The 57671-nt window shown below is 37.1% G+C and carries 38 protein-coding genes (2 of these 38 cut by a window edge); 11 read left to right on the top strand and 27 right to left on the bottom strand.

The genetic code is table 11. From position 1 onward, the window contains the following. From ACSBFT_RS13070 to ACSBFT_RS12960, 23 genes are all read right to left on the bottom strand, one after another. A protein-coding gene (locus ACSBFT_RS13070; RefSeq protein WP_489600972.1) for a hypothetical protein crosses the window boundary here: on the bottom strand, positions 1-654 show its 5' portion. The gene continues 624 nt to the left of window position 1, outside the view; 654 of the gene's 1278 nt are visible here — the first part of the coding sequence; it begins with the start codon at positions 652-654; its stop codon lies off the left edge, out of view. A gap of 58 nt (positions 655-712) precedes the next feature. After that, on the bottom strand, positions 713-1039 hold the full coding sequence (locus ACSBFT_RS13065; RefSeq protein ID WP_489600971.1) for a LytTR family DNA-binding domain-containing protein: 327 nt from the start codon (positions 1037-1039) through the stop codon (positions 713-715). A 212-nt stretch (positions 1040-1251) separates the two neighbouring features. Beyond that, positions 1252-2373 carry a hypothetical protein gene (locus ACSBFT_RS13060; RefSeq protein WP_489600970.1) on the bottom strand — a complete coding sequence of 374 codons (1122 nt, stop codon included), beginning with the start codon at positions 2371-2373 and terminating at the stop codon, positions 1252-1254. A gap of 148 nt (positions 2374-2521) precedes the next feature. Next, positions 2522-4351, bottom strand: coding sequence for a glycoside hydrolase family 13 protein (locus ACSBFT_RS13055; RefSeq protein WP_489600969.1), 1830 nt, complete (start codon positions 4349-4351; stop codon positions 2522-2524). Positions 4352-4377: 26 nt separating this feature from the next. Beyond that, positions 4378-5565: a glycoside hydrolase family 53 protein gene (locus ACSBFT_RS13050; protein WP_489600968.1), complete on the bottom strand. Its 1188-nt coding sequence runs from the start codon at positions 5563-5565 to the stop codon at positions 4378-4380. A gap of 90 nt (positions 5566-5655) precedes the next feature. Beyond that, positions 5656-6966, bottom strand: a complete 1311-nt coding sequence (locus ACSBFT_RS13045; RefSeq protein ID WP_489600967.1) for a SusE domain-containing protein — start codon at positions 6964-6966, stop codon at positions 5656-5658. 20 nt (positions 6967-6986) lie between these two features. Further along, on the bottom strand, positions 6987-8519 hold the full coding sequence (locus ACSBFT_RS13040; protein WP_463046736.1) for a RagB/SusD family nutrient uptake outer membrane protein: 1533 nt from the start codon (positions 8517-8519) through the stop codon (positions 6987-6989). 11 nt (positions 8520-8530) lie between these two features. Beyond that, positions 8531-11518, bottom strand: coding sequence for a SusC/RagA family TonB-linked outer membrane protein (locus ACSBFT_RS13035; protein ID WP_463046735.1), 2988 nt, complete (start codon positions 11516-11518; stop codon positions 8531-8533). Positions 11519-11584: 66 nt separating this feature from the next. After that, positions 11585-12715 (bottom strand): glycoside hydrolase family 53 protein, encoded by a 1131-nt coding sequence (locus ACSBFT_RS13030; protein ID WP_489600966.1) that lies wholly within the window; start codon positions 12713-12715, stop codon positions 11585-11587. Positions 12716-13105: 390 nt separating this feature from the next. Further along, positions 13106-15619: an Ig-like domain-containing protein gene (locus ACSBFT_RS13025; protein ID WP_489600965.1), complete on the bottom strand. Its 2514-nt coding sequence runs from the start codon at positions 15617-15619 to the stop codon at positions 13106-13108. Positions 15620-15625: 6 nt separating this feature from the next. Next, a complete protein-coding gene (locus ACSBFT_RS13020) occupies positions 15626-17104 on the bottom strand; it encodes a tail fiber domain-containing protein (RefSeq protein ID WP_489600964.1) in 1479 nt (492 codons plus the stop codon). Between the two features lie 134 nt (positions 17105-17238). Next, positions 17239-18720 carry a tail fiber domain-containing protein gene (locus ACSBFT_RS13015; protein ID WP_489600963.1) on the bottom strand — a complete coding sequence of 494 codons (1482 nt, stop codon included), beginning with the start codon at positions 18718-18720 and terminating at the stop codon, positions 17239-17241. Positions 18721-18743: 23 nt separating this feature from the next. Further along, positions 18744-20084, bottom strand: coding sequence for a tail fiber domain-containing protein (locus ACSBFT_RS13010; protein WP_489600962.1), 1341 nt, complete (start codon positions 20082-20084; stop codon positions 18744-18746). A gap of 26 nt (positions 20085-20110) precedes the next feature. Further along, positions 20111-21721 (bottom strand): tail fiber domain-containing protein, encoded by a 1611-nt coding sequence (locus ACSBFT_RS13005; protein ID WP_489600961.1) that lies wholly within the window; start codon positions 21719-21721, stop codon positions 20111-20113. Between the two features lie 31 nt (positions 21722-21752). Then, positions 21753-22076: a LytTR family transcriptional regulator DNA-binding domain-containing protein gene (locus ACSBFT_RS13000; RefSeq protein ID WP_463046728.1), complete on the bottom strand. Its 324-nt coding sequence runs from the start codon at positions 22074-22076 to the stop codon at positions 21753-21755. 481 nt (positions 22077-22557) lie between these two features. Next, the gene (locus ACSBFT_RS12995; RefSeq protein ID WP_489600960.1) at positions 22558-22980 is read right to left on the bottom strand and encodes a CPBP family intramembrane glutamic endopeptidase; all 423 of its coding nucleotides are present in this window, start codon (positions 22978-22980) and stop codon (positions 22558-22560) included. A gap of 357 nt (positions 22981-23337) precedes the next feature. Then, positions 23338-26343: a ligand-binding sensor domain-containing protein gene (locus ACSBFT_RS12990; RefSeq protein ID WP_489600959.1), complete on the bottom strand. Its 3006-nt coding sequence runs from the start codon at positions 26341-26343 to the stop codon at positions 23338-23340. Positions 26344-26359: 16 nt separating this feature from the next. Beyond that, positions 26360-27130, bottom strand: coding sequence for a LytR/AlgR family response regulator transcription factor (locus tag ACSBFT_RS12985; RefSeq protein WP_463046725.1), 771 nt, complete (start codon positions 27128-27130; stop codon positions 26360-26362). A 254-nt stretch (positions 27131-27384) separates the two neighbouring features. Next, on the bottom strand, positions 27385-27891 hold the full coding sequence (locus ACSBFT_RS12980) for a GNAT family N-acetyltransferase (protein ID WP_463046724.1): 507 nt from the start codon (positions 27889-27891) through the stop codon (positions 27385-27387). 146 nt (positions 27892-28037) lie between these two features. Then, a complete protein-coding gene (locus ACSBFT_RS12975; RefSeq protein ID WP_489600958.1) occupies positions 28038-29336 on the bottom strand; it encodes a sugar phosphate isomerase/epimerase family protein in 1299 nt (432 codons plus the stop codon). Positions 29337-29817: 481 nt separating this feature from the next. After that, the gene (locus ACSBFT_RS12970; RefSeq protein ID WP_489600957.1) at positions 29818-30615 is read right to left on the bottom strand and encodes a phytanoyl-CoA dioxygenase family protein; all 798 of its coding nucleotides are present in this window, start codon (positions 30613-30615) and stop codon (positions 29818-29820) included. A gap of 73 nt (positions 30616-30688) precedes the next feature. Further along, positions 30689-32605 (bottom strand): helix-turn-helix domain-containing protein, encoded by a 1917-nt coding sequence (locus tag ACSBFT_RS12965; protein ID WP_489600956.1) that lies wholly within the window; start codon positions 32603-32605, stop codon positions 30689-30691. A 2-nt stretch (positions 32606-32607) separates the two neighbouring features. Continuing rightward, on the bottom strand, positions 32608-35268 hold the full coding sequence (locus ACSBFT_RS12960) for a DNA gyrase/topoisomerase IV subunit A (protein ID WP_489600955.1): 2661 nt from the start codon (positions 35266-35268) through the stop codon (positions 32608-32610). A 186-nt stretch (positions 35269-35454) separates the two neighbouring features. Here ACSBFT_RS12960 and ACSBFT_RS12955 point away from each other — a divergent pair, with 186 nt between their 5' ends. Both ACSBFT_RS12955 and ACSBFT_RS12950 read left to right on the top strand, forming a co-directional pair. Then, entirely contained in the window at positions 35455-36621 is a 1167-nt protein-coding gene (locus tag ACSBFT_RS12955) for a hypothetical protein (protein ID WP_489600954.1), read from the top strand. Positions 36622-36625: 4 nt separating this feature from the next. Beyond that, positions 36626-37342 (top strand): glucosamine-6-phosphate deaminase, encoded by a 717-nt coding sequence (locus tag ACSBFT_RS12950; RefSeq protein ID WP_489600953.1) that lies wholly within the window; start codon positions 36626-36628, stop codon positions 37340-37342. Between the two features lie 2 nt (positions 37343-37344). Here ACSBFT_RS12950 and ACSBFT_RS12945 read toward each other — a convergent pair whose 3' ends face one another. Next, entirely contained in the window at positions 37345-37929 is a 585-nt protein-coding gene (locus tag ACSBFT_RS12945) for a MiaE family protein (RefSeq protein WP_489600952.1), read from the bottom strand. A 149-nt stretch (positions 37930-38078) separates the two neighbouring features. Between ACSBFT_RS12945 and ACSBFT_RS12940 the strand changes: the two genes are divergently transcribed. The 5 genes from ACSBFT_RS12940 (at position 38079) to ACSBFT_RS12920 (ending at position 48232) form a co-directional block, all read left to right on the top strand. Continuing rightward, positions 38079-40037 (top strand): sensor histidine kinase, encoded by a 1959-nt coding sequence (locus ACSBFT_RS12940; protein ID WP_463048140.1) that lies wholly within the window; start codon positions 38079-38081, stop codon positions 40035-40037. Positions 40038-40039: 2 nt separating this feature from the next. Further along, entirely contained in the window at positions 40040-40747 is a 708-nt protein-coding gene (locus ACSBFT_RS12935; protein ID WP_489600951.1) for a LytR/AlgR family response regulator transcription factor, read from the top strand. Positions 40748-40850: 103 nt separating this feature from the next. Beyond that, the gene (locus ACSBFT_RS12930; RefSeq protein WP_489600950.1) at positions 40851-43382 is read left to right on the top strand and encodes an autotransporter outer membrane beta-barrel domain-containing protein; all 2532 of its coding nucleotides are present in this window, start codon (positions 40851-40853) and stop codon (positions 43380-43382) included. Positions 43383-43476: 94 nt separating this feature from the next. After that, positions 43477-44688 (top strand): hypothetical protein, encoded by a 1212-nt coding sequence (locus tag ACSBFT_RS12925; protein WP_489600949.1) that lies wholly within the window; start codon positions 43477-43479, stop codon positions 44686-44688. 373 nt (positions 44689-45061) lie between these two features. Then, on the top strand, positions 45062-48232 hold the full coding sequence (locus tag ACSBFT_RS12920; RefSeq protein WP_489600948.1) for a hypothetical protein: 3171 nt from the start codon (positions 45062-45064) through the stop codon (positions 48230-48232). A gap of 153 nt (positions 48233-48385) precedes the next feature. Here the strand turns inward: ACSBFT_RS12920 and ACSBFT_RS12915 are convergent, their stop codons facing one another. Together ACSBFT_RS12915 and ACSBFT_RS12910 are read right to left on the bottom strand one after the other, a co-directional pair. After that, positions 48386-49228 carry a hypothetical protein gene (locus ACSBFT_RS12915; protein ID WP_489600947.1) on the bottom strand — a complete coding sequence of 281 codons (843 nt, stop codon included), beginning with the start codon at positions 49226-49228 and terminating at the stop codon, positions 48386-48388. A 15-nt stretch (positions 49229-49243) separates the two neighbouring features. Continuing rightward, complete coding sequence (locus tag ACSBFT_RS12910; RefSeq protein WP_489600946.1) at positions 49244-50188, bottom strand: hypothetical protein; 945 nt, start codon at positions 50186-50188, stop codon at positions 49244-49246. Between the two features lie 122 nt (positions 50189-50310). Here ACSBFT_RS12910 and ACSBFT_RS12905 point away from each other — a divergent pair, with 122 nt between their 5' ends. After that, positions 50311-50583, top strand: a complete 273-nt coding sequence (locus tag ACSBFT_RS12905) for a VOC family protein (RefSeq protein ID WP_489600945.1) — start codon at positions 50311-50313, stop codon at positions 50581-50583. A 62-nt stretch (positions 50584-50645) separates the two neighbouring features. Here ACSBFT_RS12905 and ACSBFT_RS12900 read toward each other — a convergent pair whose 3' ends face one another. Beyond that, a complete protein-coding gene (locus tag ACSBFT_RS12900) occupies positions 50646-51119 on the bottom strand; it encodes a hypothetical protein (protein WP_489600944.1) in 474 nt (157 codons plus the stop codon). Between the two features lie 237 nt (positions 51120-51356). Between ACSBFT_RS12900 and ACSBFT_RS12895 the strand changes: the two genes are divergently transcribed. From ACSBFT_RS12895 to ACSBFT_RS12885, 3 genes are all read left to right on the top strand, one after another. Further along, positions 51357-53309, top strand: coding sequence for a DUF8693 domain-containing protein (locus tag ACSBFT_RS12895; protein WP_489600943.1), 1953 nt, complete (start codon positions 51357-51359; stop codon positions 53307-53309). 111 nt (positions 53310-53420) lie between these two features. Beyond that, a complete protein-coding gene (locus tag ACSBFT_RS12890; RefSeq protein WP_489600942.1) occupies positions 53421-56828 on the top strand; it encodes a hypothetical protein in 3408 nt (1135 codons plus the stop codon). Positions 56829-56835: 7 nt separating this feature from the next. Continuing rightward, positions 56836-57671: the start of a hypothetical protein gene (locus ACSBFT_RS12885; RefSeq protein WP_489600941.1), read on the top strand. Its footprint extends 1102 nt past the window's final position; 836 of the gene's 1938 nt are visible here — the first part of the coding sequence; it begins with the start codon at positions 56836-56838; its stop codon lies off the right edge, out of view.

The following is a 57671-nucleotide window of genomic DNA, read 5'->3' as shown; positions in this document are numbered from 1 at the left end:
CGGTTTATATATAGATTCTGTTTTGATTTTTTGCCACTCGCATCCGTCATAAACCACAAGTGAATTTACGGTACAATTAAAAGCGGTGGAGCCTTCTCTTAATCCATCACTCGGAGTAAGTGAATTCATAGTAAAATCACTTATTACTGGAAAATTAACTATTTCTGGAAGTATAATGCCACTTAATGTTTCACAGCTTATACAGTTTCCTGTTAAATGAATGGTAGAGGTGTAAATACCCGTAGGGTCAATATGTCCATAGCTGAAACACCAAGAATCCCATTTCTCCCAAGTGGTGTCACATGGAGGCTCAGGGTCGGCGTTAGTGCCAACAGACCTATAGAAAACAATGTAATTACCATAAATGTCTCGAGCTTCAATATTCCACTGTCCATTTCTTCTCATGATATATGCTTCTATGTTTGAGGAATATCCGGGCATACTGATAGTAGCCGTGTAAATGGAAGTGCCTGCATCATAAAGTTCATAGGGACTATAAATGGGAGTGGGGCCGATACAAAGATATTCGTCCAAAGAGGCATTATAGGACAAAGGATTATAAGTGACATTTAGGTATGTCTCACTGGCACCAGAAATGGTGACCTGTGCAAAACTGCAAATAGAAACAAATAGGAGTAGGATAGTTTTTTTCATGTTCTAATTAGTATTTATTTTGATTATTTAGAGAATTCAAAATCTACATTGTTTAAGTCTAACTATTTTCAGAAAATCGTTTCCAACCTCTTCTTGAGAACTTTAACTTTTTGCCATCTTCTAGCTTGACTTCCATATCATTCTGTAGTTCGGCGAATTGCATGTTTACCACATGCTTTCTGCTAATTCTAACAAAGTTACCATGCTCGCTTAAGCAAGTCATTACTTTTTGCATAGTGGTCGAAAGTACATAGTACTTTCCGTTGGCGGTATAAACGTTGGTGTAATTTACATCAGCTTCTAAGTGTGTGATATTGTTTGGTAGCAGGAAAGTCCGGGCTCCTAGCATTACAACTTCATTTTGGATTTCTTGGTTGGTTTTCATTGGATTTTTCATGTTTTATAAATACATATCCTAAACCATAGTTTTTTTGTAACGTGTTCGTATGAAATATTTCAAAATTCTTCAGGAATGAGTTTGATAAACTGAGCCCCAAAGCAGTAATTCCTTAACAAAATATTGATTAGCATTAATAAAAAACAAAGCGGCATATCTTTCGATTTGTCGCTTTGTTATAAATAAAAATAAGCTAATGTTTAGTTATGAATGACATACCATTTAGTGCCATTTGAGATTAACTGAGTGCTTGAGGTGGGGACTACCGCATACGTTGTTGTTTGAATTGTAGCGTCAATCTGTATGCCACTAGGAACTGTTGAAATATTGATGTTTTGTGTGTTATAATTTAAAATATGGTATATCCTACCAGAACAGGTGGTGGGGTCTGGCAAAGTCATAGTTCTAGTCACTGTACCTGTCACTATTACATATCTATGAATTTGATTTAAAGCTAGATCTGAAGAAGTAGTGGTCACGGAATGGGCATTTGACCCTGTCATATGAACTGATGAGCTTGGAGAACTATTGTTAATCCCAACTTTATTAAATCCAGTTGAATTCATTGAAAGGAATTGAGCACCTGATGTGTTAACATTTAGTCCATCCGCTATCTGTGAAATTTTATACCCATTGTCAAACGTTATATTTGCATTTTCAGGTAAAATGACATCCTCTTTAGAACCTTGAACCATTATCCACTCATTGCCGTCGTGGAGCATAAGTTTTCCTTGTTCACAATCATAAGTCATCATGCCTTTATGTGTAGGACTGATGCTGTTTATGCCCTGATTTGGAATAGTTGGCAGTTGGATGTATTGAGAAGCAGCTAGAAAAGAAGTATTGCAAGATGTGGTGTCAAAACAAATTCCGGTAATGGCTAACGTTTCAAAATTGCCAGATGGCATCTCTGGAGTTATAGGAACGGGGTTATATGGGTCTGTTTCGTAAACCGGGTCAGTGTATTTTTCCCAATCCGCAAGACACGGTGGGTCAATGGAATTTGAAAAAGTATTCCATCTGTAAGCAATTTGAGAGCCATAATACCCACCTCCAGCATTCCAGTCATTTGCGATATACCAATAATTGTTTGATCTAAAAATATAGTGAAAGGAGTATATTACATTTGAGTTACTTTTAGCATATACGTTAGTACCTGGGTCTTTTCCACTAAAAAAAAGAGGGTTTGTTTGTGACAAATTATAGACTCCATTATACTGATAAGAATAACCACTAGGCGAAGCCCCACTTAAGGTGATAGACTGTGCCATGCAGGTGATAGACAAAGAGAGAAATAGTAATAGTAGTATAGTTTTTTTCATTTGATATAGTTTTAAATGTATGAGAGACTTCATTTATACTATATCCGGATGGTTTGTGTTTTTGTAACCTGTTCGGCATAGTTTTTAAAAACAAAAAAATCCCCATTTCTGGGGATTTAAGGCTTATATAGTTTGTTGATTTTTTTTCTTAGAATTCTAAAACTAAGGAAGTGTTACTTTTAATTTCTAGCGATTGACCTAAGGTCATGGTTTCTTGGCTCAGTACATTTTTAACACTGGTATTTTCTGGTAATAACTCCCTGAATCTGTTCAAATCTAGCGTTTGGTTATTTTTATTTTTATTTAATATCACCATTACTTTTCCAGCATCACTATGACGGAAATACACGTAAACGCCATTTTCTGGACCGAAGTGGGTGAGTTTTCCTTTATGGAGAACGGGGTTTGTTTTTCTGTATTTTAAGAGTTTTTGAAGAAGCGTTTGAGCTTCTTTTTGTTGGATTGAAAGACCCTCAGAAGTGAAAGCATTACTACTCATGGCCCTAAAACCACCTGGGAAGTTTCCTCTAATTTCTCCATGAGAATCAGAGTTTGGATTTGTCATTAGTATTTCTGTACCGTAATAAAACTGCGGAATTCCTCGCATGGTCGCCATTAATACCATCGCCATTTTAAAGTGGTCGTAGTTTTCATGTAGCTGTGTATAAATACGACTCATGTCATGGTTATCTGTGAATATCAAAATACTAGATGCATCTGCATAAAGAAAATCATTTGAAATAGAATGATATACCTTGTTGAAATCTCCATTCCATTGGACCGGTTCGTTCAGTCCACTTACCAAGGCATCTTGAAGTGGGAAGTCCATAGGTGTAGGTACGTAAGACTGGTAACCATTGGCGTTTACTTTCCCCTTTTGCCAATAGGAAGTTATGGCAGGATTAGTGCTCCATTCTTCTGAAGTGATATTGAAGTTTGGATATTCGTCCATGATTCTTTTGCTCCATCTGCTAGAGAAATCTTGGTCGGAGTAAGGATAGGTGTCTACCCTCAAGCCATCTAAATCTGCCATTTCTATCCACCAAAGGCTGTTCTGAATCAGGTAGTTGGCTAAAAATGGATTTTTTTGATTCATATCCGGCATAGTTTCTACAAACCAACCATCGGCCATCACTTGTGTATCTGCTGCTGAGGCATGAATATCTCTCAGCGTCTCTCTTCGGTGATTGGTGCTTTTAAATTGCCCGCCATTGTTTATCCAGTCGCTTGCTGGAAGGTCGTTCATCCACCAGTGCTTGCTGCCACAGTGGTTAAGTACCACATCTTTAATGAGCTTCACCCCCAGTTTTTTGCCTTCGGCAGAAAGTTGATAATAATCTTGGTTGGTGCCAAATCTTGGGTCAATCTTATAGAAATCTGTAATGGCGTAGCCATGGTAGCTAGCCTCATCCATGTTGTTTTCTTCTAAAGGCATGGGCCAAATAGCCGTAAAACCCATGTCTGCGATATAATCTATATGTTCTGTGATACCTTGAATATCTCCACCATGTCTACCAAATTCTTTAGTAGGAGCGGCTTTGTCTGGGTAACCACTGATGTTATCGTTTGCTGGATTTCCATTTGCAAAACGATCTGGTGTAATCAAATAAATAGCATCTGAGCTATTAAAGCCTTGTCTTAAAGCCGAGTTTTCTTTTCGCTGTTTAAGTTCAAATTCATATACCTCGCTTTCTGAACCGTTTCTAAAAGTGATGTTGACTTTTCCTGGTGTTGCTTTTTTTGAAACCAAGAGGTCTATGAAAAGGTAATTTGAATTGTCTGTTTTATGAACAGCTTGAATTTTAACACCCTTGTATTTTAGGCTAGGTGAATAACTAGAGATGTTTGTGCCATGAACCAGAAGTTGAACCATAGGTTCTTGCATGCCAACCCACCAGTTTTGGGGCTCCACCCGTTCTATTTTTTGAGCAAAAACGCTGACTTGAATGAGTAGTAAGAGAATAAGAGTTTTTTTCATTTTCGTTTTAAGGTTTTTTAGGTTTGTTAATTCTGAATGCCGTAGTCATGTGTCATGAATTCCACCGCTGGCAGTATGTTTCCGTTGAAATCGAAAAGGGCATTGTTTTCCCATGATGAGCCGGTGCCCCAGAGGTCTCTCATGTTTGAGCTTATCCAGTCTGGTGCCCAGTATATAATTCCCTTGCCACCGCCTGCCATGATGGCGGCGGTTAGGTCTTTTAAATATTCGTATTGGCCTGTTTTACTTATCTTATAATTGGTAAATTGTTCTTTGCCAGAAAAGATGTTTCCATAAGAATCGGAGTTGTCGCTGGTCCATGGGTAGGCCGTTTCCACCACCATAACTTCTTTGTTGTATTTGGCTTTAAGCTTTGCAATTTCCGTGGTAAGATCAGTCATGCTTGTTAATGAGGCGTAGGGGAAATAATGCGAAACGCCTATAATGTCAAAGTCTTTCAAGTTTTCTTGGTTTACCAATCCATTGACCCACCAGTCGGCGTGCTGAAACTGTGCTATATGAAGAATGACTTTCGTTTTTATAGTTTGCGTTTTAGAGAAATCTCTTACTGCGGTAATACCACTTTTTAAAAGCTCTGCAAAATTTTGGAAATCGTTGTTTTCAATTTTGCCGTATGGAAAAAGTAGCCCTTGATTACATTCATTTCCTATTTGAATATATTCAGGTATAAGGTTTTGATTTGCCAGATGATTTAAAATGGTGGAGGTATATTGGTAAACAGAATCTTTTAGAACTTCAAAAGATAGATTTTTCCATTTTTCTGATGTGACTTGTTTATCTGGATCCGCCCAAACGTCTGAATAGTGGAGGTCTAATAATACCTGCAAGCCATTCGATTTGGCCTTTAAAATACTTTTGGTTACGTCAGTAAGATTGCCACTGATGTGACCATTATTAAGGTCTTTTTGCCAAGTTTCTGGACTATGCCAAAGTCTTATTCTAATAAGATTGGCACCGTTAGTTTTAAAGATTTTAAAGGGGTCTTCTACCTTGTTTGCTAGTTTAAAGATTCCACCTTTTTCTAGTATGGTGTTGGAGTAGGAGAGGTCTGCACCCATAATAAATTCATCTGGGGCATAAAAAACAGGTTCAGAAGTTTTTGAGATTTTCGGAATATTATTTTCCTTTCCGCAAGATAATATCCCGAGGAAAATGAATAGGAAAACAAAATTTAAGCTATCTGAAAAATTCAAAAGGATTTTAGTTAAAGGGTTAAAAAAAAGAATGGGGTGAAGCACCCCATTCTTTAGAGCCGTTTATCTGCGACTATTATTCAACTATTCTTATTTTGCTGTAATCACGTACTTAGGACTTGCAGGGTCAGAAAGGTCTACCTCTATATCGTATTTTCCTGCATTTACTGCAATGTTGTCGCCGTTTAATTCTAATGTACCATCTGCTCCAGTGTCACCGTAGTTTACAGCCCAATCGTTGTTCATTCTGAACTTGATTTCTCCTTTCACTAAGGTTACATTATAAGCCACCCAAACACCTTCTCTAGAGAAGTCAGGCTTAAGGCTTAAATCTGGACCATCCCAGCCGTTAGGAGCTGCACTACCAACAATACCAGGAACGGAAATAGGCTCTATGGTATATGTCAGTTCTTTTTGGTTGAAAGTAACCAAGTATGTACCGGCTGTAACCGCAATGTTATCACCATTTTCTTCCAGAACGCCATTCGCTCCAGTGTCACCGTAGTTTAAACCCCAGTCATTGTTTTTTCTGATTTTAATTTCACCATCCTTCAGCTTACCAATCACTCTCCATTGGTCTGATGTGGCGTCATAAGAAAATGCTAAGTCTGGACCATCCCATCCGTTTGGAGCTGCTGAACCTACAATTCCCCAAGATAGTTTTTCAATCTTGTAGCTAAGGTTATTGGCATTAAATGTAACGGAGTATGTTCCTGCTTCTACCGCAATATTGTCTCCACCTTCGTCTAAAATACCATCCTTACCTGTGTCACCATAATTTAGTGCCCAGTCGTTATTTTGTCTAATTTTAATTTCGCCTTTTTTCAGCGTTACATAAGCCACAAATACACCTGTTTCTGTGGTAGTATAGAATGGCATATCAGGACCATCCCAACCATTTGTTGCAGCAGAACCTACTATTCCCCATGGAGAGCTTAGGTCTAATTGATCTAAATACCCTAGTGCTCTTAATGACATAGCGTCAGATCTTTGAACCTGAGCATCACTTAAGATAGACTCTACGACTATTTCTAAACTAGCAGCTTCGGTTACTTCAAAACCCATGTTTTTCAATAAAGCATTCAGTTGTTTGTTAGTCCATGAACGACTAAGGTTGGCACCTGTGCTAAATACCTGTGCCTCAGAGAAGTTGGTACCTGCTTTGGCTACCAAGACTCTATATTGTGCACCAGCATTAAATCCAAAAGCGGGCTTTTCCCAAGAAACGGTTAAGGCCGTGCCCTCCGCATTATCTTTAGATAGTTCTAAAGACGAGCTGTTTAAGCTCACTATTGGCTTGGCAGCAGGATCTAAAACTGCTCTTATTTCCTCTTTTTCGCAAGAAGAAAATAGTACTATTATTCCTAAAAGAATATAGATTTTATTTACTAATTTTTTCATTCTGTTTTATTCTTTAAAGATTAATAACCAGCGTTTTGTTTCAGATTGGTGTTAGCCACTATATCCGAAGAAGCAATAGGGAAAATAGACATGTGTGTTCCTATATCTCTACCTTCTTTTACATTTCCTTTCCAAGCCCAGTTATAGCCTGTTGTGAATTTGCCAAAACGAATTAAATCTGTACGTCTGTGGGCTTCCCAGAATAATTCTCTTCCTCTTTCTGCTAATAAGAAGTCTAAAGAAAGGGCCGTTACTGGCGTAGCCTTGGCACGAGCTCTCAATTGATTAACAAGACTTAAAGCCAAAGATTGGTCACCACTGCCACCTCGTGTTACCGCTTCTGCATACATTAGGTAAGCATCAGAAAGTCTGTAAACACCGAAGTCTGTATCTGTATGTGATAGGTTTTTTCCTGGTACGCCTGCAGAGGTTAAGTTTGACCATTTCTTTACGGCGTAACCGTTGTCAAATGTTCCGACCTCATTAATTTCCAATTTCTGACCATCGCTATGAAGTAATCTTCTGCTGTCTGTGCCATTGTCAAATAAAGCTACAAACTCTTTTGTGGTACGGAATCCGCTCCATCCACCATCTACACCAAAATCTGCTGGGTTCATTGTTCCGCCAATAGAAGCATGAATGATGGTAGTAGTTCCTCCCCAAGTAGCGGTTTGGTTTCCATCATAATTGATGGTGAAAATCAATTCCTTTGACTTATCATTATCTGCCAAGAAATTGGCTTGATAGTTTGACTCTAAGCTATAACCAGCGTCAATAACTTTTTTCGCATAAACTGCTGCTTCAGTGTATTTGGCTGAGCCAATATAAACCTCTGCGTTTAAGTATAATTTAGCTAAAGTCATCCAAACTGCTCCTTGGTCTGCTCTACCGTATTCACCAGCTTTAGGGCCGGGAAGTTCACTTTCTAAAGCCTTTAATTCAGCTACTAAATAAGTGAAAAGGTCTGCTCTACTAATTTGCTTTGGTAAGAAAGAACCCACTGGATCGTTTTCTGTCACGAAAGGCACACTTCCAAACATATCTAAAGCATGGTAGTAAGCCAAGGCTCTTAAAAACTTTGCTTCAGAACGGTACAAAGGTATCTGCGTATCTCCAGATAAACCTCTGGCGGCCAATTTCTCTGGAGAAGACTCTCTGATAAATTCGTTTGCTACGGTTACTTGATATAATGCTCTACTGTAAAAATTAGAGGTCCATTGGTTAGATGCTGTCCAGGTAGAAGCATGTAAATCTGGTAAACCAGGGTCTCCCCAGCCTACGATGGCTTCGTCTGTTGTGAACTCTTGTAGGTACCAATATGCTCTCAAATAACTCTGTGAGCCTCCGTCTATACCTTTCAAATCTACATTACCGTCTTGTGGCTCAATTCCAGAAACTGCCAAACCTGCATAAAGCTTAGCCAGTACTTTTTTATAGTTATCTGCGTCTTGATAAACTAGGTCAGATACCTCTCCCACGAATGGTTTGGTGTCTAGGTCGCTGCATGCCGAAAGCATGATGGCAGCTATTGTTATGGTTAATAATTTTCTCATCGTATTCATTATTAGAAATTAAGATTAAGGTTCAAACTATAGCTACGAGGGCGTGGATAGATGTTTCTATCAAGGCCGTTTTGTACTTCTGGGTCAAGACCCGTATAGTTTGTGATGGTGAACACATTCTGAACTATGAAACCAAGGTTCGCCTGGATTTTGCTCGTTTTGAAAAGTGAGCTTAAGTCGTATCCTACGCTTAGGTTATCCATTTTAAGGAAAGAAGCGTTTTCTACGAAATAGTCAGAAAGTAAAATTTGGTCTCTTCTAGTAGAAGAATTAAAATCAGTTTCTTGAACAGATGAGTTCAAGTTGAAGATGAAATTACCAGCACCTGTCATAGAGTAATAGCTGCTAGAGCCGGACTTCACGTTATTGAAAACATAGTTTCCAAGGTTGCTACGCATGATAAAACCGAAATTCAGATTCTTATACTTCATATTAGAAGAGAAGCCTAAGAAATAATTTGGGTCTGGATTTTGGTAGTGGTAACGGTCTAACTCACTGATGACACCGTCCTCGTTTTGGTCTACAAAAACACCTTCCAAAGGATTGCCGTTTTCGTCATACACTTGCTGATATAAGAAGAAGGTTGACCTTGGGTATCCTGTAGAATGAATTTGACCGTAAGCACCTGTACCACCACTGATATCTCCAGTCAGTACGCCTAAGTAAGCGGCACTTTCGTTTCTAGTCAGAGCCGTAATTTTGTTCTTGTTATAAGTAGCATTAAAGTTTAAATCCCAGTTGAAGTTACTGTTTTGAATCGGTGTAAAGTTAATGGTTAATTCTACCCCTTTGTTTTCTAAAGAACCAATATTGGTCACCACTTTATTAGAGAAGTTGGTACCTGCTGGGGCATCAATCTCGTTGATTAAGTCTGTGGTCTTTTTAGAATAAACATCTATGCTACCAGAGATTTTAGCTTTACGAATACCGAAGTCTAAACCGATGTTTGAAGAAGTTGTTTCTTCCCATTTGATTTGAGCATCGTATGGGTTTGGACGAAGTACATCATAAAATGAATTGCCAAACTGATAAAGCAATCCCTGACCTGGTGTGTAGGCTGCTAAGTAAGGGAAATCGCCAGATTTAATATCTTGCTGTCCTGTAACTCCCCATCCTAATCGTAGTTTCATGTCTGAGAAAGTATCTCCCATGTTAAACTGCTCGTTAATTTTCCATGCCAACGCCGCAGAAGGGAAAATACCGTAACGGTTATCTGGAGCAAATCTTGACGTTCCGTCACGTCTTACCGTGAAAGTAGCCAAATAAGTGTTGTTATAACCATAGTTAATTCTACCAAACTGAGAGGCCAATCTGTATTCTGTTTTGAAGTAGTTTCTCTTAGGAACTACATCAGATTTACCGTAGTCGGTACCTGTTTCGTTTTCTCTGATGAAGTTCTGATATTCATAACCTCCCATCAGGTCTATTCTATGTTGGTCTATTTCTTTCACATAGTTTAGGAATGCTTGGAAAGTACCATTGTCTCTGTTTTGCTTGTAGAAAGCTGTAGAACCGCCATTATTGAATGAGTTAGCAGAAACTAAGTTACTCACCACATCCGTTCCGTCTGTTTTTGATTTGTCAAAACCAGCGTTGATAACGGCTTTTAATTCAGGTAAACCGTGGAAAGTATAATTCAAACTCACGTTACCAATGTATCTGTTTAGAATACCCACATTATCTCTTAAATTAAGCATCGCTAGCGGATTACTCGGTCCTAGAGCTTCAATGCCATTGCCGTTTGGGTCTAACCAGTTAAAGTACTCGCCAAATTCTGTGTTCGTAGCATAAACGGGCTGCGTAGGGTCAAATCCGATGGCTGTTCCAATAGCTCCTTCGTCTGCAAATTGAGATTTGCTGTTCGCTACTTTTAAATTCAAGTCCACAGTGATGTGGTCATCAAGAAAAGATGGAGAAAGACCAATAGAACCAGATGTCCTCTTCAAGTTAGAAGTCTGCAGTGTACCGTTTTGGTTTAAGAAACCTACAGAAGCTCTGTAAGGAATACCTTTTAAAGTACCTGTAAGGCTTAAGTTATTATCTTGGCTAAGAGCCGTTCTGTAAATGACGTCTTGCCAGTTTGTAGAAGACGTACCTAAAAGGCTTTGCTGAGAAGCAGTACCATGGGTGTTTACGGCGTCAATAAATTCACTTGGACTTAACACATCTACTTGGTTGATGTTGTTGGCCACAGAGAAACGGCTGTTAAAGTTAAATTTGGTGGCAGCACCTTTTTTACCTTTTTTGGTGGTAATGATGATAACACCATTGGCAGCTCTAGAGCCGTAAATAGCGGCTGCCGAAGCGTCTTTCAAAACATTGAAAGATTCGATATCGTTAGGGTTGATAAAACTCAATGGGTTGGCAGAACCAGAAACATCGTTATTGTCAATAGGTACACCGTCAATGACGATCAATGGGTCATTGCTGGCATTTAAAGAAGAGCCACCACGAATTCTGATGGTAGCACCAGAGCCAGGAGCTCCACCACCAGAGGTGATTTGCACACCGGCTAGTTTACCTGTGATTAACTGCTCTGCCGTGCTCACGTTACCTTTTACAAAATCATTTTCTGTAATGGAAGTGATAGAACCCGTTAAGTCTTTTTTACGCTGTGTACCATAACCTACTACCACTATTTCGTTAAGCGATTGGCTGTCGTTCGTTAAGGATATGTTTATCACCGACTGGTTTCCCACCAAAACTTCTTGGCTAGATTTACCTATGAAGCTGTAAACCAGGATAGGATTTTGAACGCCGTCTACAGAAATACTGTAGTTACCGTCCATATCTGTAGAGGTACCTGTGGTGCTTCCTTTTACCGTAATGGTAACGCCAGGTAAAGAAGATTTGTCTTCTTGGTCTGTTACTTTACCACTTACTCGGCTTTGAGCAAAAGCTTGACCAATACACATACTTAGAGCCATGGCCCATAGCAACCGCGATTTCCCAAGGAAGGCTTTCGTGGTGTCAGAATAGATTTGTTGCATTCTTTTTTTAGGTTTAAGTTTAAATTCTGGTTTTCGTATTTATTTTTTGTATTGTAAAATCCGCGATTAAGGTTGGTGGTAACGATGACTGAAAAACTGAAATACAGGCAGAGCCTCGTTACTATTAGCAGCGTCAAAAAACGTTGCGTTTTCCCAGTGAGAACCTTTTCCCCACTGAGTGTTACAAGCAGAGCTTATCCATGCCGACTCCCAGTATATCACACCAGAGCCTCCTCCTGCTATCACGCTGGAGGTAAGATCTACCATGAAACTGAGCTGACCTTCAGGGCTCACAGGGTAACCCTTGAGGTCGGCGTTTTCACCAAGTACGTTCTTTGCTTGGTCGTAATTTTTAGCAGAATACGGATACCCGGTTTCTACCACCATTACTTGTTTATTATAGGCTATCTTTAGGTAGGCGATAGTTTCTTGAAGTTGTTTAATGTCAAATTTAGACCAGTTGGGATAGTAGGATAAGCCTATCCAGTCAAAGTTGGTGAGTTTATGGGCAGCCGCATTTTCGAACCATACTTTGGCCTCGTCTGGCTGAGCCACATGAATAAGTGTCTGGATATTAGTTTGTTCTTTTTTATTAAAGTCTTGAACGGCTTTAAGTCCTTTATTAAATAATGCAGCATTTCTAGTCCAATTGGTCGGGCCGTTTTTTGCCGTTTCTTGCTCCATTAAAATCTCGCTGTTGGTCTCATTCCCTATCTGTACTATCTCGGGCAACAGTTTTGTTCTTTTTAATTCTGCTAAAACCGCATACGTATAGTTATAAACACTGTCTCCTAAAATTTCGGTATCAGTAATACCCGACCAAGCTTTAGGGATAATTTGGTGAGCGGGGTCTGCCCAGTTGTCTGAATAATGAAAATCAAGCAGTACCGCCATGTTGTTTTCCTTAGCTCTTGCCAAAGATTTCTTTACGTCTTCCAAACCACCGTATGTAGTCCAGTCTGGATGATGCCATAGCCTAAGTCTGGTGATATTGGCTCCTTCTTGAGCAAAAAGTTGATAAGGGTCTGCGGCTATACCGTTTTGATGAAATATGGCTCCGCAGTCTTCCACTTCGTTAACGTAAGACAAATCTGCCCCTAGATATAGCGGCTGATCCCGTTTCTGAGAAGCGGCGTTGCAGGCCATAAGAAATAAGGCTGCGGAAAGTACGAGTATGTAATTTTGGGTTCTATGCATTGGAAATCTACAATTTCACAATGCAAAAGTACCATTGACTTTAAGGCCAGTCGTGCCACTTTGCTTATTTTAATCCTAAAATTAGAATTGTATAAATTACTTATAGTTAAGATGTTGTAGGGTTCGTTTTATAATTCGGCACAAAGTTTGGGATTCTGCACCTTTGAATTATACTATTATTATGGGGGTTTTACGCAAATACTCATTTATCTCAGTTCAATTTTTTGACAAGTGAGATACGCTTCTATGGTTGGAGGGAATATTTCTATTCTTATTGGTTTAGATAATTTTTAAAAGGTCGCTAATTCTAAATACAGCTTTTTACTTTTTTGATAGAGACGGGCTAGGACGAAATATGGATCATTAGTTCTATAAAAATCTAATTTGATTTCAGTCATCGCAACCGCCAATATATATCAAGAAGATGCTTCCCTTTTCTGCTTCAAAAGTTGGTGATAATGTTACCGATTTACCACCAGTGAAAATGACATCACTTCCTGAAGTGATTTTGGTTTGCCCAGTTTCTTGGGTGTCAATGCTTTTTGAGGCCGTGTATTTTCCATTCGTTATATTTCCTAAAAGATGGAGTTTGTCTGGACACGGAGGTATTGGGTCACCTATTATTTGAATATCATCTATCCGAGCACTTCCTGTAGATATAATTGGGAGATTATTTACCGCGACATTTGACTTTAACAACCATCTGACCTGAACATTGGCTTGATTATTACATGATACTGGTAGGATTAAGCTCGATTTAATTCCACTTATCCAATCGGTTAATACTTTTACGGTGCTCATACTTGACCAAGAACCGGAATTGCCAATGCGATATTGAATCTCAAAATCGCTTGGTCCAACACCTGAGCCGCGTTGTTTTGAAGAAAAAATTAAGTTTTGGAAACCTGTTGTAGCAAAATTTATTTGATAATAATCTACATCAGCACCGTTATCCCAGTTTGGCGTACTTAGGCAATAGTCTCCAGCACCATTTGCACCTATTGCTGTAAAATCATAGATACCTACATATACTGGTTCTCGTCCGATTTGCTCACTTAGATTTATCGAAAGCCCTTGTGAAGCATTTCTGCTTTGTGTCTTAAAATCCCAAGCTACCACGGTTTGCTTCACTAATATCTGCGAAGAAGCGGTAAACCCTCCATCATTTGAAGTGGCAGTAATTGTAACAGTTCCGCCAGCTAAACCTAAAACATCTCCTCCAGAGACCGTGGCAATATTGTTATCGCTACTTGTCCATAGCATCGTTTTATCACTGGCATTTGCAGGTAAAATGGAGGCTATTAAGTGCTTCAGTTGTCCCATACCTATAGTATCAATACTTGGAGATATGCTAATTCCTGTTACGTGTACCATAGGTATAAGAGTATTTTCATAAGCTCCTAAATCTATTGAGCCACTGGTATTTCTTGGTTTGGACATGAAATCTTTTACGTATTCTTCTAAAACGGGGTATGCAAGAGCAGCGGTAGCCAGTGCCGTGCCCTGATTTACGGCGTTAGAAGTAGGCGAAAGACTAAAGTCTTGATTGGCAAAATCGTTGAATCCAGGTAGGTTTTGGCCATTGTCTCCATAAATATCATTGGTATGCGTTACCGTACCTGTATTTGAAGATTGATAATAGGTATAAAAATCTATGATGCCTGGGCTCAGCCAATTGTTGTTAAGATTTAAAGTGCCCGTGAGGTCTGTACTTAGTAAATTTAAGGTGGTCGGTGCAAAACCATTGGTTCCAAAAGTATTGTAAATAATATTATTTCGACAATCTATTTTCTCTACAATAGGAACATTTCCTACTTCACCTTTATCCGGTAAAAGAAACAATGCTGTATTGTATCGATTTTGACCTGGGGCTGATATTTTATCCCCTATGTTTATAACTGTATTGTTGTAAAAATATAATGTACCTTGTCTGTAGTTGGCATATATGCTTTGGTCGCCTCCATATCTTATAATGCGTGTAGCTCCTTGCTTTGGATTATAAATTACATTGCCATAGATGAAGGTCTCTTTGTATTTAGGCAATAGATCAAGATATCCTTCTCCACCCTGGGTTTCAGGAATTTGAATGGCGTGGCCCTCAGAAGCAATAATCCAATTATAACGAATGATGTTTCCTGCCGAACGATCTTTTAAACTCGCACCAGGGGCTCCCGACACCAAATGATCGTAAAAGTTATATTGATAAATTACATCTTCAGCTTCGATATATGAATTATGCAAATGGCCATCACCCACCTCGCCATTTTGAGTAAAGTAATTACTTTCAACCAAAATGTTTTTAGATAAAGCATGCGTTCCAAACTTTGAATTGATAAAAAGCCCCAAGCCACAATGATTGAAATTGCAGTTTTTTACAACCAAATTCTGGACTCTTTCGGCATAAATTCCACATGAAAAAACATCGTATGCTGTTTGAACGCCACCATCAACCGAAAATGTTTTGCTGCTATGAGCATTCCTGATTTCAAGCCCATCTATAACAATATCATGTGGAATAGGGCTGTATGCTCCTATACAAGAGCCGTTACCACCTATGCCTGGGCTGATAAAAATAAGGCCGTAAGGTTGAATCGAGGCGTAACACAACTGCCCAGAAATGGCTTTTGCTTGGTCGCCATCAATGATTGATTTTTCACCATTTGGCCCTGCAATTCCTATTATTTTGATAGGATTTTCCGCTGTACCACTGGTAGAAATCTGAAATTTTTCGTGATAGCCATTCACATCGTAATGAATATTAACCACATCGCCTGGCCCGAGCAAATTCCATGGCACATCGCTAAGTTTGGTTTTGGCGAAACTTGGACCCACATCATAGGTGGTTTGGGCATATGTACTTAAACCAAAGAAAAAGGAAAAAACAATCGCAATTACTCTTTTCATAAATGCCTATTGTTGATATATTTGACGCTCCAAGCGTTCAATTCTTGCTGTAATTTCTTGAATATCAAAGTCTCTATTTTCCAATTTTTCAACTCGCTCATTTAATGCTTTGATGGCTTCTACAAACATGGGTACATAATCGCCGTAGGAAGAAGACAGATAACCTGATTTGTTTTCATAGACTTTGGTAGGGAATATTTTTTGAAGGTCTTGAGCAATAAAACCGTATTGCATCCCTTGTTCTGGATTAGCAATCAACTCATAGTTTACGCCTTGCATCGCCACTATTTTGTTGAGCATTTCCTCGCTTTTTAGCGTTATAATATTCTCTTTTAAACGCCTGTCGGATGGTATTTGCCAATTACCTGAGCCAAGTGTTTTAAAAACCTCGCCTTGTACCTGAAAAGCCTCTGAACGAGTATTGAAATCATTAACTCCTGTATTAGACATATTACAGGCTATGCACACTTTGTTTGCGGCAAAATCTCCTCCTATGATAGGGACTAAGGCACCAAATTCCGATAACGCATTATCAATATAAAGTTTATTACTGCCGGTTTCATTAAAACCTGCAAAATGGCCGATAGCAACATTTCCGGAACCAGCAATATTTTGATATAAGGTACGAGGTCCAAGAGCAACATTGTTTGAACCAGTAGAATTTTTTTCTAACGCAGTATATCCAGCGGTTGTATTATTCTGCCCATCATTGGCATTTAATGCTCCACCTCCTAATGCTGCATTACCAGTTCCTATTTTACCATTAGTCATTACAGACATACCAACTGCAGTATTAGAACTTCCTGATACATTTTCACGCATAGCATTGTTACCAATTGCTAAATTATTTTCTCCAGATTTGTCTAAATATAACGCACTTGCACCCAAGGCAATGTTATTATCGTTAGTAGTATGATTTTGAAATGCACTAAAGCCAAAAGCTAGATTATTATCACTACTTTGATTGAGTGTCATCGAAAGGTCTCCAAATGAAGAATTGCCATTACCCGTTTTAATATTTGTCAAAGAACCGGCTCCAAAAGAGTCATTATAGCTACTAGAAGAACTATTGGACATGGCAGATTTTCCAAAAGCTGTATTGCTATTGCTGCTTATACCTGTACCTACTAAAGTAAAAAAACCAAGAGCTGTATTGTCATAGCCTTGTACATTGTGGGCAAGTGAAAAATAGCCAACTGAAGTATTGTTATTGCCATTAAAGTCATTTGGAAAGTTACTTGCTAAACCATTTAATGCTTGCCAACCAATAGCAGTATTATTAAGAACGCTAAAAGCTTCAGCGAGGGCATCTTCTCCCAAACCCGTATTGGTGCTTGAAAGCGTAAACATTTTGTCTGAAATACCTAAAGGCGTGATTTCAATACTTCTATTTATGCTTTTGTTGGAAAAAATTTGAGCAAAACAAGTGCTGCCCAAGTCCCGAAGAGGGAACATGATTATGAGAAATATGATAAGTTTTTTCATGTTTATGTTTGAATAATTTCGTTTTTTATATTGAGTTTAAAAAGCTAATTATAGCGTTTCTCGGGTTAAATGATTTTTCACACTTTTATTGACATTTTTATTTATCTTGGTCTCTTTTAGGTTAAGTGCGAAAGCTATTTGGCATTTGTATTTTTCTCTAATTTCACATTCATTGCATCCAGTCGAACATTTAACGATTTGAGCAAAGTATTTTCATTTTCCAATTTCTCAATTTTAGCATTTAATGCTTTAATTGCTTCTACAATCATGGGGTCAAAATCGCCATAGGAAGCAGATAAAAAGCCAGCTTCGTTTTCATTAATTTTTTCAGGAAAAATTTCTCTTAAATCTTGAGCTATAAAACCGTATTGAAATCCACGCTCAGGATTAGCCTTTAATTGGTAGGTAACTCCTTGCATTTGTAATACTTTTTGTAGAATATCATAGCTGTTTAATAAGACTATTTTTGTTTTTAATCGCCTATCCGAAGGGAAAATCCAATTGCCAGTTCCTAATGTTTTAAACGCCTCCCCTTCTACTTGAAAAGCCTCCGTTCTTGTAAGAAAATCATTGGCAGCCGTTGTTGTCAGATTTCTATTAATACTAACTTTGTTATAAAAAAAATCGCCCCCGATTAAAGGAGCAACGGTGTTGTAGTTTGCAATATATAGCTTATAACTTCCTGTTTCTAAAGCACCTGCATTGTGTCCTATTCCTACGTTTTGATTTCCTGAAACAGTGCTTAATGCATTTGTTCCCACAGCTACATTATAATTCCCTATTTTGTTTTCGAGTAAGGCATTTTTTCCCATTGCTAAATTATCATGACCCAGTGTATTGGCATTCATTGCCTGATGGCCCATTGCCACATTATTATCTGCACCTTGGTTATTCGCTAATGCATTCATACCCACAGCAGTATTAAATGCACCTGTACTTGCTTGCAAGGCATTTGCCCCTATTGCTACATTGAAACTACCTATTAAGTTAGAAGATAAAGCACTTGAACCCACTGCTACATTGGAACCGCCTGTAGTATTTGCCCCCATTGCAAAATTGCCCATGGCGGAGTTGGCTGACCCTATAGTGTTGGCTTTAAGTGAGTTGTTTCCAAATGCTGAATTGAAATTGCCTGAAACTGCTGAAATTGTAGTATTCTCAGCCAATGCATTTGCTCCAAATGCAGAATTACTTATCCCTGCAATATTAGATCGCAAAGCCGCAGCTCCCATGGCCGAATTACTGTAGCCTGTAGTATTATTAGTCAATGCCAAATAGCCTAAGGCTGAATTATTATATCCATAAGTATTATTCGTCAAAGTCAAACTCCCTACAGCAGTATTATAACTCCCTGATAATCCTACAACAGTTGTTACTTTTGAAAGCGTTTTATAACCAATAGCGGTGTTGCCTGTTACTGTGGTGGCCAATTTCAACGCATCTTCGCCCAATGCCGTATTGGTTTTAGACAATGTGGATGATGCCAGATTGCTATTAATCCCAGCAGGCGTAATCGTAATGCTCTCGTCCGTAGAGCGAGTAGCGAAAATTTGAGCATTGGAATTCAATGAAATAAGGACTAATGCCCCACTCCAAAATGTTAAAAGCGTTTTCATGTTTTTTTCTATTGATTGTTTTTCTAAAAGTTTTTTGATGAACAACTCATTTGCCCTGCGGCAAACTTTTTTTGTTTGGATAAAATCATGTCTTTTAATTGTTCTATTTCAGCAAGTAAAAATTGATTCTGTGTCTGCAAATCTGTGGTTCTTTGTTCCAAGGCTTTAATGCCTGCATATGCCACGCCCAGTAAGTCTAATGCAGAAACCGTGGTGTCATTGCCAATCACACCTTTTTCATCTTTACCGAAATTATCGTGAAAATCCTGAGCCATGATGCCGTAGTGGCGGTATTGCTGCGTCTCTTTGTCTTTGAAATTCCAGGAGTAAAATGGGATTTTTGAGATTTTTTGTAAGACAGATTCGCCGTTTAGTTCTAAGAAATTCTCTTTTTTGTTTCGGTCAGAAGTATATGCCCAACCATTGCTTGCAGGGATTATGTAGGCATAATTGTTTGTGCCTGCTACATAGAAAGTATAATTATCAAACCGCATCACCATTTGATTATCGGTGGTATTGGTAGCAGCAATATTATTGGAAGCCCCACCTATGCAAAACGAGTTGGTATGATTGTTTGTATTGGCAAACCTTCCCATAGCTGTTGAATTGTTTCCAGAAGCCTGATTTTTATTTCCAATGGCTGTTGAGGCTGTTCCACTGGCTGTATTATAGTAGCCTATCGCAGTTGCATCAATCCCTGAGGCAGTTGAATTATCTCCCATTGCTACTGAAAGACTCGCAGATGCTTTGGTAGAATATCCGATAGCGATAGAATTTGTTCCAGAGGCTTCAGTAGATGACCCAATAGAAAATGAATAATTTCCTGTTGCGGCAGCGTAAATCCCCATTGACAATGCTGCTATACCAGATGATAAATTATGTGAACCCAATGCTATTGAATATAATCCACTTGCCTTACTGTTATTACCAAAACCAAAGGAGTTTACTCCAACATTTGCGAAATCAAACTCGTCTATATTAGCATAGCCTGCTCTAAAAGCTCCTTTGTTTGCATACCATATAAATTTATTGCCAAATCCTGTGGTGTCTGACCCAAAAAGAACGGTTTTCCCTGTGGAAACATGGAAAGGAGCTTTAGGTGTGTTTGTGCCAATACCTACATTACCCGTATTATAATTATAAATATCATTGCCGCTCATAGCCCAACCTGTTCCAGATGCGGCATTAGTGATGGGTATCCATGCCGAGTTGTTCCAATATTGAAGTTGATTGGTACCATTGTTATAATTCATCGTTCCTTTGGTAGGATTTACGGGGTTTCCCGGCACTATTGTAACTGATTGGCAAAACGACAGTCTGCTAATTATTAGCAAATTAAATAGGATAATTACTGTTTTATTCATGCTCATTTTTCAATAAAATCTAAAAGCTAATTCTCTTTTTTTACCATCAACAACTTTTCAATATCTTCTAAACGAGCTTCTATTTTTTCATTCTTAGTTCTTAATGCATTATTCATATCCGATAATTCCTCCGTCCGTTTTTCTAAGGCCTTAATCCCCGCATAAGCCACGCCCAATAAATCTAAAGCAGAAACAGTGGTGTCATTGCCAATTACACCTTTTTCATCTTTACCGAAATTATCGTGAAAATCCTGAGCCATGATGCCGTAGTGGCGGTATTGCTGCGTCTCTTTGTCTTTGAAATTCCAGGAATAAAATGGGATTTTTGAGATTTTTTGTAAGACAGATTCGCCGTTTAGTTCTAAGAAATTTTCTTTCTTGTTTCGGTCAGACACGTAGGTCCATCCGTTACTTGCTGGAAGTAGATATACGTAATTAGCTGTATTGCCCAGCAAGAAAGTATAGTTGTCAAACCGCATCATCATTTGGTTGTCTGCAGAATTATTAGTCACCGTATTTGAACCTACGCCAGCTATACAAAAAGAATTTTCATAATTATTAGTATTAGCATTTCTGCCCATAGCAGTCGAGTTGGTACCACTTGCGGTTGTAGATTTACCGAACGCCGTAGAAAAATTACCTGAAGCGGTATTACTACTTCCGAAAGTTGTGGAATAATTGCCTGAACTTGTTGTAAATTCCCCAGCTGCAAACGAAAATGTACCACTGGCTTTTGTGCCATTTCCCAGTGCAGTAGAAGATTCTCCGGAAGCCACATTATTACTGCCGACAGTAAAAGAGAATTTACCTTTTGCTATATTATCTTGTCCTAATGCTGTGGAGGTAGCACCAATGGCAAAGGAATGCTGACCCATAGCCACAGAAAAATCGCCTTTTGCTTTAGTATTAAAACCTGCACCAAAAGAAAATACACCAATACTATCTTTATCCCAATTGTTAAAATTTGAAATATCGGCATCTGGAAATCCAAATATTGATTTATTGCCCACTCCACCAGTTCTGAATGCAGCTTTATCAATATACCAAAAGGTACGAGTTCCTTTACCACTTACTGGTGGTGGTATAATGGTATTGCCCAAAAAAGTACTAAGGCCATTAAATAGCACACTTTTGCTTTCGACATGCAATCCAGCAAGAGGGAAAAGCGTACTGACACCTACATTTTCATTTTGTTCTATCGTTATAACTGGTTTGTGGTTTGTTCCTAGCCACAAAGAAGCATTTTCTTGATTTATTAAAAACGCTGTTGAACTGTTATTTTCAATTCCGATTAGTAAACCATCTGAAGTTAAAATGCCAGTATTTGGAGTTTGGAAAATCGCATTTGAAAAAGAACCTGAATAGATATTGAGAGGGGAGATCGGATTATTTGTACCAATGCCCACATTACCAGTATTAGTACTAATTATATTGTTTCCATTCATTGCCCATCCTGCATTTGTAACGGGAATCCAAGATGTGCTATTCCAGTATTGTAAAAGACTGGTATTGTGATTGTAAACCAGTGTTCCTGCTGTAGGGTTTGCAGGATTGGAAGGCACAATTGTTACGGATTGTGAATGTGCTAAATGGCAAATATGGAGAACTACAATGACAATGAAATGATTTTTTTTCATGGTTTTTTGAAGGGTGAATTGTTCTTAAGTTTCAAGCTAAATTTTCAGAAACAGTATGCCATCTCCTTCTTGAAATCTGAAATTCCGTACCGTCTTTCATGGTTATTCTTTTTGTATCGGGATTCAGTTTTTTTACAAAGTTCTTATTGATAATAGAAGACCGATGAATTCTAATGAATGTAGATGGTAGAAGAACTGCATACATGGCTAGGCAGTAAGACATAGTTTGTGTACGGCCCGTGTGTAAATTAAAAATGGTGTAATTTATGTTAGCTTCGAGGCTGACAATATTAGATAAAGCATTAATCAGTAATTTTTTATGGTCTTTTTGTGGACTTCTTAACTTTGTTTTCATGGGTATGAACATTTGGCTTTTTTAATTTCTAAACAAAGTTTGGGAATAAAATTTCATCCAGAAAAAAAAGCAAATCGAAGTGCCGAAATGAGTGCTTTAAAAGTTGAAAATCGGAGATTATTGGTATATCGATATTTTAAACACAGAGACATAGACGAAAATATTTTATCATTCTTGCAGTATTGTCTTTTCAATCCGACCACTTGTATTCATCTGTCTTTAAAATTTATAAGCCCTTTGATTTTAAGCTTTTAGTGTTTTTTTTACAAAGCATTATAGGACTTTTTATTACTTGTTTCAATGAGAGTTCTCCGAAATATTCGAGCAGTTGCTCATATGTAATTTCCAATTAAATAAACCTTCTGTTTCTTCAATTTTAATGAAACTGATTTTTTAAGCACTTTAAATAAAGCCAGATTCAGTTTCAATATTTTCTTAGTCCTGAATAGAGGGATTGGGGATTGATTTTTATTACCCATATCTAAAACACAAAACGCTCTAAAACTGCGATGAAATTCCCTATCATGTGCATTGCAATTGGCGTATATATAGACTTAGTGTTATATTTTGCGTAACTAAATAAAGAAGCGTCAAAAAGGCTTTGTACAATACCAATATTTGAAGAAAGGGTATATTGATAAGTAAAATTGTGAAGTAATACGAAGAAACAGGCTTGAAGAAAAATCGCCAAATGTCTATTGATATTCCGTTTTGTGAGGGCGTTTAAAATTAAGCCTCTGAAAATAAACTCTTCAGCAATCGGGGCTAAAATTACTGCTCCTGAAATTCTAATTATAGAAGGTAACAATGAATGGTTCCATTTATCTATTTCAAGAATTCCTAACTTGAAAAAAGTGAATTCCGTCAGCAAAATCAAAATCAAAAAAACGAAGATCCAGATCATAAAACAACTATTGGAAATTGGCTTATTTAAGTTTAATTCCTTGGGATTAATTTTCTTTAATCTTATCCTTAAAAACAAAATGATCAAAATTACCACAAAAGGCAAAACTCGAACTATAGCTGATTTTATCTCTTCATTCATATCACTTCGGGTCTAATAATTACTGAAGGCAGATTTATCTATCAGCATAGCGATATGATGTTATTTGGCTAAGCTTTATCCTGCAATTCCGCCTTTTCAACTCAAAGGTTATAATTCAGGTTATCCACAAAAAATAAAGCTAAACAAACCACCAAAATGGGTATTTGAATGGTAGTAAAGTGGAGGCTAATGGCACCTAGAATACTTAAGCCCGGTTTAAAGCAATGGGATTTTTACAATATATTCAGAAGCTTTCTCGATTAAGACAATTGGTCTGGGAGAAAAGTAGTCATACAAATTTTGTAGGCTTTGCAGGCCCTGTTTATTTGAGGTTTCTACGAACTCTTTTTTTTGTAGATTATTTTTAAAAATCAAGTAGTCTGATTCTATGCTTAAACTGATATACAAGGGGTTCTCTTCTTCTATTATATTGTGTTTTATAGCGTTTTCGAATAAATTTTGCAAAGTTACCGGTACTATACTGTGACCGAAGTAAGCTTTGTCAATTGAAATGTTAATTTTCAAGCTCTCTTCAAATCGTGATTTTTGAAGATCAATATAGTGCTTTACGAAATTCAGTTCCTGTTCTAAAGTCACTAAATCCTTTTCTTTATTTTGTAATATGTACCTATAAATTAATGACAATTTTTGCAGGAAATTAGACGCCTGTTTCGGCTCCGTCATTATGAGGCTATTGAGAGATGTGAGGCTATTAAATAAAAAATGAGGATTGAGATGATTGATTAAATTTTGGTACTGAATCTCCGATTTATCCTTCTCCAAACGAGCTGACTGCATCCTTAAAGAATAGATTTTTGACCGCTCATTTGCTAGAAAACGTAAAAATGAGTACACCAAAAAGCAAAATAGTAAAATGCAACTATATAAAAACCAACTAGTTTTATAGAAGACAGTTTCAATATGAATGTTTAATAAACTGGAAGGGGATTCATGTCCACTTTCGTCTATTGACATTACCTTAAAAACATAATTGCCTTGTTTAAGATTGGAAAAGGAAGCAGAATTATTCGTTGTCAAAATCCAATCATCATTTATTCCTATAATCTGGTATTTATATTTATATTTTTGAGATATATTAAGAGTTGAGAAGAAAATTTCAAAAACGTTATCATTGTTCTTAAGATTGATTTCAGAGGAATCTTTATGAAAAAGTACTTCATTATTATTAAAGAATATTTTAGAAATAAGCACTTTCTCGGTGGTTGGTTTTTCAGATATTTTCAATGGATCTATAACTGTTATTATACTCTTCATTAATGATAATACTTTACCATTTCGCAAGTAGAATAAATAGTTTTTCCATTTTAGATTTCCTTTGTCAATTTCAATGTTTTTAGAAATGACATTATTTGTTTCAGGATTGAAAATGGTAAAATCATTGAAGGCAGATGTCCATATTCTTCCACGGTTGTCTACCATAAGACTATGGATGGTGTTCAGGTCTAATGCCGTATTAAATGCTCCAGAAGTTGGATTAAATTTTATCAAGTCATAAGTGCCAATCCAAAAGTCGCCGTTCTTGTCTTTTTTTATTCCCGTATAACCTATTTGCCTGAAGTCCTTTGTGCTTGAGGTTTTTGCCATTTCAAAGCTTTGTTTTTGTTTAGAAAACTTTGCCAAGCCCCTGGCATGTATGCCAAGCCAAATGTTGCCATCGCTGTCTGTTTCAGAAGAACTCACTGGACTAGGACTTTCTATTTTAATAGGATAGCTTGTCCACTTTTGAGTAATTATAGAATAGCTAAAAGCCTTATTGTATTCTCCATAAACCCATATATTGTCCCCCTTTAGTATTGAATTGGATATTAAATGTTTGTTTTTAACATCATCCGGATATGCTATATATGTAAGCTTTTTGTTTTTCTTGTCAAACCTATAAATAGCATTAGTACTTACTGAAAATATAGATTCTTTGTAGTCAATTAATCCTATAATAGATGGTTTTGTGGGTTCAAATGATTGAGGTATTATATAGGTCTTTAAGGCGTTTTTGGCTGGGTTATAATGTAGTATATCTGCATGGGCAGTAGAAAGCCACCAAGTCTTGTCAGAATTATCTTCCTGAAATAAACGTAGCTCACTTTCCCCTTTTAGTTCTGGGTATAATTCAGAAATATCAAAGATTTCGAAGAAGTTTTTAGCAGGATTAGTAATAGAAATGCCATTAGAGGTAGCCAACCAAATGGAGCCGTCCATTTCCTGAAATCCGTCCCAAAAAAGGTTTGCTGAAATTGAATTAGGTTTTAAATTGTTATGCTTTAAACTATAAGTTTTTTGACTTTCGACATCATAAAAAAAGCTACAATGATTCCATGCAGATAGCCATAAATTATGTTTGCTATCAATAAAGATGCAGGATATGTCTGAGTCCTCTTTACCTTTATTTTCTTCAAATATTATTTCTTTTTCTATAGTTCTTGTTAGTACATCGTAGTAAATGATTTTGTGAATAAAGGCATCATAAAAAACTAGCTTTTTTTGGTCAACGTTTATCGTAGAAACATCTTTAAAGTTGAAAATTGGGTTATTTTCTGGATTGTTTTTTTTGTTTACGAAAATGCTTTTTTCAAAGTTGAAAAAGTTCAAGCCATTCTTTGTTACCAGCCAAATACCTTTATTTAAAGGATCGAGTGCTAATCCTCTATTGAGAATCCTATTGTGTGAAATAGTACTATTATCAGATGGATTATTTTTGAAATTATGAAGCCTTTTGGTAGTGGTGTTAAAGTAAAAAAGTCCTTGGTCACGAATAGAAAACCAAATGTTGCCATTATAGTCGCACACAATGTTTAGACAAACAAAGTTGGCTTTGTTTAACTCCGAAATGAATTGAAATCTATTAGTCTTCTTGTCATAATAACAGATTCCTTCTCCAGTACCTATCCATATTCTTTCTTCCTTATCTTCGCACAAGGAAAATACATCGCTATGAATTAATGAATTAGTATCATTTTGTACATGTCTAAATACGGTAAACTCGTTGCCGTCAAACCTTTTTAAGCCATTTCCTGTACCAATCCATAAAAAGCCGTCCTTGTCCTTTAAAAAACAGTTATTATAATTGGAAAGGGTTCCTTGCTTATCTAAAATATGTTTGAAATTAAATGAGGCTTCTCTTACTTGGCCGTTTACGGTAGAATGGCCTTGCCAAAAAAACAGCAAAATCAAGACTCTAAAAGTGTATTTTAATAAATTTATCAATGCACTAATTTATCAATCATCTTTCCATCCATTTTTTAAAAATAGGAGCTTTTTGTCTACTAATATCAATCTCAATAGTTTGATATGGCACCTTTAGTTTTACTACAATTTTGGAGTTTTCAATACCCCAAATCTTCTGAACGGCTGACCTAGCGACAATAAATTGACGGTTTATTCTGAAAAAAATATGAGGGTTCAGCATATCTTCAATCTCATCCATGGATTCACAAGAGATATTGTGTTTTTCGTTGGATATTGTGAAGGCATAAATGAGTACGTCATATTTAAAATACATGATTTCTTCGGATTTAATGGGCACCAAAGAATTTCTAAAATTGCACAAAAAATATTCCTTGTAGGGCATTCGGTTGCTACCCGTCTGAAGCATTTGAGCCAGACTATTATAATCAAAGGGTAACTTATTAGTAAAACTATTTAGGTTTTTTGCTTTGGCTATGGCTTTTTCTAACTCTTCTGGCTCTACAGGTTTGAGTAAATAATCTATTCCGTTTACTTTGAAGGCTTTAATGGCGTATTCATTGTATGAGGTGGTAAATATTATTGGGCATGAAATAGTAAGCTGTTCAAAGATTTGAAAACTTACCCCATCTCCTAGCTGAATGTCAGCAAAAATAACGTCTGGTTCAGTATTTTCATTGAACCATTTCAAGGCATACTTTACACTTGGTATGACGGTGGTGATTTTAATACTGGCATCAATTTCGGCGATTTTCATCATCAATTCTTTTGCCACCAATTTCTCGTCTTCTATGATTATCGCATTCATTCTCAGTAAATTATCTGAAACATACCAAATGACAGATAATTTATATAATAATGCAACATAGTTAGTTTGAAATGTCGAAAATAGGCAATGAGAAGTTGTTTTTGACTGATTATTTTATAAAACTTAATAGCTATAAATAGAAGAGGTTATGAAATATAAGAAAGTGGGTTAGGGTAGCATGGAATTTACACGTTTAAAGATGATGTGTTTTTGGCCAGAGTATTTGCAGCCGTACCCCTCTTTAGTCTTTAGAATTAACTCATTTCTAGTTTCCAATTGTATAAATCTGCCGTCTCTCCTGTTTTTATGAAATTATTTTTCTTGAGCACTTTAAAGGAAGCCATATTTGTTCTGTCTGTAGACGCTAGTATTACTTTGACTTTTGGTTGAGTTTTTACCCATTCAATAATCCCTCGGACAATTTCTGTCATATATCCTTTATTCTGGAATTCTTCATAAGTGCCGTAGCCAATTTCAATTTCCCCATTTGCATTAGGTTCTCCAACCATGCAAAGGTCACCAACCATTCTATTTTCTGATTTAGAAATGGCCGTCCAGAGTGTTGAGTACAAATAGTTTTTATTTTTATCTGCCACATTTGGGAGGATTGTTTGTTCAAACGCCTCTTTTAGTTCTGGAGAAAGTATTCTTGAGCTTTCATTCAAGTCCAGTTCTTCTTCTAAAGAATTATCGCATTTCACATACTTTATTAATTGGTCATATGTAAGTGGCTTTAAAAAAAGTCTCTTGGTTTCTATCATTTTGCTAGGCTATTAATGTAAATTGTTTGTAAGGAAAAGAGACTGTCTTTTTTTAACCCGCTTTAGGGTAACTCTTGGTTAGCCTTAGCAATAGTTGTTTTTGTGTTAAAGCTTTAAAAAAAATGATTTATTGAGGCCAAAATTAGCTACAACTTTTCAAGTAGTTTAAAGTAGAGGTATTCCCAAGCCAATTTTACACTATAAAGTGGTGGGTAGCTGTAATCTTCTACTTCAGCTATAACATATTGCAATCCTGCTTTTTTGTCATATTTAAATATTTCTTCAAAATTAATTTTTCCACTTTGTCCTAATTCTTTATAGTCTTTGATGTGCCAGCTGATAAACCGCTTTGGGTATTTTTCAAAGTATTCTCTAGGTTCTACACCTCCCACTTTCATCCAGTATAAATCAGCTTGGAAATGAACAAAGTTGGGGTCTGTATGTTTTAAGAAATAGTCATACACTCGCTCGCCATCTACATATAGAAACTCATCTGCGTGATTGTGAAAAACAAACTGCATGTCATTTTCTGCACAGAGTTTTCCTACCCTATTATAGTAGTCGGTATATCGCTGTAGCTCCGCTTTATTTTTAATTTGTTTTATTTTATTATTAGAAGTAGAAAGGTATTTAACCCCAGCCTTTTTATGGTCTTCAATGCATTTCTTCCACCATTTAATGGCCACTTCCATATTATTATCGGCAGGCAAGTCGTAGAATGTCATGGAGCCTAAAAACTTCATGCCGGTGTTTTCCACTAATGTTTTAAACTCAGTAGGGGACATGCCGTAAAAAAGGCCATTGGAATAAACAAAAGTCTCTATGTAGCTGTAGCCCATTCTACTAAGCTCTTGCAGTGTTCGTTTAGGGTCGTTCTGCATTTCTTTATGTACAGAGACCAACTGAATACCTATGTTTTTGTCTTTAGGGTTTTGCTTAATGTATCTCGTTTTCCAGAGGTTTTTGTTTGAATTATCAAATCCTTCCACTAATACATCGGTGAAGCTGTTGAAAGTGAATTTGACACGCATAATGTCATTACCATTTAGGTCTTTGTCTTGCATGACCCAGTCGCTACTGCTCTCAAACTTACCTTTGCCTATAAACAGTTCTCCACGACTATTTTTTCCAAAAGCCCGAATGTTATCTTGCGAGCTGTCGTAGGCTATCAATTCAAATAAGGTTGAAACATATTGACCGTCTTTTTTTTGAAAAACCTCTACAGATAGCGTTTGTTCATTGAGTTTCATTTCGCTCACCATTTTTATGGTAGGAAAACTTGATAGGCTATCGGTGCCAGGGTGTATGGAACTGTACCATTCTCCGGAGTATTGTATCAGTCGGTCTTGCTGGGATTTAATCTGGAAATCTTGCTGACCTTTCAGCATACCGGCATTTAGCAAGGCAAAAATGAGGATGAAAGATTTTATAAAAGTGAATTTCAATGCAGTATTATTTAGTTTTCTGGGGTCAAAAATAGTTATAGTTTATTAGTCGTGTTGATTTTAATCATTGTTGCTTTGGAGGTGTTTTAGATTTTACTTCTATAAATTTCTATACCCTTGTTTCACGCACTTAAACCCGGTTTATGCATAGGAGAATTGTAATGAATAGCTAAAGTGTAATAAATAAGACATTTAAACGAAATTAGCATAGCGTTTATCCTGAGCTAATGTAGTGCTATGGTGATTGAGTTTAAATGGGTTTACGAACTGATTTGAAGCAATTTAGTTACGGTCCCGATAAAATCGGGAGATTTTCTAATGCATAAAGCTGGTTAATTTCTTTAAAATGCAAAGCTTTTTTTTGATTAAAAACTAACGGAGAAGCCTCATCATCTGAGGAGTCTATAATGGTATGCTTAGTAAAATACTGGATTTGAGCGTTATCTAGTTCCTTTTGGCATTCATGACATGCCGAAGTTTTTTAAAAAAGAACAGGATTAATAGGGCTATTAATAATTTCGCCAATTTTTACACCCGGACACCACGCCTCCCAATCTAGTTGTTGGTTTTCGTTTATGGGGGCCTTCAGTATCATGTCTTTGTCCATATAAATCACCGTCATGACGCTACGCATTTCTTGGGTGGTATTGGCTCCTGCTCTATGGAATATCCAACCACTATGAAAACTAACTTCCCCAATTTCAAAAGGCTCCGCTATTTGTTGAAAATCGCCCAAGCGAAGTTTAGAAGATATGATTTTCTCGCTGTCGTCGGAGATTTTTAGATTTCTACCATCTTGAAGTAAATGACTTTTCGCGGAAAACTCCAAAGGACCCATTTCTAAGGGCACAGCCTGAAGTGGCACCCAAGCAGTGACGGTGTGGTCTGTGGCCAAGGGCCAGTAATATTGGTCTGCGTGCCAAGGGGTAAATCCGCCTCCTGGTTCTTTAAAAAGAGCTTGGTCATGATAAAGGCGGACACCAGAAACCTGCATTAACTGCGTGGCTATATGTGCCAGTCGCTTTCCAAAAACAAATTCCTTGACTTCTACGGATGTCCTCCAGAGGTTCATCACTTGCAGAAAGGCCTTACTGTATGTGTCCCTTTCTGCCATAGGCAGGCTTTCTTTACTGAGTTGCTTAACTCTTTCAATGATGACGCCACGAAATTGGTCGAGGGTTTCGGCATTAAACACTTGTTTGAGTTTGATGTATTTATGCTCTTGATAAAAGGCAATTTGCTCTTCTGTAAGTAGATAAGGTTGGTCTATTGACTTCATATGGTACAAGGGATTGAATAATCAAGATTCTATTTCAAGGCAAGTGCGTTTATCTATGTTAGTAAGAATAAAACTAGTCTTGTAATCTTTCTTTTACTTCTTCAAAATACTCTTTCGGCGTTTGTTTTGTAATTTTTTTGAAAGACCTATTGAAGGCTGTTTTAGAATTAAAACCTACTTCATAAGCCAATGCCAAAAGCGTATAGTTTCTGAATTTGTCTTGTTCCACCAATGCTTTGAATTCTTCAATTCTATAGCCGTTTATAAGCTCAAAAAAGTTTTTACCGTAATGCTCATTGATGGCTTTTGAAAGAATATGCGACTGCGTATTTATTTGAGTTGCAAGCTCACTTAAGGTCAGTTTAGGATTCAGGAATGGCTTGTTCTCTAATATATTTTTTTCCAAATCATCAATGATAGATAAGTGATTTTCTGAAGTTCCAATTTCTTTTTTCTCCGTATTGGCCACTATTTTTTGTGATACAGTGCTTTCCAGAATGTCATCAAAAATAGAGATGGTCTGTGGTGTGGCTTTAAAGGTTTCTGGCTGATGAATCGCAAAATATCCCAAGATGTAGGTTATCATTGAGAAAGACAGCCAAATAAGGTCAATAAAATTTTCTTGGATATCTACAGTGTCGTACCTGGTGACTTTGGAGACTCCCAAAACCACAAAAAAGGAGAACCATATCAGCAAACAGATAAACTGAATGATAAGAATGGTCTTTAAGTAATTTAAGTTTTGATCATAGCTGAAATTAGACTGAAATTGCTCTTGATAGTTTTGGATGGTTTTGCGAAACAGGTTCCAATAATAGGCATTCCAGAAAAAACCAACAAAGCCCGTAGCCAGAAAGATAATGACCAAAGAAGATTCCTGATTCATGATTCTGTCCAGCATCCCTTTGTCTGATTGCATTAAAAAAGGCAAGTAAACCAAGAGCTGTATTAAAAAAGGAATAAAATGAAGGTACCACCGAGAGGGCAGATACGCTATATTAAAGAGCAGTTTTCTGAGATAGAAATAGTAAATGGGTGCGTACAAGAATATGACAAAGTCAGAGAAAAAGAGCACCTTTGAAAAGGACTGGACAGCGTTCTGGTAGTTAGATAAAAGGTAAAAAAGAATACTGACTGATGAGAGTCCAATGGCAAAAAAGAGCCATTTATTAATGTCATTGTTTTTAGAATGTAAGTTAGGAATGGCTATTAAAAGTAAAACACCTTGGAAGATGGAGAATAGGAGAAGGAGGTCATAAAGTGAATAAAAACTAAATGCTCCGTGGAGGTCTTCCCAGCCTTCTACTCTAAATTCTAAACTTTCTACTTGATTGGTGTATTGCCTCTTAAATTGTCTGTTGGGTCTGGCTTTACCACTTTCTCTGCCTTCTACGGATGCCCAAGAGCCACGTGTGAACTTGAATTCTATGGCTTCAAAATCAGAATAAACTTTACATCTATAACTTCCGTCAATCGACTTTTTGAGTTTATACATTTCATCAGCTGGGTCCCAGTTGTTGAAATTTCCTGCTACGTAGATAGACGCATCTTTTGGTGTATTTTCTGGTACGGCTTTAATAATGAAGGTATAGACCACCTGCTCTTCCCAGCCCAGAATATTATTATTTAGTTCTGTCTCATCAACAGCAGACTGCTTATAAATTCTATTGGGAAGTGCTAAACCCGCTGGGGTGCCTTCTGAAGTAGCCCAGCTTCCTTGCGTAAATTTATATTCAAAGGTATTGGGAGCATTTTCCAGTACTATACTATATCGTGCGGGACCAATTTTGGTCATTCTAAAATCAGGGTCTCCAGCATTCCACTCATTAAAATCGGTTGACAAATAAATGTCTCCTTTTTCAATGAGCGGCTTCACCTTTAGCTCTACGTTTATGGTGAGCTGCGAGAAGGAGAGTATGGGCAAGACCAACCAACCTATTAGGTAAGCCCAAAAATGGCTGAGGTTGATATTTGACTTAAAAAATTTCAAATTTAAAATAGTCCTAACTGTGTTTTAGAATCGTCTCCTGATGCTTTTTTCGGTTCGCTTGGTTTCACCTCTGTCTTGGTTTCTGAGTTTTTTGGCTCATCTGTAGTTTCTGAATTGGCATCGCTGCCAGAATCATTATCGTCCTCTGGTTCTTCTTCTGGCTCCTCTTTTTCTATGATTTCCGGCTCCAGCATTTTTACTTCACTTATTTTCATGAAAGGCAGTTTGTTTCCTAATGCCTTCCATCCTTTAACGCCGACTAGCTCCTCTAATTTGAATTCAACTTTTTCAATATTGGATTTACGGTCTTTTTTTACTTTTAGTTCTGCTCTAGGCAGGTCATCATAAGAAAGCCCTAGTAGTTCGGTACGGTTATGTTCTGTTAAGAACGCAAACCTCTTATCCATGGTAGAGGTTTCTATTTGGAATCTTTTGATATAGTAGATCCTACTTTCTCCATCATAGTAAATGGCAGAGACGATACCTTTGTCTTCAAACTTTTTCACCATCCATACCGACCTAGAGTCGTAATGGTTGGTGAGTTCAAAATTGGTGAGTTCGTACTCGCCAGTTTTATAAAGCACCAAGATTTTGTCATCGGCCTCAAAGTTTCCAATATAGTCGCCGTGTTCGTCTTTATTGAGACGCCCAAGGTTTGGTGTATACCAGATATCCACACCTCCTAAGGTAGATTTTCCAGAAGATTTCAGTGTAACCTTTCTTACAGGATATTTTGTGACCACATTTCCTTGAGAAGAACGTCCTTTGATGAGTAGATCGGTGAAATCATATTCAAACTGCTTTTTCTTCGCCGTACAAGATGCCGTTAGGTTGATGGTAATGGTTTCGGCCTCACCATTTTCATTATCGCTGAAATAAAGAATCTTGGATTTTGGGTTTCCTTTGGTTACATGGTATTCCTTATCTCTGGTGATACTGGTAATGTTAAATCTTTTGGCGTAAGTGTTGCCTGTTTTGCCATCCAGATAAATGGCGTTGTATATTCTACGTTCGTCATCTTTTCTCCAAACCGAGCAATGGATAATGTCTTTGCCTACAAAGTTCTTATCCGATATTTTGGAAATACTATAGGTTCCGTCTTTTTTGAAGGCAATGATATCGTCGATATCGGAGCAGTCCATTAGAAATTCTTCCTTCTTAATGCCGTAACCAATAAAGCCATTAACTCTGTCTACGTAAAGTTTCTGATTATTGGCAGCCACTACTGTGGCTTTCACTTCTTGGAATTCAAGGAGTTCCGTTCTTCTTTCTCTGCCTGCACCGTATTTTTTGATAAGATTATCAAAAAAGTCAATGGCGTATTCCACTAGGTTTTCAAGATGGTGATTCACCTCTTTTAAACTTTCTAGCAGCCTCGTCATAAGTTCGTCGGCTTTGAAGGAGTCAAACTTGGAAATTCTTTTGATTCTTATTTCTGTCAGTCGCAGAATATCTTCTCTTCCTATCTCTCTATAAAAATCTTTTTTATAAGGTTCTAAACCTTGGTCAATGGATTCAATAACCGCCTCAAAAGTCTCACATTCTTCAATGTCTCTATAGATCCTGTTTTCAATAAATATTTTCTCTAGAGAGCTATAAAGCAATTTTTCCATCAGCTCAAACTTCTTAATCTCCAGCTCTCTTTTGAGTAGATGGACCGTTTGGTCTGTGGAATCTCTAAGGATGTCTGAAATGCTGACAAAGTGAGGCTTGTCATCTCTAATAACTACCGCATTAGGAGAAATGGAAGTTTCGCAAGAAGTAAAAGCATAAAGTGCATCTATCGTGATGTCTGGAGAAGTATTAGGAGCCAAATGTATTATGATCTCTACATCTCTAGCCGTGTTATCTTCTACTTTCTTAACCTTTATTTTTCCTCTGTCATTCGCTTTTATAATAGAGTCTATTAGTCCACCAGTGGTTGTTCCGTAAGGTATTTCGCTGATTTTCAGGGTCTTTTTGTCAACCTCGTGGATACGAGCTCTTACTTTTACTCTACCGCCTCTGGCACCATCATTATATTCTCTGGCATCCAAAATACCTCCAGTTAAGAAATCTGGATAAATTTGAAATTTCTGACCTTTAAGGTGTTTAATACAGGCATGACAAATCTCAATAAAGTTATGAGGCATCAGCTTTGTAGAAAGCCCTACCGCAATTCCCTCAACACCCATTTCTAAAAGCAGCGGAAATTTAGAAGGCAATGTTACCGGCTCACGCTTTCGTCCGTCATAAGACATTTGCCACTCTGTGGTGTCTTCATTAAAAAGAACCTCATTGGCAAATTTTGAAAGCCTTACTTCTATATATCTTGGTGCGGCAGCACTATCTCCCGTACGAACATCCCCCCAGTTTCCCTGGATATCCAGTAAAAGTTCTTTTTGACCAATGGTCACCATGGCATCTCCAATGGAGGCATCACCGTGTGGGTGAAACTGCATAGTGGCACCTATTACGTTGGCCACTTTGTTAAAACGGCCATCGTCCATTTCTTTTAAGGCGTGCATTAACCTTCTCTGCACAGGCTTTAGGCCATCTTCAGATGCGGGTACGGCCCTTTCTAAAATTACATAGGAGGCATATTCAAGGAAGTAATCCTCAAACATGTCATCTAATACTTCATCTTGCTGGGTTGGATCGTAAACTTGGTTTTTGTCGCTCATTGGGGATAGAAATGCTACACTTTTAAGGGTATCTGCAAAAATAAAGAAATGTTGGTCAATTTAAGTTTGTGAGCTAATGAATGCAAAAAAAACTATTGGGAAAGGTCTATAATTGGAGATGTTTAGATGTTTTACTAAATATATTAACATCTTGAAGTGCTTTTGGATTTAGTATTTTCGCATTAAATGAAAAAAAGAGACGCAACATACATCACTGTTTGTATTCCGGCCTATAAAGAGCTACATCTTTTAGAGATGTTAAATTCTTTAGCGGTCTGCATGGTGGATGGTTTGATTGTTAAGGTTTTGATATTTATCAATGCTGCTGAAAATGAGGTCACTGAAGTGAAAATGTTGAGTGAAAAGGTTTTTATTGTCACGAAGGAATGGATTGCGGCTTATGAAGGAAATATATCTTTTGAATGTTTTATAGATCAGGAATTACCCCCAAAACATGCAGGTGTGGGTTTGGCGAGAAGAGTATTAGGAGATAAAGCGGCGACAGATTTTAAATCAAAAAATATAAATGGTGTTATAGTTTATCTAGATGCCGACTGCACGGTGGAGCGGAATTACCTCCAAGCCATCTCTCATTTTTTTGGTAGCACAAATTTTAATGCCGCTGCTATTCATTTTGAGCATCCTATTGAAGATGAAATTCGGGATAAGGCCATCATAGAATATGAGCTTCATCTAAGATACTATATTTTAATGCAGCGTTTTTTAGCCCTGCCATTTGCCATTCATACGGTTGGCTCTAGTATGGCTTGTTTGAGTGATGCTTATCTGAAAAAGGGTGGTATGAACAAACGAAAAGCGGGAGAAGATTTCTATTTTTTACAGAAGTTTATCAAGGACGACGAGTGTGGTCATATCCATAATACCACGGTTTACCCATCCGGTAGGACTTCAGAAAGGGTGCCTTTTGGTACAGGTAGAGCCATGCTCAAATATGAGGAAGAAGGATTTGAATGGCAAACGTATAATCCGGAAGCTTTTTTGATTCTAAAACCTTTTTTGGATAAAAAAGTAAGATTTTACGATTTTGAAATAGATTTCTCGGGAATTCATGAAGGGTTAAAGGCTTACTTGGAATCTATCAATGCCAAAGAAAAAATAGCATTGATTAAGGGAAATGTGGCTTCTTTTGAGGCTTTTGAAAAGCGTTTCTTTCAGTTTTTTGATGCCTTCCAATTAATGAAATACCTGCATTTTATGCGAGATGAATACGGTGTGAATGATGTACCTATTACTGAAGGTGTAGCTTGGTATTTCGAAAAAGTTATAGGTTCTAAATTAGAAAGTGATTTGAGTATTGTACTTTCAAAGATTAGAGAAATCGATAATAAATAAGCGTATGGAAATTAGAAAATTTAAAGATGCCGAAGAGCTTTCTTTGGCGGTCGCCAATTATATCATTGCGTTGATAAAAGAGAAGCCAGATGCCACTATGGTGCTTACTTCTGGTGATACTCCAAAACGAGCCTATAAATTGATTTCTGAAATCGGTGCGTCTGTAGACTTTTCTAAATGCATGATTATAGGATTAGACGAATGGGTAGGCGTAGGGCCAGAAAGTGAAGGGAGCTGTAGGTATATCGTGGATGAAAACCTTCTAAAACCACTTCATGTTTCTGAAGAGAACTACACTTTCTTTGATTCGTTAAATCCTGATTTAACATCTGAATGTCAACGTGTAGATAAGTTGATTTCAGAAAGAGGAGGTTTAGATTTAATGTTGGTGGGTATAGGGCTAAACGGGCACATTGGTTTAAATGAACCAGGCTATGACTTTGATCATTATTGTCATGTGACCGATTTGGCTCAAATGACGACGGAAGTAGGTCAAAAATACTTTGATTCGGAAACAGCTTTGTCAAAAGGAATTACCGTAGGTCTAAAGCATTTGCTGGAAGCCAAAACCGCCATGGTAATAGCTTCTGGAGAAAAGAAAGCGGGAATTATACAGAGCACAGTTACAGCGGAGGTTTCTTCCGAAATACCTTCCACGGTTTTTCAATTACACCCAAACGGACTTATTTGGGTAGATAACGCAGCTGGGAATAAAGTTTAGAATTAATGCAAAGCCGCTCTGATGGGTAAGTTTTTCACCACCTCGCATTCTTGATCAACCCAATAAGCTAGTCGGCTGTAAACCTTCTCTTCAGAGAAGTAGTTAAGAGCCATTTTGACAAAAGTATGCCCATGTTTGGCCTCAGACACCCACAGTGTTTTATAAAATTTCGCTATTTCAGGGTCTGGGTGAGCATCTGCCACCATTTTAAAGCGTTCGCCACCGCGAGTTTCAAAGACAGATGCAATAAGAAGGCCATCTAAAAAACGTCCTTCTACATCGCTGTATCTAAGTTTCATAAGAGCCTTTATATAAGGGTCATCTGCTATGCTATGTTGGAGCTGTATGCCTCTAGCTTCCATTAATTTATATACGGCCTCAAAATGTTGAAGTTCCTCTATTCCTGTGGCTATTAGTTCCGGAAGTATCTCAGTTCTATTTGGATATTTGGCCACAAAACTCATGTTCATGGCAGAAGCTTTACGTTCGCAGTCGGCATGGTCTTGTAAAAAACTATTAAAATCAGCCATCACGGCATCTAACCACGCTTGGCTGCTAGCCCCTTTTATATCCAGATTTAATTTCATGTGGCGAAGGTAAAATAGAAATCAGTAAAACTCAATGATTTGGAGCTTTGGCTGTACGTTAAATAAAAAGATTGCCCAGAAATGGACTTTTGGTTGCAGGTTATCCTTTTAACGTTGAAGATGTTAGCCGATATTAATACTTTTATTACATGGTGTCTAAGTTTTATAGCTTACTTGTCGTAGTTGCTTTCTTTTTTCCAAGAGAAGGGAATTCACAGCAGATTCCACCGATAGAAATTTGCGAGCAATGTTTAAAGGAGGTTTTTGAGAATACTTTTAAAGCCACTAAAGAAGCACTTCCTCCTAGCCATTTAGATTCTGTCAGTTTTACGCTTAGAATATTTTGTAAGGAATCTCATAACGGACTTTTGTATGTTGGAGATAGTGAATACATCTCTGTTATTAATGGTGTAGATACACTTAAGGCTGGAAAATTCAGACCAAAGAGTGAACTGGAATCACCTTTTTCGAGGTATCTGATTCCGGTGGCTTTGTCAAAAGGAGATAATGATTTTGAGATTAAGATGTCTCAGAATGATGGAAAGCATTTTACCGTAAAACCCAAATTGATTTTAGGAGCCGACATTGAAGACGCCGTTTCGCTTTATTATCTTCAAAATGAGCATGCACGTATTGTAAACATTGTTAGTGTTTTACTAATCGCCTTACTCTTCATATTTTCAGTTTATCAATACACCCTTCATCGGTCAAAGATTTACAGGGTGTATGGTTGCTATTTGTTATCCATTCTGGTTTTTCTGTTTCTTTTTTCCGATGAGTATTTACAATGGCACCTTGTTCTGCCCAATAACCTGGATAAATATGGAGCCTTAAATATTATTCCACAGGGCATTGTTTATGTGCTTTATATGGAGTTTGGTTTAACCTTGTTAGAGATAAGAAGGAGGGATAAATGGCTATTTAAAATTAGCAGAGTTTTTCAAGGCCTTACTTTACTACTCACCTTTTCTCACGCTTCTTACTTGATTTTTTCTGGAGGAGATCAAGATTTTATTTTTAAGCATTTCTATAAGGTCTATTTGGTGCTTTCCGTGCTTTCTACCTACATCACTTTTTACGTTATTTTTAAAATTAAGGACTCTTTAAAGTGGTTTTTGATATTAGGTGGCTTGATAATAGGCTTTGCCGTGGCCAATGAAATCGTGAATGTATTTGTGAAAGGAATACCAAAAGCCAGGGATTTTTATTTTACTCTGCCAAATGGCTTATTGCATTTTAGTTTCTTGGAGATAAGTTACGTGATTGAAAGTTTAATCTTTTTAATGGGTATTAACTCAGGAAACTTAAGGAAGGAAAAGGAGAATATTGCATTGAAGGAAACGCTGATTATCCAATTACAAGAAAAGGAAAGCTTAGAGAAAGAGGTGAATGAGTTACTTCAGGACAAATTAATGGCTAGCCAAAGTAAACTGGAGTTGGAAAAAATGACGACTGAAAATGAGCGGAATAAATCACAGTTGATGCAGTCACAGTTGAGCTCTTTGCAGCTCCAGATGAATCCTCATTATTTGTTTAATTCGTTAAATTCTATCAATGATTTTATCATTTCAAAAAAGCCCGAAGAGGCGTCGGAGTACCTAGCACTTTATGCCAGAATGATGCGTAATATTTTAAGAAATTCAGAAAAGACCTTCAATTCCTTAGAACAAGAATTACAGTTTTCTGAAGACTATCTTAAATTAGAGTCTTTGCGTTTTGAAGGTCGTTTTGAATATGTTATCATTCGGCCTGAAAATCTCGCAGTTTTGGAGAATAGATTGCCCGGGATGATGCTACAACCCATCCTGGAAAATGCCGTTTGGCATGGCATCATGCCACTTAAAAGAAAAGGAAAGATTGTGCTAGATGCCAGTCAAAGTTCCACAAATGAAGTGGTCATTGAGATTACGGATAATGGTAATGGTATTCTTAGCTTAGAAGATGAGCCGCTAAAGGAGTCTTACGGACTGAAAAACATTAAGAATAAAATTGATTTGCTTTATAAGTTGTACCCAAAGGAAATCAGCTTTGAAATGACTAATTTAGAAAACCAACCAGGACTAAAAGTGCGGTTTATTTTTCCCGAAATGGAACTGAAATCTAGTTAGGAATGAAATATACAGTCATTATAGTAGACGATGAAGCACATGCCATACGGACTTTAACAGCTCAACTTAGCTGGACTAAACTACCCTTAGAGGTTATTGGGTCTGCTAATTCTGTGGAAGAGGCCGAGGCACTACTTTATGCTTCTAAACCAGATTTTATTTTTCTGGATATTAAGATGCCTGGGAAAACAGGGTTTGAGCTTTTTCCCATCATAGACGAATCTGTAACGGAAGCTATTTTTGTAACGGCTCACGACGAGTTTGCCTTAAAGGCTTATCAGCATCATGCATCGGGGTATTTAATGAAACCTGTGAGTACTTTGGAATTGAAATCTTTGCTACAAAAATTAATAGACAGACGAGGTAAATTGGCAGGAAATAATCAAGATTTGGTGTTGGAGGAAAAGAGTGGCGTGGTAAGGTTGCCCATAAAAAGCATAGTTTATATTTCTGCAGAGTCCGGTTATACTATCCTTCATTTTGATAACGGGATAGAAAGAACCGTTTCTAAACTGTTAAAGGAATTGGAGGAGATTTTAGTAAGCAGAAACTTTCTAAGATGTCATAATAAATATCTGGTGAATATGGGGCATGTAAATGAGTTGAAAAAGGCCAGAAATTCAGTTTTGAAACTGTCTAATGGATTTCAATTGCCTGTAAGCAGAGCAAAGAAATCTGTTATTTATAATGCCTTTGAATTGCTCCGTTAAATGGAAACCAGTACCAATCATTTCATTTAATGTACCGTTTATCTTTTTAGATTTAATGTACTGCCTATTAAGAACGAAATTTCTATCGAAAGTAAAATTTGTTATGAAATCAATTCTAACTATCAGTTTCTTCTTCTTGACTTTAGTTGGTTATTCACAAACCGTCACGTGGGATGGAAGTGCTGGTGATGGAAAATGGCACAACCCATTAAACTGGGACACAGACCAGCTTCCTTGTAATACCTGTACGGCAATTATTTCAAACGCTACGGTATCGATTTCTGCAAGCGATACTATTGGACAACTGATTTTAGAATCAGGTACATTATTTACCGTAAATGCTACCGCTACTTTAAGCGTTTTTGGTGGGGTTTTGTCAGTTAATAATTCCTTGGTAACAAATTATGGTCAAATATTGTCTCGCGATTATTCTATCAATGGAATATCGGTGACTTATAATGGTGTCTTTAACAATTATAATTCTATCCAGATTCTGGGCTCTACAACTTCTCCTAACGAAGAAGGGATAAGCTTATCAGATGGAAGTTTTTTTAATCGAATCGGATCGAATTTGATTATTTCTGGTCAAGGGGGTTATGGTGTTTATATGGACAATGCTTCAAGTTTCGATAATAGTGGAGAAATATCATTAGGGTATTGTGATGGCGGAGGAATAGTGAATTATGGCAGTTTTGACAATTTCTCGAGTGGTCTCATTCATATGAGTTTTATTAGGGATCGGGGCATTTATAATGACGACGAATTTAATAATTACGGCGTGTTAAATATTCTTGATATGGTCCCAAGTTTAAGTGGAGACAAAAATGGTATAGGCTTGATAAATGAAGGCGTTTTTACAAATTCTTTGGGAGCAATTTTGCGAATTACCAATTCCATAGGATTTGGTATCAATTCATTTCAGGATATCACGAATGGTGGTTTAATAGCGTTAAAAGGGAATTTTATAAATGACATAAATGAGTCTTTAGCCCTTAAAATGAGCGGCAACTTAATAAACACAGGGTCTATAGAAATTTCAGAAATAGATCTGGAAGGCGTTTTAGTCACAGCGGTTTCAGTAGGGATTACTAATTCGGGTTTGATCAATATAAAAAATGTGGGCAGTAAAGGAATTAGAAGCTATTCGAAAATCTCCAATAGTGGAGAAATTACGGTGGATAGTTCTGGTACAAATGGCATTCATTTATATGATACCTTAAGTAATTCGGGTTCTGTAAATGTTTTTCACTCTGCTTTCGAGAGTGTCATTGTAGATCGTGCTTTTTTAGAAAACTTGTCAGACGGTTTTATTCATGTCAATCATAGTGGTTTTAGTGGGCTTACATTGATTCGTTCTGCAGATTTTCAAAATTCAGGTTTTTTGAGGATAGATACATCAGCCACCTACGGTATATATATCTATGCTACTAGTGAGCTAAAGCTGTCTCCTGACGCCAATATCATTATCAATTTTGCTGCACATGGAGGAATAAGTAACCTTGGTTCTTTCCATAATAATGACGGTTCTGTTACGATAAGCAACTTGGCACCAGGGGTTTCCTTTTGTGACGGTTTTAATAATGGAGGTACATTATATAATAATGGTCTGTTAAATATTTCCGATACCCCTAGATATGGTATTCACAATTCTTCTGGAAGTGGTATCATAGAGAATGACTATAAAATTCAAATTAGCAACGCGAGTGAAGAAGGTGTTTATTATTCATTTGGAACAATGACAAATAATGGGACTTTAACCATTGAAAACTGTTCTAGTGGTTTAACAGTCAAACAAAATCTTCTATTTGAAAATAATGGAACACTAGAAGTCATGAATTGCCCTGGGATATTAATTGATAACTATGGATCTATAATTAATTCGAAAAATATATTTTTATCGCAAACCTCCAGCTTCGGGCTAAGAAATCGCTCCTATTTCGGGAGTTTATTAACCAATAAAACATCAGCAAAACTCACCATAAATGCTCAAATAAAAAATGAAGGAGACATTACGAATGATGGACTATTAATTCAGGATTTTACAGGAGTCAATGACTTATTGAGTCCGTTGAATAATATCGGTGTTTTTGTAGATATTAAAGATATTCAAAGCCCAAGTGTGAATTTTATAAACAGTGGTTTGTTATTAAAACCCTTAAAAGGCAAAGTTTCTAGTGGTATTAAAGAAATGAATCTTGTTCAAAGAACTGGGGTAACCACATTCTTGCCACAGAATACCTGGTATATAAACCCTCAAATAACAGTTACGGGTGGTACATTCTCTTCTTTAGACAATTCGTTCTTGCCCAATGCTAACTCCCCATACGCAGACACACTCTACTTCAATGTTGTAAATAATTCAATTATACGTTCTGTCAAATTGCCCATTATAAAAATACCTACTTGTTCCAGTAACCCTACGGCCACATTTACACAGGCTGTTTCCACAGACTGGCATATTGCCTTAAACTGGGATACTGGTATAGTGCCTGATTATTGTACTGTCGCTATCATTCCTAATACCAAAAAAAGCGTGATTACTACAGGGAGAAAGGCGAGAGCATATCGGATTTTGAGTGATACGGGCTCTGTTTTTGATGCGGAGCTTGGGGTGGTTTTGGAGGTGGAGAATTGACCATAAAATGAAAATTGAAGTCGCTGTGAATTATGTGGGAAGGTTGTTTTTTGAATCTCTATTCTGTTTTGAATAATATAAAATGATAACTAAAATGAAAAAAAGCTATCCTTTTTTTGTTGTCTTATTAAGTATTAATTACGCCGCTTTTGCACAAAGTATTACACTAACTCCAGCAGGTAATAGTGTTCATGTGGGAGACCGCCCAGAAATATTATTAAAGGCATTTAATATACCTACGCTCACAGGTATCCGGTCAATAAGTTCTAATGAAAGCCCTTCGGCCTTATTAAACGATTATACCATGCTTAGGGTAAATGGTCGTGGCTTTGATGGAACCTCTTTTTCGAATGATGCCGCTAGAATCAGATTAGCAACTACAGAAAATTGGAATAGCACTTCACATGGTTCAGCTTTGATGTTTGAAACTACACCAAACGGTAATACTGATTTGTTAGAGCGAATGAGGATTAACCAAAACGGCAGGATTGGAATTGGTATCACTTCACCTCTCTTTAAATTACATCTTAAAGACGGGAATTTTGCCGTGGAGAATGACTTACCTTATCTATACTTAAAAACCACCGGAGTACCTGGAGCAGGTAATGCAGGCATTATTTTCATGAACAGTCTAAGTCAAGCTCAAGCTGTCATTAGATATGATCATGGTCAAGATGTATTACGCGTGATGAATGGCTCCTCAGCCGCTGATGGTATTAGTGTAACCAAAAATGCCTCTTCAAGTAATATGGTTGGGATTGGCACTTTAGTTCCTGCGGGAAAATTACACATTACCTCCAACAGTTCTACCACCGAACCACAACTAGTAATTGAAGAGAGTACAAGTTTGGATTACGGTAGAATTAATTTTAATAATACCAATTCAGGAGCAACATGGGCATTAGCGGGGAGAACGGATGATAACGTAGCTAATATGCGATTCAATATTTATAATTCAGTATTTGGGAATGTAGCTTCTTTTTACGGAAGTGGTAACGCACAGTTTGCGGGGTTTACCCAGTTGGGTAGCTCTGCTCCTAAAATAAAAATGGTAAAGTTAACAGGAATTACAGACGATGTAAACTATTCCGAAATACCCCATGGAAGTAGCCTTGGTAAAATTCTGGATGTTAGCGTATTTGTATACGTAAACGATTTTTATAAAGTACCACCTGGCAATGCTGCTAGTGCGGGTAATTTTAATAGTTATGATATTGAAATATTTACTTCATATATAAAATTAACTAGCGTTCCGGAAAATTTGCAAGGGAGGCCTTATGAAGTATTATTGACAATTGAGGAATAGGTAAAAGGAATTCTTTAAAACAGAAAAACTCTTTAAATGAGGGGCAATATGAAGGCAAATGAAGAGATAGCTCAGGATAGAAGTAAGGTATAAACTTCTATGTATTCCGGATATAGATTTTAAAATGTGTAACGCTGAGTATTTATAAGCTCAAAGAAAAAAATATTGAGAAATGAAATATTTGATATCGTTTGTATTTTCCTATGCTTAACATCGGCATTTGCTATAACAGTAATTTGGTGTGGTTTTGGAGGTAGATAATGCCCCGTAAAATAAAACTCTAGCCCTTTTGTATTGTTTTATATACCAGTTATTTCTTTCGTGAAGGTAAATTACTTTTTTATTTTGAAATTTAGGTAAATACTCAAATGTTATGAAGAAATTATTCCTTGTATTGCTGCTTTGTATTATAAATTTTTCTGTTTTTAGTCAAACAGTTACTTGGACAGGAGGCAATAGAACGCATAATTGGGAAGAAGGTAAAAACTGGGATACTGGCATAATTCCATGTTCGACTTGCGATGTTCAAATTACCGACGATTCGGTATCCATCAATTCTAATCCTAGCATCAAGAGCTTGACTCTTTCCGGTTCTGCAGGTATCGCAAAACTTAATGTAAACGCCAGCCGAATTTTAAGCATAACTAACAGTACGGCACAAAGCCTTTTAATTGAGGATGGATCTGTGTGTGATGTCGATGGAGATATAAATATTACAAATTCTGGAGGAAGCGGAATAGTAATAGATGATGGGATACTCAATTTAACAGGTAACAGTTTAGTAGATAATATTGATGATTATGGTATTTACATACCTCAGGGTACACTAAACCTACACGGAAACCTTGATGTACTTAATACAGATTTAGATGGTATTAAAATAGATGCCTTGGGTCAAATGAACATCTTAAAATTACCTGCAAAAGCCTCACCAACTCTGGATATTACGGATGCCCTTGGAGACGGAATACTTTCGGCTGGTAATTTCTATTCTAATGGTGATATAAAAATTATTAATTGTGATAACGCCATTAATAATTCGGGTGTTTTCGAAACGGCCAAGAAAATCTTTATTTACACTTCTAATACAGGAATCAGAACTACCAATAGTTTTATAATATCAGGAACAGTAAATCTTATTACGTGTACTTTTGGGGTAAAAAACGAGCAGAACACTGTTGGTTTCATAAATAATGGAAGCCTCTCCATTTATGCTTCTTCGACTGGTTTAAAACACAATGGTGTCGCCGGTAAATTTACCAATGAAAGCTCTGGAATTATTTATATTAATGCCAATAGCCAAGTGGCTATGGAGGTGGAAAGTAATTTTCTGAATAAAGGCTCTATACAGATAGGTAACAAACCTACTATAGCTATCGATAATATTGCCAATTTCTCGGGATTTATTAACCAAGGTACCATTACTATTAACAATGCCACTGCTAATGCCATTAAAAATACGGGTGCAAGTAGTTCATTCTTAAATGATGTTTCTGGTATAATTACCATTGATAGTTCCAATTCAGACGGGATATACACCGAACGGAAATTTATAAATAAAGGACAATTGACCCTTAATAGTGGCATAGGTGGTTATGCTATAGAGAACTATCAAAATTCCAATGCATTTGCAAATGAGGGTCAAATTACCATTAATAATAAACAGATAAGAAATATAGGGACAGGCAGTTATTTTTATAATAAAAGTGGCGGTATGCTCACCATGGAATCTCAAGGTATCCTCTCCACAGAAATATTTAGGAATGATGGCTCCATTGTAATCAATAATGCGATTAACGGCATTGCTGGAGTAGATATAAAAGATGATTTTACAAATTATGGCGAAATCGAGATCAATAACCCTGAAATTGGAATTAAATTCAATAGATCTACGGGAGTCATTGGGGCATTGGTCAATAAACCGGGTGGTACTATAGAAATTAACAACCCAACTATTTCTGGAATGGAACTAGCCTGTGAATTAAATAACCAAGGAAGTATTTCAATTAATAGTAGTCTATCTTCGGGTCTTTTCCTTAAGAATAATGAGTTTGATTTTATGAATTCAGGAACTTTCGAGGTTTTAAATTCAGACAGAGGAATTCTTATAGATTTCACCCTTGGAGGGAATATTAATAACCTTCTAAATGGTGAAATCAATATTGTTAATAGCGGGATAGATGCCATTAAGCTTTCAAGTGGTAGGTTGACCAATGATGGAGAAATTATCATTGATGAATCCGTTGAAAGAGGAATTAATAATGCAAGTGATACACTAGTAAATAATGGACATATTGATATTAGGAATTCAGGAAATTCTGGAATTAGTTCCAGTTTTATGGAGAATGGCGTATTGGGTGTCATACTTGTAGAGAATAGTGATGGCTATAGTGCCATAGGGGGAAGCACCCTTATAAATAATGGTGAAATTAAAGTTACTCGTGCCAATGAAAGTTTAAGTTTTGGACGAGTAGAAAACTCAGGGAATATTATAATATATGATATGAATGGACGCGGATTAAATTACGCTATAAATTCTGGTATTTGGAATAAAGCGAGTGGTTACATTGAAATAGATACTACTCTGAGTTATGGCATTGAAACAGCAAGTGATATAAGAAATGAAGGAATTATAAAAATTAGTCATACAGGAGATTCTGGAATAAGATTAATGCCAAATGTTTCTTTTGGCGACTCCTTACTAAATTATGGTACTATCATAATTAATAGCATCATCGGCGATGGTATTTCTTCCTCGGAATCTCCCTCTATCAAAATTATTAATTACGCAGGAGGTGCTATTAAAATAGATTCTGTGAGTATTTCGGCAATAGCCAACTCAGTAGGCTTTTTAAATGAAGCATGTGCTACTATAAACCTGGGGGGTAAAATCACGAATAGTGGCACGATGACCAATAATGGTCTTGTGATACAGCGTACCACAATGATCAATGATTTCATCCAACCTTTTGTAAACAATGCTGTTTATGAAGACCATTATGGCGTTGTTCTAGAAGATTCTGATTTTCAGAACAATGGAATTTTGACCCAAAATATTAAAGGCAGCCCATCTGAGAATATTGCTGAGGCAAACGTTATTAATATGCCAAGTCCTTCAAATATAGATTTGTATATAGAGAGAACATTAACTACACTGGCTGGTACATTTAATGCATCTGATGGAGGAGTAAGGTTAAATGGAATTGGTTATTTGGCAGATTCTGTATTTTTTCAAAGTTCCATAGGTGCCGGATGTTTTCATGTCGTAGCTATTCCAATTTTGAATAATCGTGATTGCAATGGACAGTATGTTTTTGCAGAGGCTAATCAGAATATAGTCACAACTACTGATTGGTTTAACCCGAACAATTGGAGTACAGGAAAAGTGCCAGATGGCTGTACCAATGTTGAGATAGACTATTATAAAACCATTATACCAAGTGGTTTTAAAGCAAGAGTACATAAACTTTATATTAAAGAGAATGGCAATAGTTTATTTGAGGTAGAAACTGGGGCTGTATTTGAGGCTGAGGTCATGGAGTAAGCATAAATAGAGGGTTTAATTTACACTCTCTTACACCGTATATAATTTATTACTGGTTTTAGCCTACATACGAAAACCCTCGAGGGTTTTCTATTCGGTTTGTATCTGCTAAATTTGGTGCTTAAAACACGAAACAAACAATATACAAGGAGCTTAGAACGATATTTTTAAGCCCAAACCATCTGTAGAGGTGTTTATCCTCCAAGAAAGTTTTTGGCTCATTTGTCTTTTAATGTCATTGTTATGATTGGTATAAGAACGTTTTATTTTCTTTTTAGGCCCTTTCGTGAGAAAAGAGGTAAGCAGGCCTGCTCCAGCAAAAATATATGTAGGTGCTGAAATTACAGTAGCGGAAGTATTATTGACATCAAAGTTTGCCAAATCATTGACTAGGAGTAGAACAAAAAAACCTGTAGAGGCTAAACTAATGCTTCCAAAAATGGTTTTCATCCTTCTTCCAGCTTTGTATTGGCTATAAATATCTAAGTCATTTTTTCGAAGTTTTTCTTTGTTTAAAGAGCTTAAACGGTATTTGCCAGTAGGTACTAGCATATTTTCTAGGTTGTTTTGTCTTGGTATTTTCGGTTGATTCTGAATATTTTCACTAGGAGTTAGAAGAGGAACTTCTGATGCACTTGGTGGAGACGAAAGGATAATCGGAGCAGCAGGAGGTACAACAGTAGTTTTTGTATCTTCCAAATCTGATGGTTTGGTGGCTGGAATAGGAGCACTTGGAGGTAAAGAACCTTCACTCGACTGTTCAAAGGATTCTTGCGTGCCGTTTTCATAAATAACCAAGAATACGTCTTTTTTATCAGTAGAGTATATTGGGCCATTTAAGTTAGTAGCTTTTTTATATTTGATGGTTTGCAAACCCACTTCCATAACCTTTCCTTCAATTCGCTCTTTTGAATTCAGGATAATGGTGTCTTGGCCAATGGCCTTATGAAGGCTTGTTGCAGTGATTAAGATTGCTAAAAGAACTAGGTTTTTCATTGCCTTATATATGAATTATTTACAACTACAGGTGGCTACTTTCTGAGCAATAACTTGCCTATAAGTTGATATTCGTGTGGCAATACTTTTACTACTGCCCGATGCCAACATGCTTTCTTTTATACTTATGAGGTTGCTTATGTCCGTTTCTCCAAGGCAACCACTTCCTTTAGCTCCAGCTACGGCGTTATCAAAAAAGCTTGCCAAAAACGAAGGTTCTACATTTACTAAGGAGCCATATTCAATAATGCCCACATTTACGCCCATTCCATATAAAGCCCCACAATTTAGCCCTCCTGAAATAGGTTCACTTGAAGGCTCTCTTGTGAAGACATAAATAACATGAAAGTTAACCGATTTGTAATTTGAGGATCCATAAGGCCATGTGGCTAGTTCAAATTGAAGGTCAAAATATGTTTGGTCAACGCCGTTTGTGCTGTTTAGTGTAAATGTTCCATACGCCGAAGTTTTAATGCCAGAATTCCATTTTGTAGCATATATATTTTGAGTGCCTTCGGTAACGGTGGTTATAGAATTAAATGCACCTGGCAGGCCGTTTTTCTTTAAAAAGTCACTACTAATACTGTTTGAAGAAGAAGGGATAACATAATGCGTGTTTTTTTGATCAACACAGGTACCGCCTAACCTACGTCCTGTAATATGAAACTTGTTTTTTTTGCCCTTGCTGAGCACACTAATGTCGTCTAGAAAACGCCATTCAAACTGGACGTCTTCGTAACATGTTCCGGCGGTGTTTGTCACTCGTGCCTCTACTAGTCCTCCGCTCTTGTCCGCCTCTACTTTGCTTGGTCTAAGACCTAAACCTTTTGGAGAATCAGTGTTTACACCAGAAATTACTTTTGAAAAGTAAAATTGATCTTGGGCTAGGATGTTATAAGATAAAAAGAAGAAAAGTAGAATTACAAGGCTGATTTTGTTTGTATATACTTTCATGTTCATAGCTACTAAAGCGGTTAAATTAAAGCGTATAAATATCTTCAGAAACAAAGTCTAACAGATGCAAGACTAATATATGGAAAATATTATAACTTGTCAAATATTGATAATCAGCGAATTGAAGCATGAAGCTAATTAAAAGTATCCCTGTTTTACCCTCAGCCAATATCCCCAGAGATGTGGTTTGGTATGAAAGATTTATGGGCTTTAAAATGGCGGGTGGTGATAACATGTATACGGTGCTCAGAAGAGAAAAGATAGAGCTTCACCTTCAATGGCACGCAGATACCTCAGAAGACCCACTTTTGGGCGGTTCCGTTGTTCGGTTTCAGGTCCAAGATTTAAGAACGCTTTTCGATGAATTCTTAGAAAGAGGCACAGTTAAGAAAAGAGGATGAATATGAGATGACAAAGTAAACCGAGCCTGTTAAGCTTATACCCCTTTTGTGGGCATTATGGTTTATTTTTTCCTTGCGAAAAGAAGATAGCTGGTGTCGTTACTTAATCTTAAGAGGTCAAAGGAATCATTCTCGGTGAAAGTAAGCTGAAACCTAGAAGACAAATTAAAAGTCTTTTGAAATTCAGTATCGGCCTCTGTTTCTGGAGGTTTATTTAGAATTTGAAGTTTTTGAATAGCGATATTTCCAGCCACTGAAAGTTCGGTTTCTATCAAATCTGAGATTTCATAACTTCCTGTGGCTATGAGTAAGTTAATTCTGCCTGAAAACTGATTCTCTGTTTCAAAGTTTAAGCGGTAAATACTCTCTTCATAATTAAAATCTGGGGATAAATCGCATAAGAAATGATGTCCCGCAGTACTAAAAGTGCCTACGTAATGCCATTCACCTAAAAGAGCTGATTTATTAGGCTTAACGGTTGTTTCGCAAGAAAATAGCATAGCCGCCAGAAATAAGGAAATAAATGTAAGTTTCATAGATGTCTATATCTTAATAATTGTAAGACGTTTACTGCTGCTCTTTAGTTGTATATAGTTCATGATAATATAAAATGAACCTTCATAAAGAACTTTTATAGATGGATTTTTAAATGAGGAATTTAATTGCTAATTCTATTTTATCCATCCACACAGAAAACACAACCAACCACAAAGTTTTTAAGTCTGCTAGGAAGGGTTTTCATAGCTTGATATTCTGTATCATTTGTGTATGTCATGATGAAAAAAGTACTCGTTATTTTAATATTACTTCCTTTTGTTAGCCATGCCCAAATCAGCGTCTGGGATGGGGATTCTGACGGTGACGGTGATGGTTTAAAATGGGGAGATCCTCAAAATTGGGTGGCGGACGCACTTCCAGGAAAAGAAGATTTGGTTCAAATAGAAGGTGACAGTGTCATAGTTTCGGAGGAGGTACTCATCGGAAGTCTGGAGTTACTGCCAGGAGCTATTTTGGTACAAGTGTCCAGCAATTCGTCTGACATTTTCACCGTTGAAAACAGTACAGGAGAAGGCGTGATAATTGATGGCTCCGCCAAATTATATGTGACCGGTGAAATGCATATTCTTAAGTCTGCACTAAATGCTGTTGATTTACAGGCCAATGGCTCATTAATTATTAGGTCCGAGGGTTTATTATATATAAATGAGGCAAACAGTGCTGGAATAAACGGTGTGCCAGGCGATTTCTTTTTTAACGAAGGGCAGCTCTATATTGAGAACATAGGAACTAATGGCATAGAGGTGAATAGTTTTACCAACAAAGGTTATATTCAGATAGAAAACACCGTAGGTTCTTCTATGGTAATAACAGGTTCTAATGGGTTAAATGAAGGAGAAATTGTTGCAGAAGATGGTATCTCTATCCAAAATAGCACTTCTTTTATAAACACCTCCTCAGCAGAAATAAGAACATACGGCACGCTGAATATAATTTGTGACTTTTTTAATCAGGGCAAATTAAATTGTTATAATTCTACGGGAACTGGGCTTATTTTAAGTACCAACAATATGCTTACAAATGAGGGAGATATAAATTTAAAAGCTAGTAATACAGATGCCTTGGTTATTCAAAATGCTTATGAACTTTTCAATACGAAGGATGGTGTAATTCTATTAGCAAATGCTGCTGTGGGTACTTTACCGGGTAAGTATATCATAAATATGGATGGTGTAGATACCAAAATTACTAATCATGGTCTTGTTAATTTGGCCATAATGGGCAAGCGAGAAGGAGTTAAAGTAAGTAACAGGGCCATAATAGAAAATGTGGGTGATTTTTATATTGGAGATTTTTACAATAAGGGTCTTACCTATGCAGCAAATGGCGTTAATTCCATTGTGCTTATAAATGCAGATACGGCTTATTTTAAGATAGGAAAAGGAGCTACTTCTACCGCCCTAGCATTAGAGATGGACTCTCGGGTGAAAATGACTAATGCCGCCTGTGCCGATTTTATTTTGGAAGATTCCTTGGCATTAAAAGGAACTATAGCCACGAGTATTACAAACTCAGGTTTTTTTCAAATTGAAGGATTCTCTAAGGCAACCAATGCTGTATTTTCAAATTCTGGGGCAGTTTATATGTCGGATTCAGCGTTAGCTTTAAATTCGCCCTCGTCCATTATTAATCTTATTTCTAATTCTGGGTTAGTTTATCATCCCTTGCAAGCTCCAATAGTCACAGGGCTTACGGTTAACCCAATTATCAGGGCTGCCAATTTCAGCAATGCTGATATTACAGGAGGTAGTGTTTTTGTTAAAAATGGCAGTGGTCTGCTTACGCCTGCGGGTCAGATAATTACAGCTTCAAATTCCTGGACACCCCCTGCCATTGCGGCAGGGAAAGATTCTATATTTTTCAATTATAGGCCGAACGGTTCGGGTTGTGAGATTAGGTCATTACATATACCATTTTTATCATTTTCTGACTGCCCATCTCCAACGGTTCTCACCTTTACAGGGAATGTATCAGAAGACTGGCACACAGCGGGTAATTGGTCTCCTTCACAGATACCACGGAAATGCGATGAGGTCATCATTCCTAATGGAGAAAGATGTGAAATATCCTCAGCGAGCACAGTAGAAGCGAAGAGCATTTTGGTGCAAACCGGTGCTTACTTTTTAGCTCCTTCGGGAATAGTTGGCTTATTTGACCCCATGGAGTAGTGCGGTCTACACAAGAGGAATGCCATTTATACACTATTTCCGACCATCATTACATTAAAGCTATCTGTAGGTGAATGGATTCATAGCTTGTAATTCAATTAGCCCGATACTATGAAAGTTTTTATCCTGATTTTTTTGTTACCTCTTTGCGTTTTTTCACAAACTATTACATGGGATGGTGGAGGTGATAAGAAGACTTGGCATGACCCAGATAACTGGGATACAAACACGATTCCCTGTGCTATCTGCGATGTGGTCATTGACAATGGTCAGGTGATTTTAGAAAAAGATGCCAACGTAAAAAGCTTAGAGGTAAAAGGGAATTCTAAGGAGTCTACTTTTGATGTCAATGGTAGGGTAATACTCACTATATCCAATGCTACAAGTGATGGATTCCATGTAGATGATGAGGCTTATGTTACTATAATGGGCAAAATAGATATTAACCAAAGTGGTGCAAATGGTGTCAGCCTAAATGACGGTACCATAAGGATATTTGATGCTGGTTTTCTGGAAGTAAATAATTCCTCGGACTTGGGTTTAAGTATATCGGTTACCGGTACTATGCTTTTAGAGCCAGACGCTGATATTCCTTTACTTCTTATAGAAAATTCGCTAGAAAGTGGTATTGGAAACGATGGCGTAATTATAAATTACGGGTCAATTGCGGTCAATTCTTCTACCGACTACGGTGTCAAAAATATTGGTGAATTTAAGAACTACGAAACCTTTAGTATTTTGACTGCAGGTCTTCAAGGTGTTTATAACATGGGAACAGGTGCACATTTTGAAACATATAGTGGGAGTTCTAACCAAATAAACGGGACGGATGATGGCGTTTTGAATACGGCTTATTTTAAGAATGCCGGTTCGCTCACCATTACCAATTCAATAGATTCAGATTTTAAATCGACTGCCGGAACCGTTATAAATTCGGGAAACATGTACCTTAATAATGCAGGTGATACAGGCATTTTACTAAGCGGCAGTGATTTTACAAATACCAGCTATATTTCCATTAACTCCCCAGTGGCGAGTGGAATTCATACTTCTTCTAAAACCGTGAATTCTGGTACTATTTTAATTCAAGGAACCTTCCCCAAAGGAATTATAAATGAAAACAACACGGATTCACTTATTAATAATGGAACCCTAAGCATCGATTACGCTACCTCCGTGGCAATAGAGAATACTGGAAGTTACAGCCGATTTAAAAATACAAACCAATGCATCATTAAATCGAGCAATGGCTTTTTCATAAACGAAGGTAAAATTATCAATTCCGGTAGTATGGATTTGGCCAAGGATAATGGGACCGGAGGAATTGGTATCTATAATACCTTGGCTTCATCTAGTTTTATTAATTCGGGAACACTTGATATTTCTGAAAGTAATATTGGTGTTTATAATCTCATTTCGGGGTCTGCATTTCGTAATATAGGTAGCGGAGAGTTAGTGTTTATGGATGTTAATTATCCAATAATTACAAATGGCCTGTTCTATAATAATAGCGAGTGCCATATGAACTATAGTTCACTAAATGCTATAGAGATTAATAGTACTGGAGAGGTTTTGAATGATTTTTTAGGCGTGCTGACTATTGACTCCGTTGGTATAACTTCTGGGAGTTATGGTATTTTGAATAATGGAAAATTAGAAAATAAGGGAGAATTAGCGGTATTAGATAAATCTTCGGTATCTATTTTAAGTAACACCAATGACTTTTTTAATGAGGGTGTGATTAACTTCAAAGGTCCTCAGTTAAGAGCTCAAAGACTGGAGAATTCGGCCACAGGAGTGATTAAAGGTGACCTTATATTTATCACTGGCGGACAACTCATAAACGATGGGGAACTGTTAGAATTAAATAAACTGATAGCTGATACACTTGTGAATAGTGGTTTCATTCATATTCCTAAAGGGCAAATAGTGGATACCTATATTGTGAATGAACTGGGGGGTGAAATTGTGATTGATTCAACGGATTATGAATTTATAACTTCCCAACAGGGCTCTATTTTAGCCAGTTTTAAAATTATAAATAAAGGGAACATAACCATTAATTCATCCCCTGTAAACGCCATCCTTTTCTCGACTCCGGATTCTTTAGTAAATGATGGCTTATTAACTATAAAAAATACGGAAACAGGTATTAATTATACGGGAGGTGCCACTTATCATACTTATAATATGAGTAATGGTGTAATGGATTTTGACGCAATATCCGCTTACGCCATAAATACTTCAGGGAATGTAAGAAATGATGGAAACGTTATTGTCAATCACGCCAATTACGGTTTCAGAACGCAAAATTACACGGCCGGAATTTTAGAAAATAATGGAAATATACACTTCAAAAACAGCACATATGGTACGACACAATTTAGCCAATTTTTGAACAATTCTGGTGCCACACTGACTTCAGATTCCTGCGATTACCCTATCATAGCCGTAAATATCATTAATTCTGGGCTTATAGATATGAAAGAATTGGATAAAGGGATTCAGACTTCGTCTCTCACAAATCATGGCGAAATTTTGGGGCATAATGTCTCTAATTATCTTTTAATCAGTCCTACTACGAATCCAATGTATTTCTACAACAATCAAAACGCTTTAATTGCTGCGGATTCGGTCAATGTCGGCTTGAAGATATCAGACGATTGTACCAATTATGGTGACATTATTATTTCTGTTGCACAAACTGCTATTTCTGGTCCCTTGCATAATTACGGGAATGTCAAGGTGAAGCATTGTGATATCGCACTTACGGGAGGGATCATTAATAAGGGTGGAGGCGTGATCTTAATTGATACGGCAAATCAAAATTACATTATCGAAAATGAATTATGTGGTTATATAAAAACGACTGGGAGCTTTGTATCTCAAACCATCAATTATGGTTTTTTGAGCCGTTCAGATCCTAATAAATCCAATTTTAGGATTAAAAACTATGGTGTATTAGAAAATCGAGTGGGTATCAGAAAAGGGCAGTTTTTTGAAAACCATGGCTTAATAACAGGGATTATAAATGGAAAGCCTTCCTATGGAATTAAAGAACTAAATGCCGCTTATGAAACTAGCGGAGCTCCTTTCAAGCTCACAAATTTATACAATAATGAAAGCCTAAACGCAGTAGCGGCCTATTTCACTACGGCAAGTAACACCATTTTGGTGAATCAAAGCAGTCTTAACTTAGACACACTTTATGCCCCAGTTAGCTATGGGCAAGGTTGTCAAACGATACTGAAAATACCTGTGAGGCAATCGCCAAACTGCGGAGGTGTTTATAGGACCGCTACCTTACATCCTACAGGTTATGTTTATGGGAGTGGTTGGCAAACACCAGAGAGTTGGGTAGAAGAAATTGTACCAGATGGATGTACTAAAGTTATGATGAATTATAGAGTAATAATTCCGGAGGACACCAAGGCTAGAGCTCATAGTATAGAGACTTTAGGAAATGGGATTTTTGAGGCTAGACAAGGTGCCGTTTTAGATGTAAATCCCTTTAACTAGTTATAAAATGAAGAAATGTATACTATTCCTGATGCTCTTATTTAGTTGTATGTTAAGTAATGCTCAGATTTATTGGACTGCCAATGGCAATGGAATTTCATGGAGTGACCCCAATAATTGGGATCCTATAGGTGTACCACAATCTTTTCATATCGCGGTTATAGATAACGATAGTGTTTGGGCTACGGGTGGCGTTGAAATAAGAGGGCTTGTTCTTAAGAATAATGCTGCTTTAACTTATCAAACTACGCCCATTTATGAGTTTGTAATTGATGGCTCCACTACGCATGGCGTTCTCATGCAAAATGAAGCTAGGTTTTACATAAATAGTAATGTGAAAATTAGAAATGTTTCGGGTTGCGGAATAAAGATGGAAGGAACCAATGCTGTAATAATAGGAGAAGATGACCATTTAGAAATAAGCAATACCGGTGATGATGGTATAAATGGCTTACCCAGTAGCTCTGTTATTAATCAAGGAGATATATTTATTTATAATTACGCCAATGATGGTTTGGATGGACTTTCTTTAAGCAATTTTGGTACGCTCCATATTTCTGCTGGCGGGCTATTTTCGGCAAAAATATTCGGCACAAATAGTTTGAACGAGGGAATTATAGTTTTTGATGGAAAAGCAAGTATAGGTTCAAGCATAGGTTTTTTAAACCAGACAGGTAGTACCATGACTTGCTATGGTACGCTGTCGCTTTCAGGGAAACTAGAAAACAAAGGAATTATTGATTTGAGGAGTTCTTCTGTTTCAAGTTTAAGCTTAGGTACCAATAGCACATTTAATAATAAGGGTCAGGTTTATTTCAAGTATGCTGCCGCAGATAACATTGT

It is taken from the genome of Arcticibacterium sp. SM2516 (genome assembly GCF_057914865.1).
Note: the sequence above shows the minus strand (reverse complement) of the source record. Positions and strands in the feature narration are given on the sequence as shown.

What these genes read in the sequence shown, in the direction of transcription:
- ACSBFT_RS13065 (WP_489600971.1), bottom strand. Translation starts at nt 1,039, where the DNA reads ATGAAAACCAACCAAGAAATCCAAAATGAAGTTGTAATGCTAGGAGCC.
- ACSBFT_RS13060 (WP_489600970.1), bottom strand. Translation starts at nt 2,373, where the DNA reads ATGAAAAAAACTATACTACTATTACTATTTCTCTCTTTGTCTATCACC.
- ACSBFT_RS13055 (WP_489600969.1), bottom strand. Translation starts at nt 4,351, where the DNA reads ATGAAAAAAACTCTTATTCTCTTACTACTCATTCAAGTCAGCGTTTTT.
- ACSBFT_RS13045 (WP_489600967.1), bottom strand. Translation starts at nt 6,966, where the DNA reads ATGAAAAAATTAGTAAATAAAATCTATATTCTTTTAGGAATAATAGTA.
- ACSBFT_RS13040 (WP_463046736.1), bottom strand. Translation starts at nt 8,519, where the DNA reads ATGAGAAAATTATTAACCATAACAATAGCTGCCATCATGCTTTCGGCA.
- ACSBFT_RS13035 (WP_463046735.1), bottom strand. Translation starts at nt 11,518, where the DNA reads ATGCAACAAATCTATTCTGACACCACGAAAGCCTTCCTTGGGAAATCG.
- ACSBFT_RS13030 (WP_489600966.1), bottom strand. Translation starts at nt 12,715, where the DNA reads ATGCATAGAACCCAAAATTACATACTCGTACTTTCCGCAGCCTTATTT.
- ACSBFT_RS13025 (WP_489600965.1), bottom strand. Translation starts at nt 15,619, where the DNA reads ATGAAAAGAGTAATTGCGATTGTTTTTTCCTTTTTCTTTGGTTTAAGT.
- ACSBFT_RS13020 (WP_489600964.1), bottom strand. Translation starts at nt 17,104, where the DNA reads ATGAAAAAACTTATCATATTTCTCATAATCATGTTCCCTCTTCGGGAC.
- ACSBFT_RS13015 (WP_489600963.1), bottom strand. Translation starts at nt 18,720, where the DNA reads ATGAAAACGCTTTTAACATTTTGGAGTGGGGCATTAGTCCTTATTTCA.
- ACSBFT_RS13010 (WP_489600962.1), bottom strand. Translation starts at nt 20,084, where the DNA reads ATGAATAAAACAGTAATTATCCTATTTAATTTGCTAATAATTAGCAGA.
- ACSBFT_RS13005 (WP_489600961.1), bottom strand. Translation starts at nt 21,721, where the DNA reads ATGAAAAAAAATCATTTCATTGTCATTGTAGTTCTCCATATTTGCCAT.
- ACSBFT_RS13000 (WP_463046728.1), bottom strand. Translation starts at nt 22,076, where the DNA reads ATGAAAACAAAGTTAAGAAGTCCACAAAAAGACCATAAAAAATTACTG.
- ACSBFT_RS12995 (WP_489600960.1), bottom strand. Translation starts at nt 22,980, where the DNA reads ATGATCTGGATCTTCGTTTTTTTGATTTTGATTTTGCTGACGGAATTC.
- ACSBFT_RS12985 (WP_463046725.1), bottom strand. Translation starts at nt 27,130, where the DNA reads ATGAATGCGATAATCATAGAAGACGAGAAATTGGTGGCAAAAGAATTG.
- ACSBFT_RS12980 (WP_463046724.1), bottom strand. Translation starts at nt 27,891, where the DNA reads ATGATAGAAACCAAGAGACTTTTTTTAAAGCCACTTACATATGACCAA.
- ACSBFT_RS12970 (WP_489600957.1), bottom strand. Translation starts at nt 30,615, where the DNA reads ATGAAGTCAATAGACCAACCTTATCTACTTACAGAAGAGCAAATTGCC.
- ACSBFT_RS12960 (WP_489600955.1), bottom strand. Translation starts at nt 35,268, where the DNA reads ATGAGCGACAAAAACCAAGTTTACGATCCAACCCAGCAAGATGAAGTA.
- ACSBFT_RS12955 (WP_489600954.1), top strand. Translation starts at nt 35,455, where the DNA reads ATGAAAAAAAGAGACGCAACATACATCACTGTTTGTATTCCGGCCTAT.
- ACSBFT_RS12950 (WP_489600953.1), top strand. Translation starts at nt 36,626, where the DNA reads ATGGAAATTAGAAAATTTAAAGATGCCGAAGAGCTTTCTTTGGCGGTC.
- ACSBFT_RS12945 (WP_489600952.1), bottom strand. Translation starts at nt 37,929, where the DNA reads ATGAAATTAAATCTGGATATAAAAGGGGCTAGCAGCCAAGCGTGGTTA.
- ACSBFT_RS12940 (WP_463048140.1), top strand. Translation starts at nt 38,079, where the DNA reads ATGGTGTCTAAGTTTTATAGCTTACTTGTCGTAGTTGCTTTCTTTTTT.
- ACSBFT_RS12935 (WP_489600951.1), top strand. Translation starts at nt 40,040, where the DNA reads ATGAAATATACAGTCATTATAGTAGACGATGAAGCACATGCCATACGG.
- ACSBFT_RS12930 (WP_489600950.1), top strand. Translation starts at nt 40,851, where the DNA reads ATGAAATCAATTCTAACTATCAGTTTCTTCTTCTTGACTTTAGTTGGT.
- ACSBFT_RS12925 (WP_489600949.1), top strand. Translation starts at nt 43,477, where the DNA reads ATGAAAAAAAGCTATCCTTTTTTTGTTGTCTTATTAAGTATTAATTAC.
- ACSBFT_RS12920 (WP_489600948.1), top strand. Translation starts at nt 45,062, where the DNA reads ATGAAGAAATTATTCCTTGTATTGCTGCTTTGTATTATAAATTTTTCT.
- ACSBFT_RS12915 (WP_489600947.1), bottom strand. Translation starts at nt 49,228, where the DNA reads ATGAAAAACCTAGTTCTTTTAGCAATCTTAATCACTGCAACAAGCCTT.
- ACSBFT_RS12910 (WP_489600946.1), bottom strand. Translation starts at nt 50,188, where the DNA reads ATGAACATGAAAGTATATACAAACAAAATCAGCCTTGTAATTCTACTT.
- ACSBFT_RS12905 (WP_489600945.1), top strand. Translation starts at nt 50,311, where the DNA reads ATGAAGCTAATTAAAAGTATCCCTGTTTTACCCTCAGCCAATATCCCC.
- ACSBFT_RS12900 (WP_489600944.1), bottom strand. Translation starts at nt 51,119, where the DNA reads ATGAAACTTACATTTATTTCCTTATTTCTGGCGGCTATGCTATTTTCT.
- ACSBFT_RS12895 (WP_489600943.1), top strand. Translation starts at nt 51,357, where the DNA reads ATGATGAAAAAAGTACTCGTTATTTTAATATTACTTCCTTTTGTTAGC.
- ACSBFT_RS12890 (WP_489600942.1), top strand. Translation starts at nt 53,421, where the DNA reads ATGAAAGTTTTTATCCTGATTTTTTTGTTACCTCTTTGCGTTTTTTCA.